This window comes from Bradyrhizobium sp. CCGB20, assembly GCF_024199855.1.
In the GTDB taxonomy this organism is placed as follows: Bacteria; Pseudomonadota; Alphaproteobacteria; order Rhizobiales; family Xanthobacteraceae; genus Bradyrhizobium.
On sequence record NZ_JANADN010000001.1, the window covers coordinates 6,568,322 to 6,625,085 of the forward strand.

General features: G+C 63.4%; 54 protein-coding genes and 1 pseudogene (1 of these 55 only partly in view). 30 read left to right on the plus strand and 25 right to left on the minus strand.

Annotated features, from left to right (window positions below; all coding sequences use genetic code 11):
* The 3 genes from NLM15_RS30820 to rocF form a co-directional block, all read right to left on the minus strand.
* A protein-coding gene (locus NLM15_RS30820; RefSeq protein ID WP_254121533.1) for a c-type cytochrome crosses the window boundary here: on the minus strand, positions 1 to 68 show its 5' end (the start). It extends 475 nt beyond the left edge of the window; the window shows 68 of its 543 coding nt (coding positions 1-68); it begins with the start codon at positions 66 to 68; its stop codon lies beyond the left edge, outside the window.
* Positions 55 to 1,326, minus strand: a complete 1,272-nt coding sequence (gene soxC, locus NLM15_RS30825) for a sulfite dehydrogenase (RefSeq protein ID WP_254121534.1) — start codon at positions 1,324 to 1,326, stop codon at positions 55 to 57. Before soxC ends, NLM15_RS30820 begins: the two co-directional genes overlap by 14 nt.
* Before the next feature lie 160 nt (positions 1,327 to 1,486).
* Positions 1,487 to 2,464 (minus strand): arginase, encoded by a 978-nt coding sequence (rocF, locus tag NLM15_RS30830; RefSeq protein WP_254121535.1) that lies wholly within the window; start codon positions 2,462 to 2,464, stop codon positions 1,487 to 1,489.
* 263 nt (positions 2,465 to 2,727) lie between these two features.
* Between rocF and NLM15_RS30835 the strand changes: the two genes are divergently transcribed.
* Entirely contained in the window at positions 2,728 to 2,988 is a 261-nt protein-coding gene (locus tag NLM15_RS30835; RefSeq protein WP_254121536.1) for a hypothetical protein, read from the plus strand.
* A 19-nt stretch (positions 2,989 to 3,007) separates the two neighbouring features.
* Here the strand turns inward: NLM15_RS30835 and NLM15_RS30840 are convergent, their stop codons facing one another.
* On the minus strand, positions 3,008 to 5,752 hold the full coding sequence (locus NLM15_RS30840) for an EAL domain-containing protein (RefSeq protein WP_254121537.1): 2,745 nt from the start codon (positions 5,750 to 5,752) through the stop codon (positions 3,008 to 3,010).
* A 61-nt stretch (positions 5,753 to 5,813) separates the two neighbouring features.
* A complete protein-coding gene (locus tag NLM15_RS30845) occupies positions 5,814 to 7,058 on the minus strand; it encodes a FecR domain-containing protein (RefSeq protein ID WP_254121538.1) in 1,245 nt (414 codons plus the stop codon).
* A 130-nt stretch (positions 7,059 to 7,188) separates the two neighbouring features.
* Between NLM15_RS30845 and NLM15_RS30850 the strand changes: the two genes are divergently transcribed.
* Entirely contained in the window at positions 7,189 to 8,985 is a 1,797-nt protein-coding gene (locus tag NLM15_RS30850; protein WP_254121539.1) for a ShlB/FhaC/HecB family hemolysin secretion/activation protein, read from the plus strand.
* 476 nt (positions 8,986 to 9,461) lie between these two features.
* Positions 9,462 to 9,704: pseudogene (locus tag NLM15_RS44085) on the plus strand (alpha/beta fold hydrolase); the annotation flags it as partial.
* Between the two features lie 116 nt (positions 9,705 to 9,820).
* Here the strand turns inward: NLM15_RS44085 and NLM15_RS44090 are convergent.
* Positions 9,821 to 9,952, minus strand: a complete 132-nt coding sequence (locus tag NLM15_RS44090) for a hypothetical protein (protein ID WP_375166945.1) — start codon at positions 9,950 to 9,952, stop codon at positions 9,821 to 9,823.
* A gap of 96 nt (positions 9,953 to 10,048) precedes the next feature.
* Between NLM15_RS44090 and NLM15_RS30860 the strand changes: the two genes are divergently transcribed.
* Positions 10,049 to 10,225 carry a hypothetical protein gene (locus tag NLM15_RS30860; protein WP_254121541.1) on the plus strand — a complete coding sequence of 59 codons (177 nt, stop codon included), beginning with the start codon at positions 10,049 to 10,051 and terminating at the stop codon, positions 10,223 to 10,225.
* A 300-nt stretch (positions 10,226 to 10,525) separates the two neighbouring features.
* Here NLM15_RS30860 and NLM15_RS30865 read toward each other — a convergent pair whose 3' ends face one another.
* Together NLM15_RS30865 and NLM15_RS30870 are read right to left on the minus strand one after the other, a co-directional pair.
* Positions 10,526 to 10,867: a phasin gene (locus NLM15_RS30865; RefSeq protein WP_254121542.1), complete on the minus strand. Its 342-nt coding sequence runs from the start codon at positions 10,865 to 10,867 to the stop codon at positions 10,526 to 10,528.
* A gap of 143 nt (positions 10,868 to 11,010) precedes the next feature.
* A complete protein-coding gene (locus NLM15_RS30870; protein WP_014493704.1) occupies positions 11,011 to 11,196 on the minus strand; it encodes a hypothetical protein in 186 nt (61 codons plus the stop codon).
* Positions 11,197 to 11,996: 800 nt separating this feature from the next.
* On the opposite strand from NLM15_RS30870, the gene NLM15_RS30875 reads away from it, so the two are divergent.
* Positions 11,997 to 12,353, plus strand: a complete 357-nt coding sequence (locus NLM15_RS30875; protein WP_254121543.1) for a hypothetical protein — start codon at positions 11,997 to 11,999, stop codon at positions 12,351 to 12,353.
* 44 nt (positions 12,354 to 12,397) lie between these two features.
* On the opposite strand, the gene NLM15_RS30880 is transcribed toward NLM15_RS30875, so the two are convergent.
* On the minus strand, positions 12,398 to 12,973 hold the full coding sequence (locus NLM15_RS30880; RefSeq protein ID WP_254121544.1) for a hypothetical protein: 576 nt from the start codon (positions 12,971 to 12,973) through the stop codon (positions 12,398 to 12,400).
* Between the two features lie 45 nt (positions 12,974 to 13,018).
* Complete coding sequence (locus NLM15_RS30885; protein WP_254121545.1) at positions 13,019 to 13,552, minus strand: GcrA family cell cycle regulator; 534 nt, start codon at positions 13,550 to 13,552, stop codon at positions 13,019 to 13,021.
* A gap of 161 nt (positions 13,553 to 13,713) precedes the next feature.
* On the opposite strand from NLM15_RS30885, the gene NLM15_RS30890 reads away from it, so the two are divergent.
* Both NLM15_RS30890 and NLM15_RS30895 read left to right on the plus strand, forming a co-directional pair.
* Complete coding sequence (locus tag NLM15_RS30890) at positions 13,714 to 14,322, plus strand: S24 family peptidase (RefSeq protein WP_028156659.1); 609 nt, start codon at positions 13,714 to 13,716, stop codon at positions 14,320 to 14,322.
* 91 nt (positions 14,323 to 14,413) lie between these two features.
* Positions 14,414 to 14,689: a hypothetical protein gene (locus tag NLM15_RS30895; RefSeq protein ID WP_254121546.1), complete on the plus strand. Its 276-nt coding sequence runs from the start codon at positions 14,414 to 14,416 to the stop codon at positions 14,687 to 14,689.
* A gap of 100 nt (positions 14,690 to 14,789) precedes the next feature.
* On the opposite strand, the gene NLM15_RS30900 is transcribed toward NLM15_RS30895, so the two are convergent.
* Positions 14,790 to 15,764 carry a quinone oxidoreductase gene (locus NLM15_RS30900; protein ID WP_254121547.1) on the minus strand — a complete coding sequence of 325 codons (975 nt, stop codon included), beginning with the start codon at positions 15,762 to 15,764 and terminating at the stop codon, positions 14,790 to 14,792.
* A gap of 228 nt (positions 15,765 to 15,992) precedes the next feature.
* On the opposite strand from NLM15_RS30900, the gene NLM15_RS30905 reads away from it, so the two are divergent.
* The 3 genes from NLM15_RS30905 (at position 15,993) to NLM15_RS30915 (ending at position 18,670) form a co-directional block, all read left to right on the plus strand.
* Positions 15,993 to 16,193 carry a hypothetical protein gene (locus tag NLM15_RS30905; RefSeq protein ID WP_254121548.1) on the plus strand — a complete coding sequence of 67 codons (201 nt, stop codon included), beginning with the start codon at positions 15,993 to 15,995 and terminating at the stop codon, positions 16,191 to 16,193.
* A gap of 144 nt (positions 16,194 to 16,337) precedes the next feature.
* On the plus strand, positions 16,338 to 17,285 hold the full coding sequence (locus NLM15_RS30910) for an AAA family ATPase (protein WP_254121549.1): 948 nt from the start codon (positions 16,338 to 16,340) through the stop codon (positions 17,283 to 17,285).
* A 5-nt stretch (positions 17,286 to 17,290) separates the two neighbouring features.
* Positions 17,291 to 18,670 carry a VWA domain-containing protein gene (locus NLM15_RS30915; protein ID WP_254121550.1) on the plus strand — a complete coding sequence of 460 codons (1,380 nt, stop codon included), beginning with the start codon at positions 17,291 to 17,293 and terminating at the stop codon, positions 18,668 to 18,670.
* Between the two features lie 20 nt (positions 18,671 to 18,690).
* Here NLM15_RS30915 and NLM15_RS30920 read toward each other — a convergent pair whose 3' ends face one another.
* The gene (locus NLM15_RS30920) at positions 18,691 to 18,873 is read right to left on the minus strand and encodes a hypothetical protein (protein WP_254121551.1); all 183 of its coding nucleotides are present in this window, start codon (positions 18,871 to 18,873) and stop codon (positions 18,691 to 18,693) included.
* Between the two features lie 352 nt (positions 18,874 to 19,225).
* On the opposite strand from NLM15_RS30920, the gene NLM15_RS30925 reads away from it, so the two are divergent.
* The gene (locus tag NLM15_RS30925) at positions 19,226 to 19,447 is read left to right on the plus strand and encodes a hypothetical protein (protein WP_254121552.1); all 222 of its coding nucleotides are present in this window, start codon (positions 19,226 to 19,228) and stop codon (positions 19,445 to 19,447) included.
* A gap of 81 nt (positions 19,448 to 19,528) precedes the next feature.
* Here the strand turns inward: NLM15_RS30925 and map are convergent, their stop codons facing one another.
* Positions 19,529 to 20,278 carry a type I methionyl aminopeptidase gene (gene map / locus NLM15_RS30930; protein ID WP_254121553.1) on the minus strand — a complete coding sequence of 250 codons (750 nt, stop codon included), beginning with the start codon at positions 20,276 to 20,278 and terminating at the stop codon, positions 19,529 to 19,531.
* 184 nt (positions 20,279 to 20,462) lie between these two features.
* Between map and NLM15_RS30935 the strand changes: the two genes are divergently transcribed.
* On the plus strand, positions 20,463 to 21,782 hold the full coding sequence (locus NLM15_RS30935) for a dicarboxylate/amino acid:cation symporter (protein ID WP_254121554.1): 1,320 nt from the start codon (positions 20,463 to 20,465) through the stop codon (positions 21,780 to 21,782).
* A 12-nt stretch (positions 21,783 to 21,794) separates the two neighbouring features.
* Here NLM15_RS30935 and NLM15_RS30940 read toward each other — a convergent pair whose 3' ends face one another.
* Both NLM15_RS30940 and NLM15_RS30945 read right to left on the minus strand, forming a co-directional pair.
* Positions 21,795 to 23,168, minus strand: coding sequence for a hypothetical protein (locus NLM15_RS30940; RefSeq protein ID WP_254121555.1), 1,374 nt, complete (start codon positions 23,166 to 23,168; stop codon positions 21,795 to 21,797).
* Positions 23,169 to 23,261: 93 nt separating this feature from the next.
* Entirely contained in the window at positions 23,262 to 24,536 is a 1,275-nt protein-coding gene (locus NLM15_RS30945) for an allantoate amidohydrolase (RefSeq protein ID WP_254121556.1), read from the minus strand.
* Positions 24,537 to 24,937: 401 nt separating this feature from the next.
* Here NLM15_RS30945 and NLM15_RS30950 point away from each other — a divergent pair, with 401 nt between their 5' ends.
* From NLM15_RS30950 to NLM15_RS30975, 6 genes are read left to right on the plus strand one after another with little or no spacing between them, the layout of a single operon-like run.
* Positions 24,938 to 26,050 carry a BMP family ABC transporter substrate-binding protein gene (locus tag NLM15_RS30950; protein ID WP_254121557.1) on the plus strand — a complete coding sequence of 371 codons (1,113 nt, stop codon included), beginning with the start codon at positions 24,938 to 24,940 and terminating at the stop codon, positions 26,048 to 26,050.
* A complete protein-coding gene (locus tag NLM15_RS30955) occupies positions 26,047 to 27,159 on the plus strand; it encodes an ABC transporter permease (protein ID WP_254121558.1) in 1,113 nt (370 codons plus the stop codon). Before NLM15_RS30950 ends, NLM15_RS30955 begins: the two co-directional genes overlap by 4 nt.
* Before the next feature lies 1 nt (position 27,160).
* Positions 27,161 to 28,087: an ABC transporter permease gene (locus NLM15_RS30960; protein ID WP_008130281.1), complete on the plus strand. Its 927-nt coding sequence runs from the start codon at positions 27,161 to 27,163 to the stop codon at positions 28,085 to 28,087.
* Positions 28,088 to 28,098: 11 nt separating this feature from the next.
* A complete protein-coding gene (locus NLM15_RS30965; RefSeq protein WP_254121559.1) occupies positions 28,099 to 28,782 on the plus strand; it encodes a cysteine hydrolase family protein in 684 nt (227 codons plus the stop codon).
* Positions 28,779 to 30,311: an ABC transporter ATP-binding protein gene (locus NLM15_RS30970; RefSeq protein ID WP_254121560.1), complete on the plus strand. Its 1,533-nt coding sequence runs from the start codon at positions 28,779 to 28,781 to the stop codon at positions 30,309 to 30,311. The genes NLM15_RS30965 and NLM15_RS30970 overlap by 4 nt, the downstream gene beginning before the upstream one ends.
* Positions 30,312 to 30,324: 13 nt before the next feature.
* Positions 30,325 to 30,810, plus strand: a complete 486-nt coding sequence (locus tag NLM15_RS30975; protein ID WP_254121561.1) for a nucleoside deaminase — start codon at positions 30,325 to 30,327, stop codon at positions 30,808 to 30,810.
* Positions 30,811 to 30,954: 144 nt separating this feature from the next.
* Here the strand turns inward: NLM15_RS30975 and NLM15_RS30980 are convergent, their stop codons facing one another.
* Complete coding sequence (locus NLM15_RS30980; RefSeq protein WP_254121562.1) at positions 30,955 to 32,061, minus strand: hypothetical protein; 1,107 nt, start codon at positions 32,059 to 32,061, stop codon at positions 30,955 to 30,957.
* 544 nt (positions 32,062 to 32,605) lie between these two features.
* Between NLM15_RS30980 and NLM15_RS30985 the strand changes: the two genes are divergently transcribed.
* From NLM15_RS30985 to NLM15_RS31000, 4 genes are all read left to right on the plus strand, one after another.
* Entirely contained in the window at positions 32,606 to 34,177 is a 1,572-nt protein-coding gene (locus tag NLM15_RS30985) for an ABC transporter ATP-binding protein (protein ID WP_254121563.1), read from the plus strand.
* Positions 34,161 to 35,252 (plus strand): ABC transporter permease, encoded by a 1,092-nt coding sequence (locus NLM15_RS30990; protein WP_254121564.1) that lies wholly within the window; start codon positions 34,161 to 34,163, stop codon positions 35,250 to 35,252. Before NLM15_RS30985 ends, NLM15_RS30990 begins: the two co-directional genes overlap by 17 nt.
* Positions 35,239 to 36,156, plus strand: a complete 918-nt coding sequence (locus NLM15_RS30995; RefSeq protein WP_254121565.1) for an ABC transporter permease — start codon at positions 35,239 to 35,241, stop codon at positions 36,154 to 36,156. Before NLM15_RS30990 ends, NLM15_RS30995 begins: the two co-directional genes overlap by 14 nt.
* A 74-nt stretch (positions 36,157 to 36,230) precedes the next feature.
* Entirely contained in the window at positions 36,231 to 37,307 is a 1,077-nt protein-coding gene (locus NLM15_RS31000; RefSeq protein WP_254121566.1) for a BMP family ABC transporter substrate-binding protein, read from the plus strand.
* Between the two features lie 114 nt (positions 37,308 to 37,421).
* Here NLM15_RS31000 and NLM15_RS31005 read toward each other — a convergent pair whose 3' ends face one another.
* Positions 37,422 to 38,771, minus strand: coding sequence for an 8-oxoguanine deaminase (locus NLM15_RS31005; RefSeq protein WP_254121567.1), 1,350 nt, complete (start codon positions 38,769 to 38,771; stop codon positions 37,422 to 37,424).
* Positions 38,772 to 38,920: 149 nt separating this feature from the next.
* On the opposite strand from NLM15_RS31005, the gene NLM15_RS31010 reads away from it, so the two are divergent.
* On the plus strand, positions 38,921 to 39,748 hold the full coding sequence (locus NLM15_RS31010) for an FAD binding domain-containing protein (RefSeq protein WP_254121568.1): 828 nt from the start codon (positions 38,921 to 38,923) through the stop codon (positions 39,746 to 39,748).
* Positions 39,745 to 42,471, plus strand: a complete 2,727-nt coding sequence (locus tag NLM15_RS31015) for a molybdopterin cofactor-binding domain-containing protein (RefSeq protein ID WP_254121569.1) — start codon at positions 39,745 to 39,747, stop codon at positions 42,469 to 42,471. Before NLM15_RS31010 ends, NLM15_RS31015 begins: the two co-directional genes overlap by 4 nt.
* Here the strand turns inward: NLM15_RS31015 and uraD are convergent.
* The 4 genes from uraD to NLM15_RS31035 all read right to left on the minus strand — a co-directional run bounded on the left by uraD (position 42,468) and on the right by NLM15_RS31035 (position 45,077).
* Positions 42,468 to 43,355 carry a 2-oxo-4-hydroxy-4-carboxy-5-ureidoimidazoline decarboxylase gene (gene uraD, locus NLM15_RS31020; protein WP_254121570.1) on the minus strand — a complete coding sequence of 296 codons (888 nt, stop codon included), beginning with the start codon at positions 43,353 to 43,355 and terminating at the stop codon, positions 42,468 to 42,470. The genes NLM15_RS31015 and uraD overlap by 4 nt on opposite strands.
* Before the next feature lie 5 nt (positions 43,356 to 43,360).
* On the minus strand, positions 43,361 to 44,296 hold the full coding sequence (gene puuE / locus NLM15_RS31025) for an allantoinase PuuE (RefSeq protein WP_254121571.1): 936 nt from the start codon (positions 44,294 to 44,296) through the stop codon (positions 43,361 to 43,363).
* Positions 44,297 to 44,710, minus strand: a complete 414-nt coding sequence (locus NLM15_RS31030; RefSeq protein WP_254121572.1) for a DUF3830 family protein — start codon at positions 44,708 to 44,710, stop codon at positions 44,297 to 44,299.
* 88 nt (positions 44,711 to 44,798) lie between these two features.
* Complete coding sequence (locus NLM15_RS31035) at positions 44,799 to 45,077, minus strand: hypothetical protein (protein WP_254121573.1); 279 nt, start codon at positions 45,075 to 45,077, stop codon at positions 44,799 to 44,801.
* Positions 45,078 to 45,911: 834 nt separating this feature from the next.
* Here NLM15_RS31035 and NLM15_RS31040 point away from each other — a divergent pair.
* Entirely contained in the window at positions 45,912 to 47,204 is a 1,293-nt protein-coding gene (locus tag NLM15_RS31040) for an integrase family protein (RefSeq protein WP_254121574.1), read from the plus strand.
* Between the two features lie 252 nt (positions 47,205 to 47,456).
* On the opposite strand, the gene NLM15_RS31045 is transcribed toward NLM15_RS31040, so the two are convergent.
* Positions 47,457 to 48,275 (minus strand): BA14K family protein, encoded by an 819-nt coding sequence (locus NLM15_RS31045; RefSeq protein ID WP_254121575.1) that lies wholly within the window; start codon positions 48,273 to 48,275, stop codon positions 47,457 to 47,459.
* 254 nt (positions 48,276 to 48,529) lie between these two features.
* On the minus strand, positions 48,530 to 49,324 hold the full coding sequence (locus NLM15_RS31050; RefSeq protein WP_254121576.1) for a class I SAM-dependent methyltransferase: 795 nt from the start codon (positions 49,322 to 49,324) through the stop codon (positions 48,530 to 48,532).
* Between the two features lie 1,222 nt (positions 49,325 to 50,546).
* On the opposite strand from NLM15_RS31050, the gene NLM15_RS31055 reads away from it, so the two are divergent.
* The 4 genes from NLM15_RS31055 (at position 50,547) to NLM15_RS31070 (ending at position 53,947) form a co-directional block, all read left to right on the plus strand.
* Complete coding sequence (locus NLM15_RS31055) at positions 50,547 to 51,521, plus strand: AraC family transcriptional regulator (protein ID WP_254121577.1); 975 nt, start codon at positions 50,547 to 50,549, stop codon at positions 51,519 to 51,521.
* Between the two features lie 285 nt (positions 51,522 to 51,806).
* Entirely contained in the window at positions 51,807 to 51,971 is a 165-nt protein-coding gene (locus NLM15_RS31060; protein WP_254121578.1) for a hypothetical protein, read from the plus strand.
* A gap of 419 nt (positions 51,972 to 52,390) precedes the next feature.
* On the plus strand, positions 52,391 to 53,359 hold the full coding sequence (locus NLM15_RS31065; RefSeq protein WP_254121579.1) for an ABC transporter substrate-binding protein: 969 nt from the start codon (positions 52,391 to 52,393) through the stop codon (positions 53,357 to 53,359).
* A gap of 219 nt (positions 53,360 to 53,578) precedes the next feature.
* Positions 53,579 to 53,947 (plus strand): VOC family protein, encoded by a 369-nt coding sequence (locus tag NLM15_RS31070; protein ID WP_254121580.1) that lies wholly within the window; start codon positions 53,579 to 53,581, stop codon positions 53,945 to 53,947.
* Between the two features lie 37 nt (positions 53,948 to 53,984).
* Here the strand turns inward: NLM15_RS31070 and NLM15_RS31075 are convergent, their stop codons facing one another.
* Entirely contained in the window at positions 53,985 to 54,794 is an 810-nt protein-coding gene (locus tag NLM15_RS31075) for a C13 family peptidase (protein WP_254121581.1), read from the minus strand.
* Positions 54,795 to 55,664: 870 nt separating this feature from the next.
* Positions 55,665 to 56,069: a hypothetical protein gene (locus NLM15_RS31080; RefSeq protein WP_254121582.1), complete on the minus strand. Its 405-nt coding sequence runs from the start codon at positions 56,067 to 56,069 to the stop codon at positions 55,665 to 55,667.
* A 289-nt stretch (positions 56,070 to 56,358) separates the two neighbouring features.
* On the opposite strand from NLM15_RS31080, the gene NLM15_RS31085 reads away from it, so the two are divergent.
* Positions 56,359 to 56,616 (plus strand): DUF2798 domain-containing protein, encoded by a 258-nt coding sequence (locus NLM15_RS31085; RefSeq protein WP_254121583.1) that lies wholly within the window; start codon positions 56,359 to 56,361, stop codon positions 56,614 to 56,616.
* Positions 56,617 to 56,764: the final 148 nt, after the last annotated feature.

Here is a 56,764-nt window from a genome sequence, read left to right on the forward strand (position 1 = left end):
TGCGCATCGCTCGCGATGGCACCGAGCGCGATTGCAGCGGCAACGCCGCAAGTCTCACGCCAGCGCATTGGTCACCTCGCCGTCAGCAGCGATGCGCCAGGGCCAGATCGCGTTGTTGTGGTAGAAATAGTTCTCGCCGCGCACTGCGAGCAGCTCGGCCAGCGTCGGCTGCACATAGCCGGTCTCGTCGACGGCACGGCTCTGGATCACGGCCGGCTTGCCGTCCCATTGCCAGGGCAGACGGAAACGCGTGAGGGCGCGCGTCAACACCGGCTCCTGCAATCGCGCATCCTGCCAGCTCTTGCCGTCATCGACCGACACCTCGACACGCTTGATCTTGCCGTGTCCACTCCAGGCGATGCCGGTGATCTCGTGGAAGCCAGGCGCTCTCAGGCGCTGACCGCCCGAGGGGCGCGTAATGATCGACTTCGCTTCCATGTAGAAGGAAAACTCGCGCGCCGTGCCGTCAGGCAGGAGATCGGTGTATTTCGAGGTCTCTTCGCGCGAATAGGTGGGCTCCGCGGTCACATGCAGGCGGCGCAGCCACTTCACGCTCATATTGCCTTCGAAGCCCGGCAGGAACAGCCGCAACGGATAGCCCTGCTGCGGACGCAGCCGCTCGCCGTTCTGGCTGTAGACCAGAAGGGCGTCCTCGAGGCATTTCTCGATCGGAATGCTGCGTGTCAGCGCAGCGGCGTCAGCGCCTTCGGCGACGACCCATTTGGCGCCCGGTTTCAATCCGGCCTCCTGGAGCACTAGCTTCAGGCTCACCCCAGTCCATTCGGCGCAACTCACCAGACCCACGAGGTCCGATGCCGTCTTGCCATAGGGCTTGGTGTAACCAGGATTGCCGGAGCATTCGAGGAAGTGGATGTGCGACTCCGACGGGAAACGCCTGAGATCGTCCATCGTGAAGATCAGGGGACGCTCGACAAGCCCGTGCAGCATCAAGCGATGTTGCGCCGGATCGATGGTCGGAACACCGCCATGATGCCGCTCATAGAACAATCCGTTCGGCGTGATGATGCCGTCGAGCTCCTGCAATGGCGTCCGGCTGGAGGCCGATATGTACTGCTTCAGGGTCTTCGAGATGTTCTTGACGACGCCCTTCTCGAACGGGGACGGCGCGCCATAGGGCTGGGCTCCCATCGGCTCGCCCGGCGCCTTCATCCATTCTGGAATGCCGGGCGGAAGGTTGTCCGCCTCCGCCGCGGCCGCCGCGCCAGCACCCAGAGCGGCACTGCCCGCCACCGCAGTGCCGCCTTGCAGGAAGCGACGGCGTGTTGTTTGCGCGGATTTTCCGGCGGCGTCGATCGTGCTGCTCATTGCGGATCCTCGGCTGAAGCTCGACCCGCATCAAACCTTCCGCGAAGTGCAATTGCAATTCGCTCGCATTTCAAAAACAGGCGATTTCGATCATGACTGATCCAAATCCGCCGGTCGCGTCAGCAGTTCCATTCTTCGCAACGCACAAACATCTCTCGCGTCACTCGCCCGGAGCGATCGCGTTGCTCGGCGTCGGCCGATCGGTGATCTGCTGCCCGAACAGGCTGCCGATCAACTCCACCGCCGTGCGCGCGGTGCGACCGCGCTCGTCCAGGAACGGATTGAGCTCGACGATGTCGACCGATCCCACCAAGCCGGAATCGTGCAGCAGCTCCATGATGAGATGCGCCTCGCGATAGGTCGCTCCGCCCGGTACCGTGGTGCCGACTCCCGGAGCCACACTGGGATCGAGGAAATCGACATCGAAGCTGACATGGAGCACGCCATTGCTCGCCTTGACACGCTCGATGACACGCCGGATCAGCACAGCGACGCCGAACTCGTCGATCTGGCGCATGTCGACAACCCTGATCCGGCGAGTACGCATCAACTCCTTTTCGAGCTTGTCGACGGAACGCGCACCGAACAGGTCCAGCCTGGCAGGATCGATCGAAGTGCGCGGATCATCGCCGAGCAATCCGTCGAGGCCGGGCTCGCCGCACAAGAACGCCGCCGACATGCCATGCATGTTGGCGGTGATCGTCGTCTCGGGCGTATTGTAATCGGCATGGGCGTCGAGCCAGAGCACGAACAGTTCGCGTCCGCGCTCCTGCCAGTGGCGCGCCATGGCATTCACCGAGCCCATCGACAACGTGTGATCGCCGCCGAGGAAGATCGGTAGCGCGCCGGTTTGCGCGATCTCATATCCCTTGCGGCTCAGCAAGCGGGTCCAGCGCTGGATTTCGCGGTAGTGATTGGCTTTTCCCGGCGGCCTGTCAGCGAGGTCGCTGACCTCCGCCACGGAGAGATCGCCGCAATCGACAACCTCGAAATCAAGGCCTTCGAGCAGCGCCGCAAGGCCGGCGGTGCGCAGCGCCGCAGGGCCCATCAAGGTGCCGCGCTGCGAAGCCCCCATGTCGATGGGCGCGCCGAGCAAGGCGATGCGCCAGGCTCGATCCGTCATGATCCGATCGGTCACGGCAGTCTCCTGAGATCAGCAAGGCTCCGCCAGCCTAACAGAGATTCGCACCCGTCGTTGCCCCGGGGATGACGAAAGGGCCCGCGCGCCCTGGAACAAATTCCCGCACGCCGCATTTTCTCCGCAAGGCCGGCACCCGCCGTTTACAGACGGCGCCTGTCGCGGATAGCCAAAGGTCCTTCGACCCGCTGTTCAAAACGAGCGCTCGCGCGGATAGCCAAAGGTGCCGGCCTCCATCTCTTTTCAACTCTGGAGTCGCGAGCTTGAGCACGGAAATACCGCAGCCCAATCCCCAGCCCGGGGTTGCCGAGCGTGCCATCGACGCAGCGACCGACGTGTCCCGCACCATCGGCGAGGTCGCAGGCGGCCTGCACGCCGCGGTCGATCGCCTCACTGCCGCAATCGACGAAGCACGAAAACCCGGCCGGCCGCTCGCGACGATCGCGGCAATCACGCGCGAAGCGCCCCTGGCCAGCCTTTTCGTCGCTTTCGTCTTCGGCGTGGCGGTCGCACGCCGGCGTTAGCGATCGGAATTGAAGCGATTCAGGCTGCGCTGACGGCTTCGAGTTCAGGAGCCAGGAATTGCCTCTCGAACGCCGCGGCGGGCATCGGGCGGCCGAAGAAATATCCCTGCCCTTCCTCGCATCCCATGCTGACCAGGAAGTCGGCCGTGGCACGGTTCTCAATGCCTTCGGCCACGACAGTGAGCCCGAGTTGCTTGCTGAGACCGATGGTCGAGCCGACGATCGCGGCGTCATCGGAATCGGTGAGCACGTCAAGCACGAACGACCGGTCGATCTTGAGCCCGTCGAGCGGAAACTTCTTCAGGTAGCTCAAGCTCGCATAACCCGTGCCGAAATCGTCGAACAGGACGCGGACGCCGAGCTGCTGGATCCGCTTGAACATGTCGAGCACGCGGCTTTCGTCATGGAGCAGGATATCCTCCGTGACCTCGAGCTCGAGCAGCGACGGCGTGAGCCCCGTCACCTCGAGCAGCGCCGCAACGGCATGCGCGAGGTCGCCGGAGTGGAGCTGCGACGGCGAGAGGTTGATCGCGACGCGCACGTTGTTGCCGGACAATTCCCAGGCTCGGGCCTGCCGACAGGCGGTCTCCATCACCCAATTCGCGATCCGCTCGGACAGGGCCGAGGTGTTGACCACCGGCATGAATTCCCCGGGCGAGACATAGCCGCGCACGGGATGCCGCCAGCGAATGAGCGCTTCGGCCCCGAGCAGGCCGCCGTCGACCAGCCGAACCTGCGGCTGGTAGAACAGTTCGAACTCGCCGCGATCTGCGGCAAGCGCCAATTCGCTTTCCAGCGTCAGCCGGTTCTCCAGCTCCTGCCTGATCGCACTCTCGAAGATCACATGGCTGCCGCGTCGCGTCATCTTTGCCTTGCTCAGCGCCAGATGACCATTGCTGAGAAGATCGTCAGCGTTGTGCCCGCCTTCCGGATAGACGGCGACGCCGATGCTGCCCCTGACGCGATGTTGGCGCGCGCCCGTTACGAGCGGCTCCTCGAAGGCGCGCGCAATCCGCTCCGCAAACTCCACAATCGGCTCGCCGGCCGCTGTACAATCAAGCACGATGGCGAACTCGTCGCCGCTGAGCCGGGCGACGACCGCCTTACCATCGACTTTGGACTGAAGGCGCTCCGCGACGGCCCGCAGCACGAGGTCGCCGGCCGCATGTCCAAGCATGTCGTTGATCTGCTGGAAGCCGTCGAGCCCGAGCACGAGCAGCGCGACGTCGGACGACCGCCGCTCCGCAGCAGCAATCAGATTGGTGAGGCTCGTATGCAGCATGTTGCGGTTGGCAAGACCTGTCAGCGCGTCATGTTCGGCGAGATACCTGACGCGCTCGGCCTCGCGCTTGCGGACCGAGATGTCGCGCAGGATCGCTCCGTACTGGAAGCCATCCGTGCCCTGCCAGCCCGAGAAGCTCGCTTCGACCGGGAACGTCTCGCCGTTCTTCCGCCGCCCTTCGAACTCGACGACGACGGCGCCGCCGGGCACCAACAGCGCCTGGCGCGCAGCATCGCGCATGGCAAACACCTTTGCACCACCGTCGGCGGGCTGCGCGCAGAGCGTTTCGAACGGACGCCCGATCATTTCAGTCGGCATGTAGCCGAAGATCGCGCTGGCGCCAGGATTCCACACCGTGATCCGGTGATCCTCGTCGGTACAGATCAGACCGTCGCCGAGCGACATCGCGATACGGTGAAAGCGGCTCTCGGCAATGCGTCCCAGGAGACTACGGAAATCGATTTCGTCGAGTGCAATCGCCGTCAGATAGGCAATGATTGCAATGTGAAACAGCGACGTGTCGATGATGAGCGGCCAGCTTGCCTGCACAAGGGCAGCGGCAAGTTCCACGCCCACTCCTGCGGCGACCAGGATCGTGACACGGATACCCGGTGCCAAACGGCGCCACGAATACATCATCAACAGGCAGATCAGACCCAGACCAATGATCATGCCGACATCGGACGTCCAGCGCAGCATCCGGTTCTGGAGGATCGATTCCGCCGCGAGCGCCTGGAGAACGGGCCCAGAGACGATCTTGCCGTTTGGAACACTGAACCGGTCGCCCAGTTCGAGCGCGGTAGCACCGACGATGATCTTCTTGTCTCTCAGCTTGTCCAGGGTCGCGGCATCGCCGCGCAGCACGTCGAAATAAGAGACGCTTGGGATGGAGGCTGCACGAATGCCGAAATCGATCAGGAAGGGTGGCCGCCGGTTGGTGTCCTGCCCGGCCAACACGACGGCCATCGACGGCATCACGGCATCGCCGAGCTTCTCTCCGACCGGATAGCGGCGAACCAGACCGTCGGATTCGATCGCAACATTGACGACGGCCGGCCACGACTGATTGCTGAACGGCTTCAGCGGACGATTGATGTGAGCTGCGCCACCATTCGGCGTCGGCTGCTTGAAGGAGGGCAGGATCGTCGATCCGCCGACCTCCCGGAGCGCCGTGACGAAGGCCTCGTCGGAGGCCGGGTCCGATGGTGTGCTGAAATCGACATCGAAGGCAATGTCCTGCGCGCCCGCGGCCTCGAGCCTGTGCAACAGCTCCGCGTGGAGCCGGCGCGGCCAGGGCCACACCCCGATCTGGTCGATCGAGGGCGCGTCGATGGCCACCACAACGACATTGCCGCTAGCGGTCCGCGATTGCCAGGCGAACCGCAGGTCGGTCAGCGCGTTGCGAAGCGCCCCGTGCCACCCCGTGGATAGCACCACCGCAAGCGCGATCATGACAAGGATATGCGGTCGATTTCGCTTCACTTTGCTCCCCCGCACCGGCGGTACCCGCCACCAGGTGCTCCCCTATACCGACGGCACAGTTCTAGCGATGGCCCCTGCCCCAATACCAACCGTAGTGGTGGCCATTGTTGCCGCGTCCGCTGTTCCCGTTATTCCCGCTTCCGCTATTCCCGCTGCCACTGTTGCCATTATTGCCGCTGCTACCATTGCCGGTCGCGCCGGTCCCGCTGCCTCCGGTGCCCGAGCTTCCGCCCGACACGTCGCTGGACGAACCAGCAGTCGTCGCAACGGTCGTCGTCGCACTTGACGACGTCGACGTGGCACTGGCCGCGGATGCACTGCTGCTCGCCGTGACCGCCGTTACGCTGGAGCTGTTGCTGGCCGTTGTCGTCGTGCTTGCCTTCGTATCGCTCCAGACCGTTTCGGTGCTGCTGCTACTGGCGTTCGCGTTACGCACGCGCCCCGGCGCGACGGCGCCGTGAGCGAGCCCGCGCGTGACCTTGTTGAAGTTCAGCTTGACCTCGCCGAGCGAGCTCGAGATGCGCACGACGCCGCCCTTGGGCGCCTGAGCGCCGGCCGCTGGATGCGATTGCGCCGCCGCGCCGGCCGCCTTGGTCCCCTTGTCGATCGGACCGAGCGCATGGATCGCATGGCCGTTTGCCGCATTGCGCGGTGCCGACAGGCCCGACTTCGGCACCGGGACGCGCTCGATCGTCGAGGCGCGCGGCTTGCCGTGCTCGATCGGATTGAAGGTCCCGGCACCGCTCAGGCTGAGGCCGGGCTTGCCGTGCTCGAAAGCCGTGGCGGCTTGTCCCGGCATGACCTGCGCGATCTGTCCGGTCTTGAAGTCGGAGACTTCAACCTGGCCGCGGACCACGCCGACCTTGGTGCTGCCAGCATTCACGGTGACGCTGAACTGCGTTCCCTTGACCACGGCGGCGAGATACGGCGTCTCGACCTCGAAATGCTTGACGTTGCGCTTCTCGACCTCCAGCAGGATCGAACCCGCCCGCTGGATGATCGTGGTCGAGAGCCCTTCCTTCTTCTCGGCCGGCAACCCGACCACCGAGTTGGGAGAGATCAAAATCGATTCCTCGCCGCGGACGAGCAGCACGCGTCCGTTTCGTCCGGTGCGAATGGTGTCGCCAGGCTTGAGCGCCTCGTCCTGATTCAACGACACAGGCTGCGCGCCGGTGGTGGCGACCCAGACCTCGCCGGTGGCTTTGCTGACTGACCAGACGCCATCCTCTGCGGCCGATGCAGCGGAAGCCATTCCCAGGATCAGCGCCGCCGCGAAGCCGCACCGCATTCCAATTCTGCCGAGCATGACGTTCCTCAGTCCGCGTTACAGCCAGACCGGGGACGTATCCGAAATCACTCAAGAGAGGATTAGCGGGAAGTGGCGAGCCGAGCAGCGGCATTAACCAATCATTGACCATAAAAAACTAAGAAAAATCATGCAGCTAACGAACTCTTACGGCACTGCGGGAAGATCTCAGTCAAACTACGGGGACCGCTTCGCCGCGTGCCTTAAGAAGCGGCATCTCCTTGCCGCATTGGCGCTCCTGGCACCAATTTTTACGAGTGTCCCGCAGTCTTTCGCACAGCAGGCGAACCAGCCGGGCTTTGATCCGCGTCAGCCCGAGAAATACTTTGAGAACCAAACCGAGCAGGAATCGCTGAGCCGTCCTTCGGTCAAGCTGCCGAATGTCGGCCAGCCCAACACTGGTGGAGATACGAAGCCGCAATTCGTGCTGCGCGGCGTCAATGTCAGCGGCGCCCAAGCCATTTCCCGCGATCGCATCGCCGCGGCCTATCAGCCCTATCTCGGCAAGAAGGTCTCGCAAGCCGACCTCGCCGCGATCGCCGGCGCGATCAGCGATCTCTACCGCGCAGACGGCTTCCACTTAAGCCGCGCGATCGTGCCGCCGCAGGACATCGCCGATGGCCGTGTCCGGATCCAGGTGATCGAAGGCGCCATCGTGCAAGCCGAGCTGAAAGGCGACGGCGCCGAGCAGTTCGGCGTGAGGCCGATGCTGGGGCCGGTTCTTGCCGAGCAGCCGTCGCGCCTGGCAACGCTCGAACGTCAACTCTTTCTCATCAACGGCAGGCCGGGCGTCCGGATCACCGACACCGCACTCGAGGAGATCGGCGGTGCTGCCGGCCGCTTCCGCCTCATCGTCTATTTGAAGACCTGGCACGTCTTCTCGTCGTTCGGCCTGGATAATCTGGGCTCGTCGTCAGTCGGCCCGTGGCAGACCTATGCGACCGGCGCTTTCAACTCCTATCTCACGCCGGGCGACACGCTCGCGGTCAACCTGTCGACGATTGCCAACGACCCGCGCGAGCTCGGCTTTGCGCGGCTGTCCTATGACGCACCCGTCGGCGTCGACGGCGTGCGTCTCGGCGCCTCCGTGCTGTACAGCGCGGTCCGGCCGGGCGACGCCCGCCGCCTCGACAGCGACATCACCACGACCGAGGCGTTCGAGCTGCGGGCAAGCACCGTGCCCTTCATGTCGCAATCTTCGGCGCTGACGCTCACCATGGCGGGGACCTTCAGCAACGTGTCCGAGCACGATGTTTACGGCCCCTGGTACAACGACCACATCAGGACCGCGAGCCTGACCGCCGACTACCGGCTCCAGGATCGCTTCGGCGGCACCAATTTCGCGACGCTGACCTACCGTCAGGGCCTCGACATCTTCGGCGCCTCGCATTTCGACGACGATCTGTTGTCGCGCGACGGCGCCGCGTCGAACTTCTCGGTGCTGAACCTCTGGTTCACGCGCTACCAGACGCTCAACGACGCCTGGTCGCTCAGGCTCTCCGCGGCGAGCCAGACGGCATCACGGCCGCTCTTCACCTCGCAGCAATTCTATCTCGGCGGTGCGGCGTTCGGCCGGGGCTATGGGGCGGCCGAGATCAGCGGCGACAATGGCCTTGCCGGCTCGCTCGAAGTGCGTTTCGACCAGAAGCTCAATTTCCGCTACTGGACCGGCTATCAGCTCTACGCCTTCGGCGACGCGGGCGCAGTCTGGAACGACGGTTACCGTCTGAGCGACGGCCTGGCGCTGACATCGGCCGGGGCCGGCGTGCGGTTCTTCCTGCCGGACGATCTCCAGGCCGATCTCGGCGTGGCCGTTCCCTTGAGCTACCGGGCGCCGGACAACGAGCGCCGCAGCCCGCGCTTCCTGTTCACCCTGTCGAGCGCGTTCCGGCTCTGCCCCGAACGCGGCAGGGGCGGCTGCCTCTAGCCGCATAGCCTTTCGGTTGACGCGCGCCTTGATGCGGCCCTTTTGGGGCGCTTCTCACAGACTTGCCGAAATTTAATCCCGTAGCCTGCTCACGATCGCTCGATCCGGGAGTTCCCGATAGCCATGTTCAGCCGAAAGTGATTTGAGACCGATCCATGAAAAGGGTGTTTGCAATCCTGGCTTTTCTCTGCGTCCTCGGCGTCGGCCAGTATTTCGTGGTCAGCCGGTTCGCGATCCGCCATGAGGTTTTGACCCTGTTCGATGCCGCGCGTCAGCGGCCGATCACGGTCGAACTCGCGGTTCGGCGCGATTACGAGACCAAGGCCAATCTCGGACTCTGGAAGCTCCCGCTCGCCATCATCAGCAACGGCAACACCGTCAAGGCCACCGAGTATTCCTTCCTCGCCAACGTGCTCGCCGCACGCGGTTATCTCGTTGCCAGCATCCAGCAGGACCTGCCGAGCGATCCGCCGCTGATGACCCATGTCGGTCAGCAATATGTCGGGCGGCGCGAGGTCTATATCCGCTGCGAGGCCAACATCCTTTTCAGCCTGGCCGAACTGAAGCGACGGCAGGAAAACGTCGACTACGACCACATCACTCTCGTCGGACATTCCAACGGTGGCGACGTCTCGATGTATGTCGCACATCAGCACCCGGAGATCGTGTCGAAGGTGATTACGCTCGACAATCTGCGGGTGCCCTTCGTGCTCAGCGACAACATGAAGATCTTGTCGTTCCGCTCCAAGGATCCGCATTTCCAGACCGATCCGGGCGTGCTGCCGACGCCGGAAGAAGCCAAGGCGCGCGGCATCGACATCGTCCATACCGGTGCTCAGCACACCGAGATGAGCGATCGCGGTCCCGATGCGGTCAAGCAGAAGATCCAGGAGACGCTCGACCGCTTCCTGCGTGACAGTGCCAGCAGCGCGCTCGCGCCGGCGGACACCAGAAGCCCGATGATCATGAACCCCGGCGACTATTAGCCCGGAGCCGTTTGCGGCAGATCAAGGCAGCTTCGGGCTGGCTACGATAGGAAGGCCTCACCATCCCGGAGAGGCACGTGTCGCGCTCCATCGAAAGCCTTGATACGAAAAATCTTGATGCGGCAAGCTTTGGCCTGCCCGCAGCGAGGGCATTGGCATTTGCGCGGTATCTCTATCGTGTGACCCGCAAGCTGCTGCGGTCGATCATCGCCCGCATCGATCTCTCGCAATTTCCAGGATCGTGCTGCGGCTAAGCGCCGGCGGCCGAAAGCAAATGCATGAGGGTCGCCGGATGCATCAGCAACTTTCCCCTGAATCGGACCGAAGCCGGCGGCATCGCGGCCTACATCGGATCACTACGTCAGCAACGCGCTGACGGGTCGCGACACAATCCACAAAATGCAAATCCCTGCCGGAGGACCGACAGGGATCAGCAAAGAACGATGGACGGCGAATAGCCCATCCGGTGGCCTGTGGACCTGCGCCACCAGCGACGCGCGGATCTCCGCATCACGCAAGATCAATTTGTGGGCCTAAAGCGCACCCGCCGGAAATCAGGACTTCCCCTTGCCGGGCTGCATGAAACTGCCGGTCATCTGGCGCATATGGTCCCCTGCGCTGGTAAACTGGCTGCGCAGGAAGTCCGACTGGATTCGCATCGCTTCCTGAAGGTCGGTGGCTTGCACGAGCTTGCGCGCGTGCTCGAACGCCGACTTCATGTTCTGCTCAGTGAACGCGAGCGCCTGCTTGGACACTTCGGTGCCCGCTCCGGGAACCGACGTCATCGATTTGGTGGCGGCCTCGAAAAACATGCCGAATGCCTTTTCGGCCTGGTCGATCGTCTTTTCGGCCAAATCGCGCAGTTCGGCTGGGACTTCGAGCTTCGGTTCGATCATGGTCGTCCTCCTCCCTTTTTCCCAACTGAATACCACACTTGCCGGATCGCATTCCAGCGGGAGCCTGGGGAACAAACGCCGTCCGGCGGTCCGGCTCCGGCAGGAAACGGGGAACGAGGCGTAAGGCCGGCGCTCGGCCGGGCTCAGGACAGGGGGTGCTCGGGAAGGGTTTCTTCGGTGCCGAGGTCTTCGACCAGCTTGATGACCTCGAAACGCTGTCGAGGCGCGAGCTTCAGAAACGCACGAAGCAGGCGCAGACTTTCGACGGTGCTGCTTGCGGGCGCGCCGAGCTTAAGGTGCAGTTCAGCCGCGAAATTGAGGTTTTTCATCTCGCACCTATGACAAGCATCGGCCTTCGTGATCAGACATCGAGGTCTCGCTCGAGAACCGAACACCATGACCGGACGCCATGGTGACCCTGAGATCTCCGCCGGGGCACCCGGTGGGTTAGCACGCTGAACCGCATATTCACACGAACTGGCTCAACCGAACAGGTTGCAATTATGTCAAGAAACAACCCTTCCGGCAAGCCCAACCGTCGCCGCAGCGATGCTTCGTCTGCAGCGCACCACGGCAATTCCGGATAACAGGAATATGAACAGCCGTCACCCTCCTGCGTCAAGAAGCGGCATCACTCACGCACACAGCCTTGATCGCTGTCAATCGGCGCGGCGTTTCGCCGTGTTTCCGGTGTGAACGGCGATTGGCGATGTCAGATTAAAGTTTCTTCAGAGTATACACGTAATTGTTGAGCCCGACCTTGGCGGTTGTATCGTCGACGAAATGAACTTCGACTTCGCATCCGGTCTCCAGCGTCTTGATCCATCCGCCAGTGAAGCCGAGCGGATGCGGCCAGCGCCTTGGGATCGGCCTTCTTGTCGCCCCGCTGCATCTCGTCGAATGAGATCATGTCCGGGCCATCATTCGTCACCTTGTAGTGCAGCTTTGTGCAGGCAACGGGACGGCGCCCTCCCCCGCATCAGGGTTCATCGGTCCGAAGATATCTCTGCCAATGAACCGCCGTTCAACCTGGAACGACCAAGCGGTTGCGAAGCGGCCACGCAGACCAGGGCGCCATGGCTGACGGACTTCTCGATTCGGGCGCGCCTCAGCACCAAAGGACGACAGCATGCTTTCTCGCTGCGATCTCATCAAGGGCGCCGCGGTCGCGCTTCTCACCCTCTCGATACAAGGCGCATGGGCGCAGGAGACCAGAATGAATCTGTTCAAGATCGTCACCATCAAGGACGAGATCGTCGTCGGATTGTCGGCGGAGGAACTCCAGGCGCTCGGCGGCAATGATGCGAGCGCGGTTGCGCACGCGCTGGCGCAGAAGGGCGATCTCACGGTCTGGCAGTACAACGTGCATCGCGGCCCGAACGGCGAATTGCAACAGGCGCCGACCGCGAAGATCGGGCTTCTGGCCAACGCATCGCTCCGTGTCGAGCCCTATACGACGCCTTACCAGATCGTGCCGCATCCCTAAGGAGCGACGGTGCGCCTGCGGCCGGGCTCGCAGGCGCACCGCCGTCATCGGGACCGCTGTGCCCGACGAGCCTCGCGTTCCGTTGCAAAGCCGTAGACCAGCGCCAGCCGGTCCAGGCATTCGCGAAAGCGCCGTGCGAAATAGTCGTTCCAGCGCTGGGTCCGAACGGCGCGCCGTTCCCCGATCTGATCCATGGTCAGCCCCAGCACCAGGACGTCGTGCACCAGCGCGGCGCCGTCGGTACCGAGTTCGCGCTCGACGTGGTTCAGGCGCAGCACAGCCTGGCGCTGGCCCTCGGTGACGGGCTCGCGCGAGCGCGTGCCATCGACATATTCGCGCGTCGGGTCCACCGCCTGGGGCCCGCGCTCCGCCCTCTCCCAATCGGCCTGGAAGGCGCGCCCGCCGCGATATTGCGCCTCGTCGATCTGGTGATGCGCGTGTAACCGGCCGAGCGGATCGCCGCGGACCGAACGGACGGCCACGATCTTCTCGCCGGCATCAAGCGCCAGCGGATTGTCGACCTCGACCTCCGCCAAATCGGCGTTGAACGGCACCTCGCGCGATCGCCGGTCGTAGATTCCACTCAGTCTGTAGGATTTGTTGCGTCGGGCACGGGCCACTCGGATACTCCTCGCAAAATTGACGATCCAACGGATAGCGGTCCGTCAGGCGGCAGAGACCAGTCTCAATACGACGGGACCGCCGGCGCGGACTGCCCCAGATCCGGACCTCCGCGTCAGGCGCGCATGCGGCGCGCAGTAGCTCGAGCCCGGCTGGCGCGGATGGCCGCAGAAGGCGATCTCCTCACCGTCCTTGTCGCCGCCATAGGGATAGCGGCAGTCGTCGCGCCCGAGTTCGACCAGCGGGATCAGGCGCGGCTGGACGCCGACACAGCGCAGCTTGACCCGCGCGGCGGGCTTCATTGCGGATTTCGGCGGCACGTTCAGGTACGGCAATGTCGACCGGCGCGGCGACGGCAGCCAGGCCTCACCCGGCAAAGACGGCACGATCGACGGGCTCGTCATCCGTGCCGGCGCGATGAGGCCGAGGCGCTTGGCGCGGCCGACCACCGCACTGCGCGTATAAGCGGTTCCAAACCTTGCGTTAATCTGGCGTCCGATCTCCGCATAAGAGATGCCCTTGAGAAAATAGTCGCGAAGCGCGTCGGAGTGCTCCGACGGCCAATGGCCCGGTTCCATGCAGTTGTCCTGTGATTTCCCCGATCGCACGACCGGAAGGCGGAACATACATTCCGGTATTCCGAAGCGATAGTCAAGCCATAATTCTGATATTCATAATTGCATCAATTCCGAATTTCGGATTACAAGAGGCGGGTCGATGGGTAATCGAGGGAATCACCATGTTGGACGTTGCTATGATCGAGCGGGGCCTGGAGAAAACGGGCAAGAGCAAGGGCGGCCTTGCGGCAGCCATGGGCGTGCGGCCCGGCGCGGTGTCGGAGATTCTCGGCGGCGAACGCCTGGTGAAGGCGTCGGAAATCATTCCGATCATGGAATATCTTGAGCTCAATCTCGCACCCATCATGGGCCGCGTCGGCGCCGGCGCCGTGATCGAGCCGGATTATGAGCAGGTTCCGCCGGAGGGCCTCGGCGACATCGCGCTGCCATTCCCGATCATGGAAGAGACGGTCGCCTTCGAGATCGTGGGTGACTCGATGCTGCCGAAGTACGAGAGCGGCGACGTGATCGTGGTCTACAAGGATCAGCGCCATCCGCTGTCGAGCTTCTACGGCGAAGAGGCCGTGGTGCGGCTCAAGACCGGCGAGCGTTATTTGAAGACCATCGAGCGGGGCAAGTCGCCCTCGGTCGTCAATCTCACCAGCTTCAACGCCAAGCCGATCGTCGGCGTCAAGCTCGAATGGGTCGGCGAGATCTGCCTGTCCATGCCCAAGGGCCAGCTCGAGCGGCTGCGCGCCAAGTCGGCGCGCCCTCGCAAGAAGAGCAAATAGGCGTCCATTTCCGATTTTCGGAAACGCTCCTTGACTTAATTCTGCTTTTCGTAAATACTCTGCCGCGCTCGGGGCGCGGCAGGATCGTTTCATGCAGTATTTCGTCGTGATGATCGACTATGGGCGGCGCGGACGCGAGGCGGTCGTCGATCCCGAAATCACAAGGCGCGAGGTCGTCTCCCGCGTCGCTTCGGGTGAATATCAAAACATCTCGTTCATCCACGAAATCGCGGAGAACTCGGTCGAGGACGTCACCGAGGCCATCCTGACCGAGGCCGCCCTCCCCCGGGTTCCACCTGACGAAGTCGACCTCCAGGCGATCCGGCTCGATCACGCCCGCGACCTGCGCAAGCATGAGCGGACGTGACGCAGGCCTGGAGCGCCGTTCCGATAAGAATCGGAAGGGCGCTCCAGATTTTTATTTTGACGCGTTTTCCAGTGAACCTGCGCCAACATCCGGCTGGAGATCACACCGTGAGAACGGTCGAGCCCGTGGTCTTGCGCGCGGCGAGATCGGCATGCGCCTTGGCGGCATCCTTCAGCGGATACGTCTGGTGCACCTCGATGTTGACCGCGCCGGACTTCACGACGTCGAACAGCTCGCCTGCCATCGCGACCAGGTTCTCGCGTTTGGCGGCGTAGGTGAACAGCGTCGGCCGAGTGACGTAGAGCGAGCCCTTCTGCGCGAGCAGACCGAGATTGAGCGGCTCGACAGCGCCGGAGGACGCACCGAACAGCGCGGCCACGCCGAGCGGCGCAAGGCAGTCCAGCGACTTCAGGAACGTGTCCTTGCCGACGGAATCGTAGACCACCGGCACTTTCTTGCCACCCGTGATCTCGTCCACGCGCTTCACGAAATCCTCGCGCGTGTAGATGATGACATGATCGCAACCATGCGCCTTGGCGAGCTTGGCCTTCTCGTCGTTGCTGACGGTGCCGATCACGGTTGCGCCAAGATGCTTGGCCCACTGGCTCAGGATCAGGCCAACGCCGCCGGCCGCGGCATGGAGCAGGATGGTGTCGCCGGCCTTCACGCGATAGGTCTGCCGGATCAGATATTGCGTGGTGAGTCCCTTCAGCATCATGGCCGCCGCGGTCTTGTCGTCGACACCGTCAGGCAGCTTCAACAGCCGGTCGGCCGGAATCAGCCGCGCCTCGGAATAGGCGCCGAGCGGCGATGCGCCATAAGCGACGCGATCGCCCGGCTTCAGATCGGTGACGCCCGAGCCGACCTCCTCGACGACACCGGCCGCCTCGCTGCCAAGACCACTCGGCAATTGAGCGGGATACACACCGGAGCGATTGTAGATGTCGACGAAGTTGAGACCGACCGCAGTGTGGCGGATGCGCGCCTCGCCAGGTCCGGGTTTGCCGACGCTGACCTCCTCCCAGACCAGGACTTCTGGACCGCCGGTCTTGTGAAAGCGAATGGCATGCGTCATGGGCGTTGCTCCCTTATTCGTTGCAGTGAAGGTCCGTGGAAAGCGGATCGGCCTGTGAAATAGGCATTTGGTCCGCCCGTTACAGTACAGAGACGTAACAAGAATGTCACAGCGAACGACAAACGCCGGCCGTTCCGCCTCTGTTCGTAAAAGGTGATGACGGCCCTTGGTGCGACCGGCAGTAGGTTTCGCACGGGGTTTGGTGGTCGCCTGCGAAGGAGAGCCGAGATGCCAGCTTATGTACAGCATCATCAGGACATCGAAATCGCGCCTGTAATCTGCCCCACCTGCATGGGGTTCCTGCCGATGTACGTTCGCGAGATCGAACCGCATTGGAGCCTTGCCACGATCGACTTCGTCTATGAATGCGCGGACTGCGGCGCCGAAGTCCGGCAGACCATCCGCAAGCCGGAGCTGCTGCGGCACTGACCGCCGTCGGCGAACCGCTCAAGTATTTGCGTTAAACGGAAAAACGCCGTCGGCGCGGGTCTGATGCCTCCCAAACGAGGCTTGTTCTTTGCCGGGAACGCAGGCAGAACAAGCCCCAAGCAAGACCTTTGGGAGCGCCCTTTCGTGGCTGAACAGAAGGCCTCGACCTCGATCGAGGCAGTGGAGAGCGGCCTCGCCGCAGAGGGCTATATCGCGAGCCGGCAGATCGCGACGGCCGTCTATTTGTCGCAACAGATCGAGAAACCGATCCTGGTCGAAGGGCCCGCGGGCGTCGGCAAGACCGAGCTTGCCAAAGCCATTGCCGCCTGGCGCGGCATGAAGATGATCCGCCTGCAATGCTACGAAGGCCTCGACGAGGCCAAGGCGCTCTACGAGTGGAAATACGCCAAGCAGCTTCTCTATACCCAGATCCTCAAGGACAAGCTCGGCGAAGTGCTCGGCGGCGCGCAGACGTTGCACGCCGCGCTCGAGCAGCTCCATGATTTCGGCGACGTCTTCTTCTCCAAGGAGTTCGTCGAGCCCCGCCCTCTGCTCCAGGCGCTGGAGCAGCCGGGCGGCTGCGTGCTCCTGATCGACGAGATCGACAAGTCGGATGCGGAATTCGAATCGCTGCTGCTGGAGATCCTCTCCGATTTCCAGGTCACGATCCCCGAGCTCGGCACGGTCTCGGCGATCACGCCGCCGACGGTGATCCTCACCTCCAACAGCGAGCGCGATCTCGGCGACGCCCTGAAGCGGCGCTGCCTGCATCTGCATATCGGCTTCCCCGAGCAGCGGCTGGAGGAGCGCATCGTCGAAAGCCGCGTGCCCGGCATCTCGCAGACATTGCGCCGGCAGATGGTCGGCTTCATCCACGAGATCCGCTCGCTCGACCTCAAGAAGCTGCCCTCGGTCAGTGAGACCATCGACTGGGCGCGCGTGCTGGTTCTGCTTCAGGCCACGGACCTCGATACCGAGATCGTCAAGGACACGCTCAACGTGCTCCTGAAATATGAGGCCGACATCGAGGCCGCGTCGCCGCACGTGACGACCTTTATTGCCAAGGCGGCACGGTCCAACGTCTTCGGTTGACGCCGATGCGCGAGAACCTTCATCGTTTCTTTCGGGCTGCGCGGGGCGCGGGCGTCCACGTCTCGCCCGCCGAAAGCATCGATGCGATGCGCGCGGTGTCGCAGGTCGGTGTTTCCGACCGCGCTATCCTGCGCGACGCGCTGCTCCTGACGCTCGCCAAGTCGCAGGACGAGAAGCTCGCGCTCGGCGACTGCTTTGATCTGTTCTTCAGCCAGCCCGAGCCGCGCCAGGATCAGCCCGAGGCCAACAGCGACGACGACGCCTCGCAGGACGCGGATCAGTCGCCCTCATCAGGCTCGGCCAGCGAAGCGGGCGAAGGTCAGCCTCCGGAAGCACTTGGCCCCTTGGCGCAGATGCTGCTGTCGCAGGACCGCAACGCGATCGCGGCCGCGATCGCCAGCGCGTCGGGCGCCGCCTCCCTGTCCGACATCCGCTATTCCACTCAGCGCGGCATCTTCTCCAGCCGCATCCTCGACGCCATGGGCCTCCAGCGCCTGCGCGACGATCTCGACCAATTGACCGCGACCAATCCGTCGCTCGCCGAGCGCCTCCGTGCCGCTCTGGACGCCTTGCGCGAGGCGGTGCGGGACACGGTCTCGCAGGGGCTTGCGCTCTATGCCCGCGAGGAGGCCGAGAACCTCCGCAACGAGATCCTGCGCAATGCGCCGCTCGCCCGCATCGAGCGGCGGCAGGTCGCGGAGATGCGCGCCCTCATCCGCCAGATCGCGCGCCGCCTGCGCGAGCGCTATTCGAAACCGCGCAAGCGGCAGCGCCGCGGCCATCTCGACGTCCGCCGCACGCTGCGCCGTAACGCCGCCTGGGGCGGCGTCCCGTTCCTCACGGCCTGGAAGCGCAAGCATCGCGACCGGCCAAAGATCGTCGCGCTCTGCGACGTCTCCGGCTCGGTCGCGCAGGTCTCCGATTTCTTCCTGCTGCTGATCCACTCGTTGCACGAGGTGGTCGACGACGTCCGCTCCTTCGCCTTCTCCTCGCATCTGATCGAGGTCAGCGAGATCCTGGAAAAGAAATCGCCGGAAGAGGCGATGGCCGAGATCATGTCCAAGGTCGGATTCGGTTCGTCCGACTACGGCTCTTCGCTGGTCGATTTCGAGCACGATTTCATGAGCATGCTGACGCCGCAGACCACGGTGATCATGCTCGGCGACGCCCGCAGCAACAATCTCGATCCGCGTGCCGACATCCTGCGCCGCATCTCCGAGCGCTCGAAGCGCGTGGTCTGGCTCAATCCCGAAGGACGGCTCGCCTGGGGCTTCGGTGATTCCGAGATGCCGCGCTACGCGACCTTTTGCAGTGTCGTGCGCCAATGCGCGACCGCGCAGCAGCTCGAGCGCGCGGTGTCCGATATCGTGGCGACCTATCAGTAAAGTGTGATCGGGCCCCGGCGTCAGGCGGCGTTCAGCTCAGCCTGTGCGAGATTGCATTCACGAAAGTGATGCGCGATTTCGTCGAGCGCGCGCTGCTCCCATTCCTGGGCCTGCGCAAGCCAGAATACCCGACGCTCCGAATCGAGAGCCGCACGTTCACGGCACAAAAATTCCTGACTGCGAATTTCAACCAGTCTGTTCATGCACTCCACTCCTGCCGTGTGAAGTCATTCCCCGTGAATCAGGCTTAACAGAGTCCCGCCCCTCTCGCCCGATGATTTCTGTGCATATCGCGACGCAAAATGGGACAGCGATGCTTCCCGTGCACTGCGGTAGCTCACGGTGCACAATCAAGAGCTGATCATCAATTAGTGATCGAAGATCGGGACGATACTCGCGTCCGAGCGATCTTAACTCTTGTGACGCAATGAAGTGCGGCAATTTGTGAAGAGACGTTCTAAACAGCTCACCGAATTCCCGACTCATTGTCGTCGCATGGTCTTCATGCAGCGCCGCTAACAGGGGCACGCGAACTTGACGATCGCTTGAGGCAACATGAGCAATGACATCGACTTCGATCTTTCGCCGGACCAATGGGAAGCGCTGAAGGCGCTTCGCAACCCCGTGTCGAACGGTCGCCTCTCGAAGGCCTATATCGTAGAAGGTCTCGTCAAGCTCGGCCTCGTTGTCGTCAGTGACAGCGTACCTTCGATAACGCCGACCGGACGCAAGGTTCTCGTGCGCGGATCATGCCGGCTCCTGGATCTCGTGGCGTGACGAGGCTGTCGCAACAGCTTTGCACGATCGCCTGAAGAATGACCCTTCGCGCGCTGCTGAGGGCGCGTCGCGGGGATGACCTCAACCCGCCAACGTAACGACCAAAGGTCCATTTCGGGTTGCGACAACCGTGTGTTCGTACTGAACCGTAGGCGCCTCGGGGCTGCCGTAGAGCGTCCATGGATCATCGCCATCCTCTGCCCACTCGGCGCCAATGGACAGGAACGGCTCGACGGTGAACACCAGGCCATCGCCCATGACGCGACGTTCGGAGGAGTCGGGCCATGTTGCGATCTCTGTCGGCTCCTCATGGAGCGACAAACCGACACCGTGACTGGCGAGGTTCTTGACGAGCGTATAGCCGTTTTTCCGGGCGAAGGCCCCGATGGCTTGGCCGATGCCGGCAATCGGCTTGCCGGCTCCAACCTGCCGCAGGCCCGTCCACATCGCCCGCCGACCATCCGTGCAAAGACGTTCGATCGAACGGGTCACGGGCGGAACGGCGAACGAGGCTCCCGTATCGGCGAAGAAGCCGTTCTTCTCCGCCGAAACATCGATGTTGACGAGGTCGCCACGCGCGATCCGCCGGGCACCGGGAATGCCATGAGCGATCTCTTCGTTCACGCTGATGCAGGTTGCGCCGGGAAAGGCATAGGCCAGTTCCGGCGCCGAACGCGCCCCGGCAGCCTCCAGCATCCTTCGCCCGATCTGGTCGAGTTCAGAGGTGGTCATGCCGGGCTCGAGGGCCTTCCCCATCGCCTCGAGGGCGTTGGCGACGATACGCCCGACCTCTTTCAGGCAGATCAGATCGTTCTCATTCGAGATTGTCATATCGAGCTCTTCCGAAAGCCGGGACATAGCGGTTGCGATGCCGACTTGCAAACCGGAGGGCGCAACGCAAGAATCCCGGATTTTCCGACGGCCCTGGATGACCTTCCAGAACAAACCGCGACAATCTGGCACGGTAGTTGCTCCCTATTGACGATCGAGACGCGTCAAATCGGGGGAGTTCACCATGTCGACCATTGCCGCGGCACCGGCCGCCGAGTCCAAGCCGCTCTATACCTCGCTGTTCGTCCAGGTCCTTGCCGCGCTGATCCTCGGCATCGTCCTCGGCATGCTCGTCCCCGACTTTGCCGTCGGCCTCAAGATCCTGAGCGACGCCTTTTTGAAGCTGATCTCGATGATCGTGGCCCCGATCGTGTTCTGCGTCGTCGTGCACGGCATTGCCGGCGCGGGCGACCTCAAGAAGGTCGGCCGGGTCGGCGTCAAGGCGCTGGTCTATTTCGAGGTCATGACGACCGTCGCACTCGTTGTCGGCCTGCTGCTCGCTTACCTCTTCGGCCCCGGCCATGGCATGAACATCGATCCCTCGACGCTGGATGCCAAGGCGCTCAACACCTATGCCGACAACGCCCACAAACTGTCCGGCGGCGGCATCGGCGCTTTCCTGATGAACGTGATTCCCAGCACCTCCTTCGATGCGCTGTCGCGCAACGACGTGCTCCAGGTGCTGTTCTTCGCGGTTCTGTTCGGTGTAGGCCTTGCGCTCGTCGGCGGCGAGAAGGGCGCGCTTGTCACATCGATGATCGACGCGGCCTCCACCGTGCTGTTCCGGGTCATGGGGCTGATCGTTCGCGTCGCCCCACTTGGCGTGCTCGGCGCGGTCGCCTATACCGTCGGCAAATACGGCGTCGGCTCGCTGAAGCAGCTCGTGTCGCTGGTGATGCTGTTCTACGTCTCGGTCGGCATCTTCGTGCTGGGCGTGCTCGGCGGCGTCATGGCGCTCGCCGGAATCAACATCCTCAAATTCCTCGCTTACTTGCGCGAAGAGCTGACCATCGTGCTCGCGACCGCGTCCTCCGATGCCGTGCTGCCGCAGATCATGAAGAAGCTCGAGCGGATGGGCGTGAAGGATTCCGTGGTCGGCCTCGTCATCCCGACCGGCTATTCCTTCAACCTCGACGCTTTCTCGATCTACCTGACGCTTGCCGTCGTCTTCATCGCGCAGGCGACCAACACGCCGCTGTCGTTTGGCGACCTCCTGCTGGTGCTCGGCGTTTCGCTGATCACGTCGAAGGGCGCGCACGGCGTGCCGGGCTCAGCGATCGTGATCCTGGCCGCGACGCTCAACGCCGTGCCGAGCATTCCTGCCATCGGCCTCGTGCTGGTGTTGTCGGTCGACTGGTTCATCGGCATGGCCCGCGCGGTCGGCAACCTCACCGGCAATTGCGTGGCGACGGTCGTCGTGGCCGCGTGGGAAGGCGATCTCGACCGCGCCAAGGCGGCCAAGGTGCTGGAGGGCGGCGAACTGGTGGACGTGACGGCGGGATAGCGCCCCCGCAGATCAGTCATTCCACTGGAGGAGCGGCGTTCCATATGCCCTCCTCCAGACCGACAGGAAGCGCGGAAACCAGGAGTGCGCCACGGCGCCCTTATAGGCCCAGGTGCGGTACTTCAGGCCCTGCTCCGAGATCAGCTCCTGATATCCGCCATGGACCTCGGTCGCCGTGCGAATGTCCTTCAATATCCCTTGCGCGCAGGCCCGGTAAGTATCGCTCCCCGAGAATTCGTCATAGTCCAGCATGCGATCCGCGAACTCGACGTTGAATGTCGGCCAGGAAGAACGACCCTGGTAGGCTGGCGCTGCGATCTTGTGGATCATCTTGTTCCGCGGGTTATCCGCGGAGACCAGGAAGTGGAACGTGCTGGGGATGCGGAAGCGCGGCTCGGCAATGATCAGATCCGTCGTGGCCGCGAACAGCGCACGCTCGCTCGCATCGTTCATATCCCAAAAGCCGCGATGCACGCTGACGAAATCCAGCGCAACCGAGGACACCGGCGAGCCCGCCGGGCCGTCCAGGGAATGCCTGATGTGGCCGTCCTTGCCGAACAGGCGCAGAAGGTCTGTCTTGTACTGAGCGAGGTTGCGTCCAAGCAGCCGCTTCAGTTCGCTCTCCTCGACGACGCCGAGCTGCACGCCCCACACGAAGGTCGTGTAGACGCAGGCATTGGTGACGAAACGCCGGCGTTCCGCACGCGTGTCGGTTGCCGCAGAGCGCGGGGCGCGGGCGTCGCACAGCAAATATCTGGTGCCGTCAGCGTCGAACGGCTCCAGCTCGCTCGCGAGCTTCAGGACCGCCCGCTTCAGATCACCGCCGTATTCGGCCAGCAACAGGCGGCCGGCATGCGCGCATTGCGACATCGCCAGATAAGGCGACGCTCTCTCCTCCGCAGAGATCATCTGCTGAAGACCGGCGAGAATACCGAGCAGCGTATCCGACGGACGCGAGAAATAGTTCACGCCGAGATACCGGGCCCGTCCCGCCGGGACGATCGTCGTCGTGACGACGTCGGCGCGAACCGCCTCCAGCAGCAGGCGGACGCTTTTCTCGAGCAGCCGAGCCCGCCGCACGGCGTCTTGCGAATCCATGATGGTCTCGGGATCGAGGACATCAGGATAGAACCAGGCGAAGTCGCGCGGGTAATAGGCGGAAGCATGCGGCGCCCCCGTGACGAGGAACGCCTCGGTCACGGAAAAAGCGCTGTCCATCGAGTGCCGGTAGAGGTCCTCGATGGCCGAGAACGAATGATGCGATTGTCTCAGGAACCGGTCGCCGAGAAAATTGACCGCCTGGAGAGCGTTGGCGACGAAGGTCGCGGCCGCGCCCTGATAAAACCGGTTTCCACGATGTGACGGCAAGGAAATATCACTGCTCATATGCGCCTGGTATCTGGTGATCTCCGACGATGGCCGGCCACCATTCCAAGCATGACTGATTCGTGTCTCGCCCTGATGACGCGGGGCCCTCGGTCAGCTCGCGCCGGAGCGGCCTTCTCGCGGCCTGAAATTCTCGATCACTCGCAGCAGCACCCGCGCGCCGGCATCGGCATCGACCAGCTCCACATGCTCGTCCGGGTGATGGCTGATGCCGCCGCGGCAGCGGACGAAGATCATGCCGACGTCGGCGATGTCGATCATTGCCATGCCGTCGTGCCCAGCCCCGCTCGGCAGCTCGAACGCTCCAAGGCCTTCGGCTTGGATCGCCTGCGCGATCTGGTCCTTCAGCCAGGGCGCGCAAGGCGCGGTGCGGTTCTCGTGAGTGACGTCGAGCTGAAGCGCCAATTGCCGGCGCTTGGCGATGGCCTCGATCTGGCGGACGACATCGGCGACCGCCCGTTTGCGGTGCATATCGGGCGGCGCGCGCATGTCGATGGTGAACGACACCTCGCCCGGAATGACGTTGGTCGCGCCGGGCCTCGCCTGGATATAGCCGACGGTGCCGACCAACCCGCTTTCGTCGGTTCGGCAAAACTGCTCGATCGCGCCGATGCACTCGGCCGCGCCGGCGAGCGCATCACGGCGCAGCGCCATCGGCACGGTACCGGCGTGACCGGCCATGCCGGTCAGCCGCGCGGCAAGTCGCGTGGCGCCGGCAATTGCGGTAACCACGCCGACAGGCAGGTTCTGTGCTTCCAGCACCGGGCCCTGCTCGATGTGCAATTCGAGATAGGCGAGAAGTTCGCGCCGGGTCCGCGCGGCGGCGCCGATGTGATCGGGATCGAGGCCGAACGAGACGAGCGCATCGCGCATCGACACGCCGTCGCGATCGCGCGTGTTCAGGACGCTCTCGTCGAAGGTACCGGCCACCGCACGGCTGCCGAGGAGTGTCGAGGCGAAACGTACCCCCTCTTCATCGGCAAAGCCGATCACCTCGATCGCGAACGGCAGGCGCTTCCCGCGGCGATTGAGATCCGCGACACAGGCAATCGCGGTGATCACACCCAGCGGCCCGTCCCATTTGCCGGCATCGCGCACGGTGTCGTAGTGCGAGCCGAGCATCAGGCAGGGCGCCCCCGGCTGCTCGCCCTCATAACGGCCGCAGACATTGCCGATCGCGTCGAGATGCGCGCTCATGCCGGCATCGCGCATCCAGCTCAGGATGAGGTCAGCAGCCTTGCGCAGCTCGCTGGTGAGATAGATGCGGGTGAGCTTGTCGCCTTCCTCCGAGATCGCGGCGAGCTCGTTGATGCGGCACACGATCTCTTCGCCGAGCGATGCTTTCTGAACGGCGTTACCAGCACCCATCTCGGCGAGCTTTCCATTTCCCTGGACCCCGGCGGTCCTGACGACAATCGATACAAGTTCAGTGCCAGCGAAAATCGCCTGACCGGCACCGTCCCAATCAGCGCGTGGTTAGCACGAATGCGGGTTGCCGGCCGATCGCCCAGCTCTCGTCATACACGGCCCGAACTGGTTAAGGCTGCTTAACCAGATTGCATACAACAAGATGATAGTGCTCAAAAATTAATCTGCCGATTTCCCTAGCACGAGACGAGGAAGCTAAAAATATCAAGTTTTTCAATTATTTATAAACAATTGATTGCTTCCTAACCTTTGGCACGAAGCTTGCGACATCTCTTGCCGGGCTCCGCCAGACGGCGCGGCCGCGAGAGCAAGGCGGGGCAGCCGCCAAAGGGGAGCAAGCAATGGATTTTGGCAGGATTTCACGACGTCAATTGTTGCAGGGCGGTGCGGCCCTCACCCTCGGCGCCGCGGTTGGCGTCCGCCCGGCCTTCGCGGCCGAGACGACCATCGGCTTCATCTATGTCGGCTCGCGCGACGACTACGGCTACAACCAGGCGCATGCGCAGGGCGCGGCAGCACTGAAGAAAATTCCGGGCCTCAAGGTCGTCGAGGAAGAGAAGGTGCCGGAGACCGACGCGGTCGAGAAGACGATCGAGTCCATGATCAATCTCGACGGCGCCACCCTGCTCTTCCCGACCTCGTTCGGCTACTACAACCCGCACATGATCAAGATGGCCAACAAGTTCCCGAAGCTGCGCTTCGAGCACTGCGGCGGCCTTTGGTCGGACAAGGATCCGAAGAACGCCGGCAGCTATTTCGGCTACATCGACGAAGCCCAGTACACCTCCGGCATCGTGGCCGGCTACACGTCGAAGAGCGGCAAGCTCGGCTTCGTCGCGGCCAAGCCGATCCCGCAGGTGCTGCGCAACATCAACGCCTTCGCGCTCGGCGCCAGGCTCGCCAACCCGAAGGCCACGACGCAAGTCATCTTCACCGGTGACTGGTCGATGCCGGTCAAGGAAGCCGAGGCCACCAACAGCCTGATCGACCAGGGCGTCGACGTCCTCACCTGTCACGTCGATGGTCCGAAGACCATGGTCGAGAACGCCGCGCGCCGCGGCGCCTTCGTCTGCGGCTATCACACCAACCAGTCGCCGCTCGCGCCGAAAGCGTATCTGACCGGCGCCGAGTGGAATTGGGAGGCGCTCTATCCGAAGTTCGTGAAGATGATCGCGGCCGGCGAGAGCATCCCGAACTTCTATCGCGGCGGCCTCAAGGAGGAAATCGTCAAGACCTCGCCTTATGGCGAAGCGGTTTCCGCCGAGGCCCGCAAGCATGCCGACGAGGTCAAGGCAAAATTCCTGTCGGCGGATGGCTACGCGATCTTCAAGGGAGGACTGGTCGACAACAAGGGCAAGACGGTCATCCCGGCCGGGACCGATCGCGGCCAGAAGGATCCTGAACTCGAGAAGATGGACTACCTCGTCGAAGGCGTGATCGGAGCGACTTCGTGACGACGGAAGCCGCGGATTCCACTGAAGCGGTCGGGACAGTTGCCCCGGCCGCCGATCCCGGCTTTCTCCAGCGCCACGGCGGCACCATCGAATACATCCTGATCCCGGGCGCGGCGCTGGCCGGCGCGCTCGTGGTCTTCGGTATCTTTGTCGCGATGTTCGGCAAGAACCCGCTCGATCTGTATTTTTATATGTATTACGGCGCTTTCGGCACCTGGTTCTCCTGGCAGAACACGCTGACGCGCGCGGCGCCCCTGATCCTCACGGCACTCTGCACGGCGCTGCCCGCGCAGCTCGGCATGGTCATCATCGGCGGTGAAGGCGCGCTCCTGATCGGCGCGCTGTCGGCGACCAGCGCCGCGTTGGCGCTTCAGGGCATGCCCCCGCTCATCGTGCAAATTGCCATGGTCATCGCCGGCGTGATCGGCGGCGGCTTGTGGATCATGCTCACAGGCGCGCTGCGCCAGTACCGCGGCGTCAACGAGACGATCTCGAGCCTGCTGCTCGTCTACATCGCGCTTGCGATCCTCAACCATCTCGTCGAAGGCGTGATGCGCGATCCCGCCAGTCTCAACAAGCCGTCCACGCGCGAGATCGGCGCCGCCAACATGATCGGATCGATTCCCGGCACCGACGTGCATTGGGGACTCGTCTTCGGCCTCGTTGCCGCCATCGCCGCCTATATCCTGATCTATCACACGGTGTTCGGCTTCGCGGCGCGCGTTGCCGGCGGCAATATCCGCGCCGCAAAAATCGTCGGCCTCGGCGTCAGCAAGCTGATCCTGACCATCTGCTTCTTCGCCGGCGGCGCCGCGGGCCTTGCCGGCATGGTCGAGGTCGCGGCCGTACAGGGACGCACCAACGCCAACCTCGCGGCAGGCTACGGCTTCACCGGCATTCTCGTTGCCTTCCTGGCCCGGCAAAATCCGCTCGCGATCATTCCGGTCGCGATCCTGCTCGGCGGCATCAGCGCCAGCGGCGGGCTGCTGCAACGCCGCCTCGGCCTGCCCGACGCGTCCGTGCTGGTGCTCCAGGGCATCATCTTCGTCTTCGTGCTGGCCAGCGATGCGCTCTACGGCCGCATCGGGTTCCTGAAGGGAAAATCCTGAGATGGCAGACGGATCGATCGGACTCTGGACCGTCCCGCTCGCCGTGCTCGGCGGCGCCATTCGCGTCTCCACGCCCTTCCTGTTCGTGAGCCTGGGGGAATGCATCACCGAACGCTCAGGCCGCATCAATCTCGGCCTCGAAGGCACACTGGTGATGGGCGCGATGAGTGCTTACGGCATCTCCTATCTCTCCGGCTCGCCCTGGCTCGGCGTACTCGCCGCCGGCATCACCGGTGCACTGCTGGGCGCGCTGCATGCCGGCATCTGCTCGCTGCCGCGCGTCAACGACGTCGCGGTCGGCATCGCGCTGATGCTGTTCGGCACTGGACTGGCCTTCTATCTCGGCAAGCCGTTGATCGAACCCACTGCGCCACGGCTGCCCGCGATCGATTTCGGCTGGTGGAGCGACGTCCCGCAGGTCCGCGCCGCGCTGCGGGTCAACGTGCTGTTCCTGATCGGCGTTGCGCTCGCGCCAATCCTCTATTGGGCCTTCCGCACCACGCGCTGGGGCCTTCTCATTCGCACCGCCGGCGAGAGCTCTGACGCCGCGCGCGCGATGGGCCACTCCGTGCTGCTGATCCGCCTGCGCGCGACCATGGTCGGCGGTTTCCTCGCCGGCATCGGCGGCTCCTTCCTGTCGCTGTTCTATCCCGGCAGCTGGAACGAGGGCCTGTCCTCCGGACAGGGCATCACCGCCGTGGCCCTCGTGATCTTCGCGCGCTGGGATCCGCTGCTCTGCCTGTGGGCCTCGCTCGCCTTCGGCGGTGCCGCGGCGCTGGGACCGGCCTTGCAATCGGTCGGCGTCACCTCCGGCTATCACCTCTTCAACGCGGCGCCCTACATCCTGACGCTGGCGATCATGATCATCACCTGCTCGCCGAAACGCACACTGACCGGAGCCCCGGCCGAATTGTCGATCACCCGCTAGAGAGCGAAATCATGCCCGAGCGCACCATCAAGTCCGAGCCCTATGCCTGGCCCTACAACGGCGATCTCCGCCCGGAGAACACCGCGCTCATCATCATCGACATGCAGACCGATTTCTGCGGCGTCGGCGGCTATGTCGACAAGATGGGCTACGACCTCTCGCTGACCCGGGCACCGATCGAGCCGATCAAGAGGTTGCTCGCGGCGATGCGCGCCCAAGGCTTCCACATCATCCATACCCGCGAAGGCCATCGTCCCGATCTCTCGGATCTTCCCGCCAACAAGCGCTGGCGTTCGCGGCAGATCGGCGCCGGCATCGGCGATCCCGGCCCCTGCGGCCGCATCCTGGTGCGGGGTGAGCCCGGCTGGGACATCATTCCAGAACTGGCACCCCTCCCAGGCGAACCCATCATCGACAAGCCCGGCAAGGGCTCGTTCTGCGCCACCGACCTGGAGCTGATCCTGCGCGTGCGCGGTATCGAGAACATCGTGCTGACAGGCATCACCACCGACGTCTGCGTTCACACCACGATGCGCGAGGCCAACGACCGCGGCTTCGAATGCGTGCTGCTTCACGATTGCTGCGGCGCGACCGACAAGAGCAACCACGACCACGCGCTCAAGATGATCAAGATGCAGGGCGGCGTGTTCGGCGCAGTCTCGACGGCGGACGCCTTCATTGGAGCAATTTCGTGATCATCGGCGAGACGCCACCGCCGTCAGGCGCCTTCGGCGTCGACGCGATTGCGATGACCATGCGCTTCGGCGACTTCCTGGCGCTGGACAATGTCGAGCTGAAGGTGAGGCCGGGCTCGTTCCATGCGCTGCTCGGCGAGAACGGCGCCGGCAAGTCGACGCTCGTCAAATGCATCATGGGCTATTACCACGCGACCGAGGGCGACATCCTCGTCGGCGGACGCGAGCAGGCGATCGCCAACCCGAAGGACGCCCACGCGCTCGGCCTCGGCATGGTCTACCAGCACTTTACGCTGGTGCCGGCGATGACGGTCGCGGAAAACCTCGTGCTGGCACGCGACGATGTGCCGGCCATGGTGAACTGGCCGAAGGAGATGAAGGAGCTCGAGGCCTTCCTGGCGCGCATGCCCTTCAAGGTGCCGCTCGGCGCAAAGGTCTCCGACATCTCCGCGGGCGAACGGCAGAAGTGCGAGATTCTCAAGCAGCTCTATCTGAAGCGCCGCTTCCTGATCCTGGACGAGCCGACCTCGGTGTTGACACCCGCCGAAGCTGACGAGGTGCTCGGCATGCTCCGCGACATGGTCGTCAAAGGCGAGCTGACCATCCTGATGATCACGCATAAATTCCGCGAGGTCATGGCTTTCGCTGACGACGTCACGATCCTGCGCCGCGGCAAGCTCGCGGGAGCCGGCAAAGTCGCCGAGCTCACGCCTGACGCGATGGCGCGCACCATGATCGGCGCAGAGCAGTTGACGGTGCAGCCTCCGCGCATCGGCGAGGCAGGTCAGGCCAGGCTCGAACTGGCAAAGGTCCGCGCACTCGACGATGCAGGTGCCGTCGCTGTGCACGATGTCTCGCTTAGCGTGCGTGCGGGCGAGATCGTTGGCATCGCCGGCGTCTCCGGCAATGGCCAACGCCAGCTGGTCGAGGTGTTGGCCGGCCAGCGCGAGGCGGAGAGCGGCGAAGTCCGCGTCGCCGGCGAACCCTATCACGCCAGCCGCCAGGAGATGCGCCGCCACAAGATGTCGCTCCTGCCCGAGGAGCCACTGAAGAACGCCTGCGTCGGCGGCATGAGCGTCGCCGACAACATCGCCTTTCGCGAATTCGACCGCGCGCCCTTCGCCAGCGGCGGCTGGTGGCTCAACCGCAGTGCCTTTCGCGACGATGCCAGGAAGAAGATCGGCCAATACAAGATCAAGACCCGCACGCCCGAGACGCCGATCGCGGCGCTGTCGGGCGGCAACGTCCAGCGCGCCGTGCTGGCGCGGGAGCTTGGCGGCGACGTCGAGGTGCTGATCGCCGCCAATCCCTGCTTCGGCCTCGACTTCGCGGCGGTGGCGCAGATCCATGCCGAGATCATGGCCGCACGCAACCGTGGCGCCGCCGTGCTGCTCGTCAGCGAGGATCTCGACGAATTGCTCGAACTCTCCGATCGTCTGGTGGTGATGTTCCACGGCGAATTCGTGTATGAAGCACGAACCAGCGACGCCGATCTCACCGTGGTCGGCCGGCATATGGCGGGTCATTGACCAGGGAAGAGCGATGAGCGGCGGATCCGAGCGCGACGAGCACTTCCTCCGCCTTTCCTTCGCGGCCGCCAGCCGCTCCCTCACCCATGGCAACCATCCGTTCGGCTGCGTCGTCGTCGATGCGGATGGCAAGGTGCTGATCGAGACCGAGAACGGCTACATGCCCGACCACGACGGCACCGCGCATGCCGAGCGCCTGGCGGCCACGCAGGCCTGCCGTACGTTCAGCCGCGAGGTGCTGGCGAAAGCCACGCTCTATTCCTCCGCCGAGCCCTGCGCGATGTGTTCAGGCGCAATCTACTGGGCCGGCATCGGCCGTGTCGTCTACGGCCTCAGCGAGCACCGCCTGCGCGGTATCACCGGCAACCATCCGGAGAACCCGACGCTCGATTTGCCCTGCCGCGAGGTCTTTGCCAGCGGCCAGCGGCCGACGGAGGTCGTCGGCCCGCTGCTCGAGGACGAGGCCGAGGCGCTGCACGACGGCGTGTGGACGAGGTAGCTGCTTCCAAGAACTCGACTGCGTAGGGTGGGTTAGCGAAGCGTAACCCACCACTCTTTCTTCAACACGACGAAGGCAAAGAGGTGGATTACGCCTTCGGCTAATCCACCCTACGCTTCAGATGGGGATGGCCCCCCCAGCCGATCAGAACTTCACAGTCACGCCACCGTACACCGTGGACTCGGTGCAGCTGTTGGTGCTCTGGCCGGTTGCGGCGACCGTGCAGACGCCGGGCATGGCGTTGTGGTCGAGGCCGAACTTGTTCTGCCAGTAGCGGTAGGCAACCCAGAGGTCGACGAAGTGCGAGTACTTGTCACCCCAGGCGGCCTTCGAGGCGTCGAAGGTCAGACGGATCGGTTCGCTGTTCAGCTCGACCTTGGAAGCAGTAGAGAACCGGCCAGGGCCGGAGAGCGCGGGAAGGCCGTTGGAGTCACCCTTCGCACCATACCAGCCGGCGCGGCCGCTGATCGACCAGAACTGCATGCTCGGCGGCAGGAAGCCGAGATCCATGTAGTAGTTGATTTCGACGGCCCAGGTCGGCCTGTAACTGACGTTGCCATCGGAGTTGCAGGTCACCCCCGGCACGCCCGGTCCGAACAGGCCGCACTGGGTGAAGGCGTTGTGGTTCGAGAACTCCCAGTACATCAACGGAGCGACGTTGATGTAACCCTTGTACGGAAGGTCGAAGGCGAATTGCAGACCGGCCACGACGTCGCGCTTGGCGGGCGCGAGGAAAGTGTTTTCTGTATTGCCGTCCATACCGACTTCGAACGAAATATTGTGCAGCGGCCCCATGCTGAAGGCCTTGGTGTTGAACAGCTCGTTCCAGCCGAGGGTCGAGCGGAACAGGCCGTAGATCTCGGTCGCGCCGGCGCAATCGGCGGCGCCGCCAGTGATGGTCACGCCCGGCGCAACACAGGGGCTGGCAGGATCGTTCTTGCCCGACTTGAACATCGAGATCGTGAAGAAGTTGGTGCCGTAGGCCCAGAGGTCGAAGTGGGTGAAGGAGTAGACCTGCTTGGGGGTGGTGCCGTTGATGCTGCCGTTCGGGTTGACGCTCCACATGCCGGGGTCGGTGCCCTTGGGCATCCAGGAGAACGTCACGCGGTTGTCGATCACCAAGAAGAACGGAAGGTCCGCGGCCTTCTTGGCCGCCTTGACTGGCAGGTCCGCCGCGTGAGCCAGGTCGCCATTGACCAGCGTAGCAAGTGACAGCGCCATTGCTGCCACTGCCGTATAACGAAACGACATCCTGATAGCCCCCAAGTTTTGACAGGTCGAATTGACCGCCCCTGGGTGCGACACTTGCGCCGATATCCGGAAGTGAGAAGCCTCAACATTTCCCATGGCGTGCCGGATGTTTTGGCAGCACGCGGCGCTTCATCGCGGATTTTGCGTGTCCGCGCACACGACTTGCGTGCGCGGGACGCACGCGCGTTGCCGGACATTCCCGTTTGGTTTTGCTCGGCTTTTGATAGAGCAGCGCGACGCATCGATCGCGAGATGCGGCGATCGCTTTACGTCGCGGCGCAGCATGCGGGAATGGGAGTGCCGCTGCTCAACTTCAGGTCAAGCCTGCACAGCGGGTTCCGATTCACTTTAAAGCGTCACAAATTTGCAACAGGCGCCCGAAGCACTGGCGCGATTGCTGCAATTGTCGATGAAGGCCAATAGCAGCGAACGAACGCCGGTGCCTGCCGAAGCGTTGAGCAAGGGATGACGCTTTTTCACATCTTACGTGGCGGTTCAAACTAGCCCACAATTGAGGCAGCTCACCCCTGCAAGCGTGTCACGCATGTTAGATCCGACGCCCAACGGCCTGCATTCCAGCGAACCGCCGCTGCTCCGGACGCTCGGGCTCACCAAGCGCTATGGGGATTTCCTCGCCAACGATTCCATCGACATCGATATCTGGCCGAAGCAAATCCACGCGCTGCTCGGCGAGAACGGCGCCGGCAAGTCGACGCTGGTCAAGGCGATCTACGGGCTGATCCAGCCCAGCGCCGGCGAGATTCGCTGGCAAGCCCAGCCCATCGTGCTGGCCGGCCCGTCGGAAGCGCGCAGCCGCGGCATCGGCATGGTGTTCCAGCATTTCTCGCTGTTCGACAATCTCACCGTCGCCGAGAACGTCGCGCTCGGCCTCGACGGAAGAGAATCCTTCAAGGACATGTCGGCACGGCTGGAGCAGGTGTCGAAGACTTATGGCTTGCCGCTCGATCCCAAACGTGAGGTCTGGCAATTGTCCGTCGGCGAGCGCCAGCGCATCGAGATCGTCCGTGCGCTGATGCAGGATCCGAAATTCCTGATCCTGGACGAGCCCACCGCCGTCTTGACGCCGCAAGAGGCCGACCAGCTCTTCATCGTGCTGGAACGGCTCAAGGCCGAAGGCCGCGCCGTCCTCTACATCAGCCACAAGCTGGAAGAAGTGAAGCGGCTCTGCGACATCGCCACGATCCTGCGCGGCGGCAAGAAGGTCGAGACCTGCAATCCCAGGCTCGAGACCGCCGCTTCGCTCGCGCGCATGATGGTCGGCGGCGAGATCAGGGAGGTCAAAGCACCGGCCGGACGGAAGACCACCGTGCCGCGGCTCGTCGTCAACGACCTCTCGCTCTCGCCGAACGAGGCGCACGGCGTCCGGCTCGAGCACATCTCGTTCGAGCTCAAGGGCGGTGAGATCCTCGGTATCGCCGGCGTCGCCGGCAACGGCCAGGATGAGCTGTTTGCCGCGCTCTCCGGCGAGCGCCTGTCGAAGGACCCCGGCAAGGTGGTGATCGAAGGCATCGCCGCAGGCCACCTCTCGATCACCCAGCGCCGCAAACTGGGCGCGGCCTTCGTCCCGGAGGAACGGCTCGGCCACGGCACCGCGCCGCGCATGAAGCTGTCGGAGAACGCCCTGCTCACCGGACACGCGGCCAGCGGCATGGTCCATCACGGCTTCATCGACACAGCGGCCACGCTGAAGACGGTCGATCGCGCGACCGAAACGTTCGACGTCCGCAAGGCCAAGCGCGATCCGGAAGCTGCGAGTCTTTCCGGCGGCAATCTGCAAAAGTTCATCGTGGGACGCGAGATCCTGCGTAATCCGGCGGTGCTGGTGGTGAGCCAGCCGACGTGGGGCGTCGATGCCGGCGCCGCCGCCGTCATCCGCCAGGCGCTGCTTGATCTCGCAACCGCGGGTGCGGCCGTGCTCGTGACCAGCCAGGACCTCGACGAGCTCGCCGAGATCGCCGACCGCATCGCCGTCATGTTCCACGGCCGGCTCTCCGCGCCGCTTGCCACCGTTGATGCAAGCCGCGAAAAACTCGGCCTTCTCATGGGCGGCAGCAGCCTGGAGCCGAAGGAGGCCGCGCATGCAGCTGGTGCTTGAGAAGCGCGCCGAGCGCTCCAACACGATCGCGCTGGTCTCGCCGCTGATCGCGATCGGCCTCACGATCGTCACTATGGTCATCCTGTTCGCGATCCTCGGCAAAAATCCGCTGCTCGCGCTGCACGCCTACTTCATCGCGCCATTGACCGACGGCTATTCGCTCCAGGAGATCGCGGTGAAGGCCACGCCTTTGGTGATGATCGCGATCGGGCTGTCGCTCTGCTATCTCGCCAATGCCTGGAACATCGGCGCCGAGGGGCAATTCCTGATCGGCGCAGTGGCGGGAAGCTGGATCGCGGTGAAGACTCAAGGCACCGATGCCGGGGCCTGGGTGCTGCCGGTGATGCTCGTGCTCGCAGCCGCGGCCGGCGCGCTCTATGCGCTGATCCCCGCGATCTGCAAGGTGAAGTTCGGCGCCAGCGAGATCCTGACCAGCCTGATGCTGGTCTATGTCGCCGACCTCTTCCTCGACTATCTCGTGCGCGGCCCCTGGCGCGACCCGCACGGCTTCAACTTTCCGACCACCGCCGAGTTCGATCCGGTCGCAACGGTGCCCCTGTTGATCGAGGGCGGCCGGCTGCATCTCGGCTCGATCATCGCCCTGCTCGTCGTCGCGGCAGCGGCAATCCTGCTCGGGCGCACCATCAAGGGTTTCGAGATCCGCGTGGTCGGTGCGGCGCCTCGCGCGGCGCGGTTCGGCGGCTTCAATGCCAACCAGCTGATCATCTTGACCTTCGCCGTCTCCGGCGCGCTCGCGGGCCTTGCCGGAATCATCGAGGTCGCGGGTCCGGTCGGGCATCTCCAGCCCGGCATCTCGCCCGGCTACGGCTTTACCGCGATCATCGTCGCCGTCCTCGGCCGGCTGAACCCGCTTGGAATATTAATTGCAGGCCTATTTCTCGCATTGACCTTTATCGGCGGCGAGCAGGCGCAGATCGCGATGAAGATCCCGTTGGACGTGACCAAGGTTTTCCAGGGCATTTTGCTGTTCTACGTGCTCGCCTGCGATTCCCTCATCCTATACCGCTTCAGGCTGGTGTTCCCGAACCGACAGGTGACCCGTGGAGCTGGTTGAAGCCATCATCCTTTCGGTGCTCGCCGCATCGACGCCGCTGCTGATCGCGGCCACCGGCGAGCTCGTGACCGAGCGCTCCGGCGTGCTCAACCTCGGCGTCGAGGGCATGATGATCGTCGGCGCGGCCTGCGGCTTTGCGGGTGCGTGGCTCACCGGCTCGATCTTCATCGGCGCGCTGTTCGGCATCGTCGCGGGCACACTGATGTCGCTGATCTTTGCGCTGATGGCGCTCGGGCTCGCCGTCAACCAGGTTGCAACGGGTCTCGCGCTGACCATCCTCGGCGTCGGCCTGTCCGGCCTGATCGGCGCCGGCTTCGTCGGCGAGCGCATCGCGCCGGCCGTGCATCTCGCCATTCCCGGCCTCACCGACCTCCCGCTGATCGGCCGCGTACTGTTCGGCGAAGATGCCTTCGTCTATTTCTCCATCGCGCTCGTCATCGGCGTCTGGTGGTTCCTGTACCGCACGCGGGCGGGTTTGATTCTCCGCGCCTGCGGCGACAATCATGTCTCCGCGCATGCGCTCGGCTATCCCGTTCTGCGCATTCGCACCTTCGCCGTGATGTTTGGCGGCGCCTGCGCCGGGCTTGCCGGCGCCTATCTGCCACTCGCCTATACGCCGTTCTTCATTCCCGGCATGACGGCGGGCCGTGGCTGGATCGCGCTGGCGCTGGTCGTGTTCTCCTCCTGGCGGCCGGGACGGCTCGTGGTCGGCGCCTATCTGTTCGGCGCGGTGACGATCCTGCAACTGCACGCGCAGGGCTGGGGCGTCGGCATTCCCTCGCAGTTCATGTCGGCGCTGCCCTACCTCGCGACCGTCATTGTGCTGGTTCTCTTGTCCCGCGCGCGTACCGGCGGCTCGACCGCACCGGCCGCGCTCGGCACCGTGTTCGTGCCTGACCGCTGATCTTTTCCGCGAGGTGCGCGATGGGGCGCGCAAATTGCGGATCGTGGCTTTCCCCTGATGTTTGGAGATTGATGATGAGGAAATCACTTCTTGCGCTGGCTGCCGGGCTGCTGCTTGCCGGTAGCGTCAGTGCAGCCTCCGCCGCCGACAAGCTGAAAGTCGGTTTCATTTACCTCGGTCCGATCGGCGACCTCGGCTGGACCTACCAGCACGACCTCGCGCGCCAGGCACTGGTGAAGGAGCTGGGCGACAAGATCGAGACCACCTATCTCGAGAATGTGCCCGAAGGCCCCGACGCCGAGCGCTCCATCGAGCAGCTCGTCCGCGCCGGCAACAAGCTGATCTTCACGACGTCGTTCGGCTACATGGACCCGACGCTGAAGGTCGCCAAGAAATATCCGAACGTGCATTTCGAGCACGCCACCGGCTACAAGCGCAATCCGAACATGTCGACCTACTCGGCCAAATGGTACCAGGGCCGCTACATCCAGGGCCTGATCGCGGCCAAGATGTCGAAGTCCGGCGTGCTCGGCTATATCGGCTCGTTCCCGATTCCGGAGGTCGTCTCAGGCATCAACGCGACGATCCTGGCGGCGCAGACCATCAACCCGAACATCAAGGTCAAGATCATCTGGGCCAACACCTGGTTCGATCCGGGCAAGGAGGCCGATGCCGCCAAGGCGCTGATCGACCAGGGCGCCGACGTCATCATGCAGCATACGGACTCGCCCGCAGCAATGCAGATCGCCAGCGAACGCGGCAAGCTCGCCTTCGGTCAGGATTCCGAGATGATCAAGTTCGGGCCGAAGACCCAGCTGACCTCGATCCTGGACACCTGGGGCCCCTACTACATCGAGCGCGTCAAGGCCGAGCTCGCCGGCACCTGGAAGTCCGAGGACAGCTGGGGCGGCCTCGACAGCCACATGTTCGCGATGGCGCCCTATACCAACATGCCTGACGACGTGAAGAAGATCGCCGAGGATGCCCAGGCTGCGATCACAGCGGGGAAGCTGAATCCGTTCAAGTGCCCGATCGTTGGGCAGGACGGCAAGCCGATCGAGTGCAAGGGCGGCGATCACCTCGACGACGGCCAGATCCTCGGCATGAATTTCTACGTGAAGGGCATCGACGACAAGTTGCCGGGCAAGTAGCACGCTTCTTGCATTGCCTGAAATACCTGCTCCTCCCGGAGGAGGTTCGGAGGGGGTGGCCAGAAGCACCCGGCACTTGTGGTCGCCCCCTCTTTTTCTATTTTCGCCCCGATATCATCCGGCCTGCATCGCCCGCGCCGCTGCGCTGTGGCGGCGGATGAGGTCGGCGACATCGAGGCCCGGGATCGCGCCGTCGACCACGGCCCATTGCCCCGCCACCATCGCCCGGTCGGCCCGATGCGCCCCGCACAGCACCAGCGCGGCCAGCGGATCGCCGTGGCCGGAGAAGCGCAGCTCGTCGAGCTTGAACAGTGCGAGATCGGCGGCCTTGCCGACGGCGATCTCGCCGAGTTCGGGCCGGCCGACGCAGGCCGCCGAGCCCTTGGTGGCCCAGCGCAGCGCATCCTTGTGGCTGACCTTCGTCACCCCATAGCGCGCCCGTTGCAGCAGGAACGCCGCGCGCACCTCCTGCATCAAATTCGATCCGTCGTTCGAGGCTGAGCCGTCCACGCCGATGCCGATGCCGACACCGGCCTCCTCCATCTCGCAGACGGGACAGCAGCCCGAGGCCAGGAGCTGGTTGCTGCAGGCGCAATGGCTGATGGTCGTCTTCGCCTTGCCGAGCCGCTTCATCTCCTCGGCATTGAAGAAGATGCCGTGGGCGAGCCAGGTGCGCGCATTGAGCCAGCCGCATTGCTCGAGATAGTCGAGCGGACGGCAGCCATACATCTCCTGGCAGAATTTGTTCTCGTCCTCGGTTTCCGCAAGATGAGTGTGCAAGCGGACGTCGAGCTTTTCGGCGAGGTCCGCGGTGGCACGCATCAGGGATGTCGTCACCGAGAACGGCGAGCACGGCGCCAGCGCAATCTGCACCATGGCATCCGCGCCGCGCTGGTGATGCTTTGCAACCACGCGCGCGCTGTCGGCCAGGATCGTGTCCTCGTCCTGCACGACGCTGTCAGGCGGCAGGCCACCGTCGCGCTGCGACAGGTTCATCGAGCCGCGCGTCAGCAGCACGCGCACGCCGAGCCGCCTTGCGACCCCGACTTCGATATCGATGGACTCCTCGAGCCCCGCCGGGAACACATAGTGATGATCCGTCGTGGTGGTGCAGCCGGAGAGCAGGAGCTCGGACATCGCCACTGTGACGCCAAGCTCGAGCGCATCAGGCGTCAGCTTCGCCCAGACCGGATAGAGCGCTTGCAGCCAGGGAAACAGCTCGCGGTCCATCGCCGCTGGCAGCGCCCGCGTCAGTGTCTGGTAGAAGTGATGATGGGTGTTGATCAGGCCCGGCAGCACGACGTGCTCGCCCGCGTCGAACATTGCGACATCCGCCGTCGCCGGCACGCCGCCGGCTGGCACCAACTCGACGATCCGGCCATCCCTGATCACGATCCCGCGCTCGGCTCCGTCGGCGAGGATGGCGAGGGGATCCCTGATCCAGATCGGCTTTGCGTCGCTCATGATCCCGATTCTCCTCACATTCGCGCGACAAGCATTTGCTGCGGCCAACTGCCCAATCGCCGTCCCGCTACGACTTGTTTGTTGCGACTTGGCTCCGGTCTTGCAAGACTCATCTGCACGATTCACCGGGCGAAGGCGTCGGCGCAACCATGGATTTGAATACCATCACGACGGTGGCCCATCCGCAAACGCGCGCGGAGCTGCCCACCTGGACGGCAGGTGATGCTTGGCTCGCCGGCGGCACCTGGCTGTTCTCGGAGCCGCAGGTCCATCTGAGGCGGCTGATCGATCTCTCCGATCTGAAATGGCCGGCGCTGACGATCACCGACGGCCATCTCTCCATCGCCGCGACCTGCACTGTCGCGCAGCTCGACGGTTTCACCTGTCCGCCCGACTGGCTCGCGGCACCGCTGATCGGGCAGTGCTGCCGGGCCTTCCTCGCCTCGTTCAAGATCTGGAAGACAGCGACGGTCGGCGGCAATCTCTGCATGTCGCTGCCGGCAGGACCGATGATCTCGCTCACATCGGCGCTCGACGGCGTCTGCACCATCTGGAGGGCCGGCGGCGGCGAACAGAAGATTCCCGTCGTCGACTTCGTGACCGGCAACCAGCGCAACCGCCTGACGCCGGGCGACCTGATCCGGCAGATCGATATCCCGATTGCTGCGCTGAAGCGCCGCACGGCGTTCCGCCAGATCTCGCTGGCACCCGTCGGCCGCTCGGCCGCGCTTCTGATCGGAAGCCTCGATGCCGATGGCAAGCTGACGCTGACGGTGACGGCATCGACGGTGCGACCGATCCAGCTATCCTTTCCCAAGCCGCCGGACCCGAGCACACTTCGCGACGCGATCACGCAGCAGATCCCGGATGATCAGTACCACACCGACATCCACGGCAAGCCGCTCTGGCGCAAGCATATGACGCTACGGCTCGCCGAAGAGATTCGCAGCGAACTTCTCGGGGCAACCTCGTCATGAGCTTCGAGGTCAACGGCAAGGCGTTTCCGCAAACACCGCGCGCCGGCCAGTGCCTGCGCACGTTCCTGCGCGAGCTCGGTCATTTCGGGGTGAAGAAGGGCTGCGATGCCGGCGATTGCGGCGCCTGCACAGTTCTGCTGAACGGCGAGCCCGTGCACAGTTGCCTGATCCCGGCGTACCGCGCCGAGGGGCGCGTCGTCACCACGATCGAAGGGCTTGGCGGCGACAGCGGCGCGCATCCGATGCAGCAGGCTTTCCTCGACGCGCAGGGCTTCCAATGCGGCTTCTGCACCGCCGGCATGATCCTGACTTGCGCCTCGCTGAACCAGGCGCAGCGCACCGATCTCGGGTCATCACTCAAGGGCAATATCTGCCGCTGCACCGGCTATCGTTCCATCGAGGACGCGCTGCTCGGCAAGACCAATATCGAGGAGAACGTCGAGGCCGGCGCCGCCTTCGGCCGCAGCCTGCCGGCACCGGCTGGCCCCGATGTCGTACGCGGCAAGGCGCGCTACACCTTCGACACAGAGATCGACGGCCTGCTGCACATCAAGCTGCTGCGCTCGCCGCACGCCCACGCGAGGATCGTCGCGATCGACAAGACGGACGCATTGCGCGTCCCCGGCGTGCACGCAGTGTTGACACATGAAGATGCTCCGTCGGTCCTGATCTCGACCGCGCGGCACGAGAAGGACTGGATGGACCCCGAGGACACCCGCATCCTCGACGAGGTCGTCCGCTTCATCGGCCAGAAGGTTGCAGCCGTCGTCGCCGAGAGCGAAGCCGCCGCCGAGGAGGCGTGCCGGCGGCTGAAGGTCGATTACGAGATCCTGCCTGCGCTGATCGATCCCGAGTTGGCGATGACGCCGGGCGCGCCCGTCCTTCATCCTGACCGCACCACCGCGAACCGCATCGCTGATCCCCAGCGCAACCTCGCAGCGGAGACGCATGGCGAGTACGGCGATGTCGCAACTGCGCTTGCGACATCCGCCGTCACCTACGAGGCGACGTTTCACAGCCATCGCGTGCAGCATGCGGCGCTGGAGACCCATGGCGGCCTCGCCTGGCTCGACGCGTCAGGCGTGCTCAACGTTCGCACCTCGACGCAGGTGCCATTCCTGACCCGGCGCGCGCTGTCAGACATCTTCGGACTTCCCATGGACAAGGTCCGCGTGTTCTGCGAGCGCGTCGGCGGCGGCTTTGGCGGCAAGCAGGAGATGTTCGTCGAGGACATTCTGGCGCTCGTTGCGCTCAAGACCGGGCGTCCGGTGAAGCTGGAGCTGACCCGCGAGGAGCAGTTCATCGCGACCTCGACGCGGCACCCGATGCGCGTCCACATCAAGGCCGGCGCCGACGCCGGCGGCAAGCTCACCGCGCTCCAACTCGAGGTGCTCTCCAACACCGGCGCATACGGCAATCACGCCGGCCCCGTGATGTTCCACTCGCTGTCCGAGTCCATCGCCGTCTACAATTGTCCGAACAAGAAGGTCGACGGCTTTGCCGTCTACACCAACACGGTGCCGTCAGGCGCGTTTCGCGGCTATGGCCTGCCCCAGACGCAGATCGCGATCGAAGCCGCGATCGACGAGCTGGCAAGCCAGCTCGGTATCAGTCCTTACGACATGCGCCGGCGCAACGTCGTCAGGCCAGGCGACCCCATGCTGTCGCCGCCGCCGTCGGAATTCCACGACGTGCTCTACGGCTCCTACGGGCTCGACCAGTGCATCGACCTCGTCGAGCGTGCGATGCAGGCGGATCGGCCGCAGTCGGACCTGTCGCCGGAATGGCTGATCGGCGACGGCGTGGCCCTGACCATGATCGACACGGCGCCGCCGGCCGGCCATATCGCGGATGCGATGATCGCGCTCAACGACGACGGCGGCTTCGATCTCACCGTCGGCACCGCCGAGTTCGGCAATGGCACCAGCACCGTGCACCGCCAGATCGCGGCGACGACGCTCGCAACCACCGTCGACAGGATCCGTCTGCGCCAATCCGACACTGCCCATGGCGGCCACGACACTGGCGCCTATGGCAGCGCGGGCACCTTCGTCGCGGGCAAGGCAACGCATGATGCGGCCATGCGGCTTGCGGCCGAGCTGCAGGCGGCGGCGGCAAGCGCGTGGTTATGCGACGCCGCGAGCTGCACGCTCGACGACGAAGCCGTCGTCAGCGGCGTGCGACGGATGTCGTTTGCGGAGCTTGCGAAGCTCGCGCGCGAACGCGGCCAGCCATTCGTCGCCAGCGGCAATTCCGACGGCACGCCGCGCTCGGTCGGCTTCAACGTCCAGGGCTTTCGCATCGCCGTGAACAAGGGCACCGGCGAGCTCAGGATTCTCAGGAGCGTGCACGCGGCTGATGCCGGCGTCGTCGCCAATCCCATGCAGTGCCGCGGCCAGGTCGAAGGTGGCGTCGCGCAGGCGCTCGGTGCGGCGCTCTACGAGGAGATGGTGATCGACGCAGAGGGGCGCGTCACCAACCCGAAATTCCGCGACTACCACCTGCCCTCTTTCGCAGACGTTCCGCGCACGGACGTCTTCTTCGCCGAGACGTCCGACACGGTCGGGCCGCTGGGCGCCAAGTCGATGAGCGAGAGCCCCTACAATCCGGTCGCCGCCGCGCTCGGCAACGCGATTGCGGATGCCACCGGCATCCGCTTCACCGCGCCGCCCTTCAAGCCGGACCGGCTGTTTCCGGCGCTGCACGAGAAGTTCGGCAATTAACTTCCGCGATAGGTCGAGTAGCTCCACGGCGTGACCAGCAGCGGCACGTGGTAGTGGCTTTCCGGGTCGCTGATCGCAAAGCGCAGCGGGATCTCGTCGAGGAACGGCGGGTCTGACAGCGGCACGTTGCGTTCCGCGTAGTATTTGGCGACGCTGAATTTGAGCTCGTAGCGGCCGATCGGCAGCGGACGGCCGCCGATCAGCGGCTGGTCGGTGCGGCCGTCCGCGTTGGTGACGGCGCGCGCGATGACGCGGCTTTCGCCGAGCTTCGCAAGCTCGACCAGCTCGACCGCAATACCGGACGCAGGCTTGCCGGCGTGATTGTCCAGAACATGGGTTGAGAGCAGGCCGTGCACCTTCAGCTTGTCGTCGGCGATGACGAGCTGATCGAGCCGAAGCGCGGAGATGCGGCCGATCTCCTCGATCGCGCGCCGCGTCTCGGTCTTGGCGATATTGCGCAGCCGCGTCTCGAAGTCGCGCAGAACGGAATCCCTGGTGTGTCGGCGCACGCAGACGATATAGGGGAAGCCGAACTTGTCGCGATAAGCGTTGTTGACGCGCTCGAACGCGGCGTATTCGGCGTCCGACAGCCGGTTGAGACCGGCGCTGTTCTGCTCGTCGTTCGATTCCGCCGTGAGGCCCGCCGCACGCTGGGTCTTGTTGGCGAGATCGGGATGCGCCCGGATCAGCGCGAGTTGCACGTCGGGCTCGGCGCTCTGGATCGCCGCCATCAGCGCGGCGTGCAACTGGTTGATGCCGGCGAACGGCCGCTTGCCGCCGAGCTGCTCGGCGATCCACGGCGAATATTCGACGACATTGGCGAGTGCAGCGACGAAATCGGCCTTGCTTGCAGCATTGAGATCGGTGAGCGAAATCTGCGGCATCGTCCTCACCCGATCTCGAATGCGTCGGCGGCAAGATGCGCATGCTTGGCGTGCCAGTGCTGCGCGATCTGGAGCCGCGTCGGCACCCAAACGCGATCGTGCCTGCCGATGTAATCGAGGAAGCGGATCAGCCCGGCGGCGCGGCCGGGCCGACCGGCAAGACGGCAGTGCAGCCCCACCGACATCATCTTCGGCGCGGTCTGCCCTTCCGCATAGAGCACGTCGAAGGCGTCCTTCAGGTAGGTGAAGAACTGCTCGCCTTCCGCGAACCCTTGGGGGTTGATGAAGCGCATGTCGTTGGCATCGAGCGTATAGGGAATGATGAGCTGCTTGCCGCCCGCGCCCTTGACCCAATAGGGCAGATCGTCGGCATAGGAGTCGCAGAGATAGAGGAAGCCGCCCTCCTCCATCAGGAGGCGGTTGGTGTTGATCGAGGAGCGCCCGGTGTACCAGCCGAGCGGCCGCGCGCCGGTGGCCTCGGTGTGCACGCGAATGGACTCGGCGATCTCGGCGCGCTCCTGCGCCTCGGTCATGTCCTTGTGCTCGATCCATTTCAGGCTGTGGCTCGCGATATCCCAGCCCGCCTCCTTCATCGCCGCGACGATCTCGGGATTCCGCTTCAGCGCGGTGGCAACGCCGAACACGGTCGTCGGCCACTTCCGCTCGCCAAACATCCGCCACAGCCGCCAGAAGCCGGCGCGCGAGCCATACTCGAACATCGACTCGATATTGGCGTGGCGCTGGCCCGGCCAGGGCTGCGCACCGAGCACGTCGGACAGAAACGCTTCCGAGGCGCGGTCGCCGTGGAGGATGTTGTTCTCGCCGCCTTCCTCGAAATTGACGACGAACTGCACCGCGACCCGCGCGTTGCCGGGCCATTCCGGATGCGGCGGGTTGCGGCCGTAACCGCGGAGATCGCGCGGGTAGCTTGTATCAGTCACTCAGACTTCCTCGAAGCGGATCGGCAGCGCGCCCTTCCACAGCACGCTCTTGCCGAGGGTCGCCAGATTCACCAGGCCCGAGGTCAGCGTGATGAAGTGATTGCCGGCGAGCTGGCCCATCTTGCTGGCGAAGTGCACGCCGCCATAGGCGAGCAGGATCTCGGTCTCGCTGATGCCGCCGGGATAGAGGATGATCTGGCCGGGCGCAGGATAGCTGGTGTGGTTCTCGTAGCCGACGCCAAAATCGAGATCGCCGAGGGGCATCCACACGCCCTCGCCGCTCCAGCGCACGTGGATGATGTGGCTTTCGAACGGCAGCGCTTTGCGGAACGCGGCGACGGTCTTGGGCGCCAGCTGCTCCTCGAAGCGGGCATCGAAGGTGAAATCACCGGCGCGGATAACGAGTTTGCTCATCTCATCTCTCTGGATCGGGGGCGTGGCCCCGCGGGGAATTTTCAAGCAAAGAGCATTCCAGAGGGCTTCGCGCAAGTGGCGCGGCACCTCACCTGCGGTCGTAGGACCAGCCGAAAATGCCACTCCGCCGCACCTCCGGCTCGGGCTCGGCCACGGACTGCGGTGCTTCCTTCAGCTCCGCTTGCGGCGCCGGTGGAGGCGGCGCCGGCAGGTTCTCGCATTTCAGGGAGTAGACCAGCTTGCCGTCCGCGGTGCGCCCGATCGGGGCGCAGGGATCCGGATGCGCCGCCGCGGTCTTCGGAGCAAGCTTGACTTGCGCGGTCGCCGGCGCGGCGATCAGGAGAAGAACCAGCAGATATCTCGACATCGTTGTCGCCTGAAAACGAATTCGGCCCATTGAACCCGATTGCAGGGGGCGAGTCCACCGGCGCTGCGGGGTAAGGGTGCCGAATATTTGACCGGCACGCGCTCGTGATTTTGAGCGGGCTCCAGTCCTTCGCCAAAACGACCTTGGGGCGCTCGGCTGCTTCATAACCGTCATTGCGCGGATGCGACGAAGCAATCCAGAGTCCCTCTGCGGAAAGATTCTGGATTGCTTCGCTGCGCTCGCTATGACGGGGCGCAAGGTAACAGCATCGCCCCTCCAGCTCGCATTTGAATCCTGGACACACTGATCCGCTCTCGCGGCTCAATTCGCCCGAGCTCTGCTTCGTTACGCCACCCTCTTGAACCAAGAGGGCGCAGGGAAGGCCGGGTGCCGGCCGGCACCCACGGTCCGCTGTGCGCTTGTAGCGCAAAAGAAATGCACAGCGGCATACAGGTGAAGCCCAACACACGGCCTTCCCTGCACAGTGGGTTGACGGCTTATGCCGTGCTCTCCCGGGAGCCGAGTTCGTTCTGGCCTCCCTCACCCCAGCGAAATTCGCGGACACCGCGCCGGTTGACGCGACTGCCGCCTCCGCAAGAGCTTGACCGTGGCAACGACGGCCAGGACCACACGTCTATACTTTGGCATTCGGTGAAACACCGAGAAACTAAGAAAACCCTATGAAATAAGGGCTTTTCGATTACCCTGATGCGGGCTGTTTCAGCGGGCTTCACCAAATTAAGGGCCCGGCCCTAAGCCTTTCAGCGTCCGCACGACAAACTGAAAGCCCCAAAGCCGAGCCCTTTGGTCTCAAGCCTTAGGAGCCGAAACCAGATGGATACTATCATTGTCACCTCCCCCGCCAGCAAGCGGAGCCGCAACAGCAGCGTCATTTTGACCGACCGCCTGTGCGAGAGGCGCGTCGCCAAGCGAGTCAAGGTCTACGACCGCAAGTGTCCTGGCCTCTACGTCAGCATCACCACAGCGGGCGTCGCGACTTTCTCATTCAAGTTTACCGATCGGCAGACCGGCAAGCAGCGCACCGGCTGGCTCGGCGTCTACAATCCCGAGACTTTCACCGTCGAGGACGCCCGCAGCAAGGTCTACGGTCTCAAGGGCATGGGTACCGAGGCCCTCGCCGAGACCTTCCGCGACCAGAAGGCCGCACAAGCGAGGCGCGGCAAGACCGTCTCCGGGATTATCGAGGAGCGGATCGACTGGATGAAGACGCCGCTCAAGAAGCCGGACGGCGAGATGCGGGCCCGGCTGGAGGCATGGGAGAACACCGCCAGCCACCTGCGGCGCTTCCTTGGTGCCCGGCTCGGAAAGAAACTCGCGCGAGAGGTCACGAAGAACGACATCGCGACATTGTCCAATGACATCGTCGCGGGCAAGTTCGGTAACCCCTCGGTCAGCAACGCGCGGCATATGCGGAAGGCGGCCAGCGCCCTGTTCAATTGGGCTGCCGAGGCGGGCCGCGATTACGTCAGCGCGTCGCCTTGCATCAATCTGCCGAAGCTCGACGCCGAGCATGCCCGCACCCGCGTTCTTTCTGAGGACGAGATCGGGATATTCTGGCACGGCCTCGACGATGAGGATCTGATGCGTTCATGGGATCGCCGGACACTGCTAGCGCTGAAGTTCGAGCTTGTGACCATGCTGCGGTCGAGCGAGCTGCTCGGCGCGCATCGGGACGAACTGGTTAACCTCGATGGCGAAAACCCGCGCCTTGATGTGCCGCTGAAGCGGGTCAAGAAGCGGCGCGTAATTCAGCAGCCGCTATCCGACCTAGCGGTCGAGATCATCAAGGAAGCCTTGCGGGGCTCGAACAAGCAATTCGTCTTCGCCTCCCCGCTCGGCGATCAGCCGCTACATCGGAAGGCCATGGCGGACGCACTACGCGGCGACAAGCGCAACGGCAAGGTGAGGACGCCCGGCATCTGCCAGCTGCTCGGCCTTAAGCCGTTCACGCCACATGATCTGCGGCGAACGGCGGCGACGCTTGCCGGTGATCTCGGATTGACGACGCATGGATCGCGAAATGCCTCGATCACGCCGCCAGCAAGAAGGCCGAGACCGTCGTGCCAACTGTCACCGGCAAGGTTTATATCCACTCCAAGCGCCTGAAGGAGAAGCGTGTGGTGTTGGATGGCGTCGCGGCCGAGTTGCGACGGATCGTTGGCGAGCCTACCGAGAAGGCCGTCGATGAGGGCGCTGCTAGTCCGTCGTCAGGACCACGGCATGGCCTTCGGATGGATCGACAAGACGACACGTTCGGTGACGTCGTCAGGAAGCCGCAGCAGCCGAGTGAGGGCGGCTGCATCTCGCTGCCCATAGCGGCAGGTCAGCTAGACTTGTTGCCGAAACACCGCCCCGCACTTATGGGCAGGAACGCCGCCGTCCGTCATAGCCGATGTAAGTTCCGGATGCCGGATCGTAGGTCTGAAAGTGCTGGCAGCCGTAGCCCCCGCGCGGTTTGTGTTCAACGCGAGCTGGTTCGCCTGGTTTAATTGCCGATTTGCTGTTCTCCGTGCCCACGTCCGGTTGACCTGCGGTCTGGGCGGGGTTCACGAAGGCGGCGTAGCTGTTTGCCCAGGCGGGCAAGGAGACACCGGGCCTCTCTTCCACAACGGCAGGTTTCTGTTCCATGGAGCGCCGCGCGTCCGCCAGTTCGGTTGCAAGCGCTTCGGCCCTGTCGCGCTCCTGCTGCAGAGACTGCCACAGTACCGCCGTCGCGCTGTCGACCGCTTGGCTGAACTGGTGCGCCTCGCCGTTGGGCATCGACAGCAGTTTCCCGACGTACCGCCATGCCTTCACAAGTTCTTTTTCGAGCGCCTCAGCCCTCGCGTGCTCTTGCTGCAGAGACTGCCGCAGTTGCGCTGTCGCGCTGTCGACCGCCTGCTTGAGCTGCGCCGCCTCGTCGTCCTTCGACAATGGCGTCTGTTGCGCCATGACCGGCGGGACGATCGTGATGAGCTTAGATAACTCCTGCTGAGTGGCGTATCGCGCCACATAGGCGACGACGTCGGCGTTGAGACAGAACCCGATGAGTGCCGCCGTGACGAGGGTTCGGGCGATCCAGGAAATTGCAAATCCCCGCCGCGCGTGTGACGCCTCGAGGATGACGACGTTTGGTGCGGTCTTAATTGTATGGCGCATGTAAACCACCGCCGGGTTATCAGGCCATTGCTTCTTCACTTCGCCGGAAGCCTAATCCCACCCGTTGTGCGCCTCAAGTTTGGTGTTACTCCTCGGTGATAGCTCCGGCTGCACGCGGCGATGCGCCGCCCCGAGCGGGAGAGGCAAGCCGCTACCGATTGCGGTGGACAACGTGCCGGACACAACGGAGGCCCCCCGCGTTGACGCGCTCGCGTCGAGGTCGATGATGGGACGCTTGGTCGACTGCGGATGCGTTGCGCAGGATGGCTGATGGGCACGCAGTGCCGGGAGCGTTATTTTCGAGTTCCAATCGTACAGAGATAGTCGCGCGGCATGGCTAACCCGACCGGCGAGCGGTGCCTCTCATGCATCGCGATGAAGTCTCCCTGAAGTGCCGTGCGCCTTTCAGGGTCAAGCGACGCGGCCAGCGTTTTTGTCGGACCATAGCCAGTCACAAATATGTCCCATACCGTTTGGCCGCTCGGCATGCGGAGTACCGTGGTGCCAGGTTCAAAGGCCAGATCGAATGTATCGCCAAGCAATTCCCGAACGCGGCCTTCCCGGCCCCACGCGAATGGCGAAGGAGGAGGATTGTCAGGCGGTGGCGGCATGTATGGCCGCATTGTCTGGAATATTTCTTCAACCGCGCTGCCAGGCAGCCAAGTGACCAGCCCCAGTCGCCCGCCCTTGCGCGTGACACGTGCCAACTCGGCAGCCGCAGCCTCGGGGCGCGAGACAAACATGACACCGAACGTCGAAGTCACACAGTCAAAGCTTTGATCCGGAAATTCCAGCGCTTCGGCATCGCCGAGCTTGAAGTCGATCTCCGGTGCAATCAGTTTCGCCGCCTCGATAACGCCTTCGCCAATATCGATACCAGTCACCTTTGCGCCTCGATTAGATAACCGCCGCGCAGTCCAGCCCGTGCCTGTCGCAACGTCAAGGATGCGCTCTCCCGGTTGCGGCCAGATTCGATTCACGACGTGATCAATGGCGTCTGCTATGCTTTGGCTCACGGTATCGTAGGACGCGCCGCCGGCCCCCCAGGTCGCGGCGGGTTTGAGGTTATGAGCAAGAATTTGCGCCATGAAATTTACTCCTCGATCTCGATGGAATAATCAGCTCAGTCGCTTGAGCCCGGCGTTATGAGAACATTGGCACGCAAGACGAGCCTCAACCACAGTTTACAAATCGGTTGCGGCACAATGTCTCAGTTCAAGGTAGACCGCCTAGCCCGATGATATGAGCGCACGTCCGAAACAGATGCATGTCCTCTGCAACTGCAACAACGGATTTTCTCGCGCTAGATATTCTCAATAGGTTCGGTCGCACGGTCCCCGCGCTTTTCGTCGCCCTCCATAGGACCTCGACCATCCTGTCGTGTCCGTGCGATGCACGACGTGGAAGCTATAGCGTCCTGCGAGGACATCAGTTTTGACGCATCCGGGCTAAATTGGGTCGGGATCGCTGCTACATAGTTGGTGACTGCTGCGCTATAAAGGGACGATCCGCTACGTGCGGCGAACTCCCATTCACATACCCTTGCATGCGAAATTTAGCTGCGCACGCGCGCGTCATTGGTTGTGAGGGTTCAAATCATGACGAAGCACTTTTGGAGGCGCATCATGACTGATGTGCTCGTAGTCCTAGTATCTGTAGTGATGATCACGATTGCAGTGACATTTTTGGGCGATCCCATTCGGGCCCGCATCGCTGCTTCTATCCCAACCCCATTCGATCTTGCGATGGTCAAGACACTCGCAACCGCTGAACCGAGCAAACCGAGCCTTCCGCGCGCGCAACCGAGTTGCCGGCTTCGTTCGGCTCCTCTGCAATGGAACGTAGACTGGCTTTTCCGGCCGCCCGCAGCTCGCGGATGATGTGGGCTTGCTAAAGAAGCAAGCCGTCTCGGTTGGCGGCCTTTAGGCACGGCGTTTTCTTCACCTTTTGAGGAGTGACGCAAGTCGTATCGGCTGTGGATTACACTTGGGCATCCTGAAGGTTGCACACGCAAATTCTTCGTGCCGTTTGCGGCATTTCGCGCATCATAGCAACCTCGATGCGAACCGTGGCAGCATCGAAAGCCTGACGGGAAATTCCACATCATTTTCTTGAGGTTTCACCTCCGTCTGTAATCCACTTCACACCTGAACCGAAGCTGCGGCGCGATATAATCTCTTGAGACGTCTTGGCGTCATTCGAGGCACTTACAGATTTCGTTCGGGCAGCTCAGTCGTTCATGCGTGGTTGGCGCCGAAACGGGAGGCCAGCATGCCAACGTCATCTCCCCTTGTGCGATGGTCGACTGAGATGCTGCCGGAGCGCTTACGGTTCTCCACGTTCCGTGAAGAGTTTGCGCGGCTGAACCTCGCCTTGGACGTGATAGATCACAGCGGCGGCCGCCCGCGTATCGACGTCACTTACTTGCCGCTCGGCACGGTTGGCGTTTGTAGCATTAGCACCAGGCCGGTCGAGTTTATCCGTCACAAATACCACCTCAAGGATAGCCGTGAGCAATTCGGACTGAACATCGTCGAGGCTGGACCGGTCCAATTTGCAAACGCCGGCGAGGAGCATGTCTACAATGCCGGCTCCGCTTGTTTGGTTGACCGGGGAAGGCCGCTGCGAGTATTTGGGTCGCGCGGCGCCAGGGTCAGATTCGTGACCGTGCAGGCTGCCGCCCTTAGGTCTCTGGTCGCGCAGCCGGAAGATCTATCAGGTCGGCCGGTGCATCCTGGACCGGCGCTTCGGCTGCTTCACCTCTACCTGCGGTCGCTCGCATCATTCAAAGAAACATCGTCATCAAAACTCGCCTCCACCGTCGGCGCACATCTACTCGATCTCGTAGCCGCGACGCTCGGACCGACCGCCGAAGCTGCAAACATCGTTGCGGAGCGTGGTGTGAAGGCAGCCAAGCTACAGGCGATCCTGGCGGAGGTCGCGAAGCGCTCCAGCGATCCCAATTTCGATCTGCACCATGTCGCTGGAGCAGTCGGTATGTCGCGGCGATACGTGCAAAAATTGCTCGAGGGGACTGGAAAGTCGTTCACCGAGCACCTTGCAGGATGCCGGCTTGAGCGTGCCTTCGCGATGCTGACTGACCCGCACAATCTGCATTTGGCCATCATCGATATCGCGTTTGCAGTCGGCTTTGGTGACGTTTCTCATTTCAATCGCTCGTTCCGCCGGCGCTTCGGCGAGACGCCATCAGGCGTGCGCGCCGCAGCGATCGTGCGGCAGAAGTCATCCTGCGCCCCATCACAATGCGCGGGCGACTTCCGCTGAGAACGCGGGCAACTCGACCTCACGGGACGGCAGAAGCGCAGACTTGGCGCTGCGTAAGGCGTCAGGGTGAGGCCGCAGGAAAGCCCTGCACAGCGCCAGGAGCGCGGGGCTACCAGCGTGCTCACGGCCTACTGCAGCGGCGCTGATCGGCTGCAAGGGGCCGAGCAGGCCATGCAAGGGTTCCTTCACCTTGATCCAAGGATACATCCGAATGGGCTATAGCCGGAGATCGCTTCGCGCTGAAGAGTGAGACCGCCGCTGCTGGGGGCCAAACGGAGATGTCCGATGAGTGTGGCAGGCTGGCGCTTTGCGCATACGGAGAAAACCCTCCGCGTCCGGGCGGTCGTCATCTGCGTGCTGGAAGAGTTGCCGTTTGTCTGCCCGCTGGTGGTCGCAATCGGCTCCCTGATCATGATCGGCATCACGCTCTGCAAGGATTGGCCGCAGTGAGGGGGCCTTACTGCCAAGGCGGCAGCAGGTAGACATCGACCATCAGATGCTTCTCGTATTCGGTCAGCGCCACGCTGCCGGGCGCGGCAGCTCCTCTGTGTGCGATACGGTACGAAATTTAGATGAGGTTGCGAAAATACTAATGCGTCTCGGGCCGTCGCGCGGTCCCCGCGCATGCAGCAAATCAGAAGGACCCGGACAACTTGCGCGTGGACCGCCTCCTTGGGCCTTCCGCCGCTCATGTCTGCTGGTGCAGTAAGAGCGGACTTCGATTTGGACCGCGTGGAAGTCCGAAAGTGACCCGAACCGGACATCGGGTCGCAGCGTCATGGGTCAATTGTTGACCCTTTCTCACTCGCCGCCACGCCGCAAAGTGCTAGGGTTTAGACCTCGATGAGGCGTTTCCCTTGGAGAGATCAATGCGACGGCGCGAGTTCATCACGCTTGTCGGCGGCGCGGTTGCCTGGCCAAGCGCCGTGCAGGCGCAGCAGCCATCCAGAGTACCGACCGTCGGCTTTTTGAGTCCAAATAGTCAAGCCGCCTCCAAGGCATGGACGGCCGCGTTCGTTCAAGGTCTGCGCGATCTCGGCTGGATCGAGGATCGAACGGTTATCATCGAATATCGATGGGAGGATGGGCAGGTGGAACGCACCTCCGATCTGGTGAGCGAACTGATCCGGCTCAAGGTCGCCGTCATTGTCACGCATGGTATACCGAACATTGTTGCAGCAATGAAGGCCACGCCGACGGTCCCGGTCGTCTTCCCGCTGGCAACGGACCCGGTCGGGAGCGGTCTTATTGCCAGTCTTGCGCGGCCGGGCGGTAACGTCACGGGATTGTCGATTTTATCGCGCGAGTTGGCTGGCAAGCGGCTGGAGTTGTTGGGTGAGATGTTGCCAGCTCTGCACCGGCTGGCTGTTATGGGAGATCCCAACGCATTCTTGGAGATGAAGGAAGTTCAGGCCCTGGCGCCGTCGGCCAAGTTGGATCTAAGCATGGTCAACGTTCAAAAGGCCGAGGAAATCGCTCCGGCTATCGAGAAACTCAAAGGCCGCGTCGACGCACTCTACGTTTGCGCGACGCCATTCATTAACACCAACAGATTTGACATTAACTCGGCTGCGCTCGCGGCGGGTTTACCCACTATGCAAGGCTTCCGCGAAGCGGTCGACTCCGGAGCTTTGATATCTTACGGGCCGAATTTCCCCGACTTGTTTCGGCGTGCCGCCAATCTTGTTGACAAGATCCTTCGTGGTACAAAGCCGGCCGAAATTCCGGTCGAGCAGCCGACTAGGTTCGATCTCGTCATCAATCTCAGGACCGCCAAATTGATCGGCCTTACCCTATCGCCGATGCTGCTTGCGCGCGCCGACGAGGTGATCGAATGATGTCGCATCTTGGCCCTTAGCCGAAGGTCTCGGCAGCCGTCGGCGCGTCCGTTGTTGGGGGTAGAGCGGAAGTCGCGATGATCGGCCGCCATCGGCGGCTTGTGACCCAATCCAGTCTTTAGGCATCCCGCAGTCCGATAGAGTCCCCTTCACGCCACGACCTGCAAAACCTATCTATGGTTTGTCTTGAGTATATCATCGTTGGCGAGAGGTCTTCCGATGAGCATCACCCTCAACCACACCATCGTCCCCGCCCGCGACAAGCGCGCAGCGGCGCAATTTTTTGCACGCATTTTTGGCCTCCAGGCCGATCCGAAAGGTGGACATTTCGCGCCGGTATGTATCAACGACACGCTCACGCTCCTTTTCGACGACGACGAGGAGTTCGAGAGCCACCACTACGCCTTCCACGTAAGCGATGCCGAGTTCGATGCCATCTTCGGCCGCATTCGCGAGGCGAAGCTCGCCTATGGCAGCACACCATTGAGTCTCGACGACGGTAAGCTCAACGACTGGAACGGTGGCCGCGGCGTCTATTTTCGCGACCCTGACGGCCATGTGCTCGAACTCATGCCCGTACCGCAGTGAGCTTCCCTCCGCTGCAGCCACACTCGCGGCCGGTCATTCAAGGGCGTCCGACAAGCAATGGCAGCACGTTTGCACCGCCTGCCATGAGGGGATTCGACGGCTCGAAATGCTCCCGCAATTCTCGCTTCCGGATGAGTGAGCGCGCATCGAGAAACGCCTCCTTTAGGCTGACGGCCTGCCGGAGCGCGACGTTGAAAAAAGCGTCGCCGAAATAGGTCCACTTGGCCTTGTCCTCACAGCCGAAAGACGGATGGCTGGCATCGGCCGCGGTGATGACCAGCACATTGGCATTCGCTAGACGCGGGATGAAGACCCCGGAATAACATGCCGAGATGACCACCACCTTGTGTCGCACACCCGTCTTCGCGAGCATGTCGGCGAGACGAGACGGCGTGAGCGTTTGTGTGACCCGCCCCGCCTTGATTGCAAGGCCGTCCGGAGAGCCATGCGAGGTAAGAATCAAAAAGAGAACATCTTTCTCGGCATCCAAGCGGTTGGCTGTCACTTGCAACGACCGGGCTAGGGCTTCGATCGTTGCGCTTCCGCCTTTCTTGGAATTGTACTGCACGTTGATCGGGCCAGCCTCGAAACGGCCGGCTACGATCTGAGCTGCGCCAGTCGCCTCGGATCTAAACACGCCTTGATCGCCGAACAGGCCAAAGGACACCACGCCGACCTTTCCAGCATCCTCAACAGCATGTACCGGCGAAATCGACGGCCCGATGATCAAAACAAAAGCGACGAGCGGCGCGCCGAGCCGCCTGATCCAGGACACGGAGGTCATGGGCGAACCTCGTTTCGAGATCACCGCTGCAGAATTGCAGCTCAATACAAAATAGCGGAACATCCGCGAATTTCCATGCTTCGGAATGGCAGCTCGCCAGCGACGCGCACGCTTTGCAGTTTCGGGCTCACCACCATGCCGATGCGCCGCAAAAGTGCTCTGCGATCTCTCCATTCCGTTGCCGCCGCTGGCCCTTAGCGGACATGTCCCGGCCGGTCGCTGGAAGGCAGCCTTCGATCCAAAATCTGACTATAGCAAGCACCAAGGGACAGCACGCCGCAGGGGAGCCGTCCGAGCGGAGCTACAGGACACCGGCCCAACGGTCGCGCCAGCACTTAGGCAGGACCGTAGAGCGAAGGCGCCGGGGCCGGGGCCGCCAGCGCCATGTGAAACTAGGGCCTATTAGGGCCCGGCCGTTCAGGCGGGCCGTTCGCTAGCCAGCGGCGGCAGCCGAATATGCCTTTGCTCTCTGTCACTTCCGGTGATTTCAACAAACCCAAAATAGTGCTTGAAGCAAGGACCACACGGTTTTGCCGTACGCGCGTTCGTTGGCGCCACAGGGTTCGACGACGTTGTGCACTTTGCCGTCGAAATGTTGGCGAGACGAACTCACAGCGCCGCTCGTCCGCACGAAGCCTCGGGCTCACGGAGAGCAATCCGCCCTGCCCTCAGCATCACGTGCCGACGCTGCCGCGTCCACCGCAACCCGCCTCGCGAAACGTGACGACACAAGATCGCCCCTCAAGATCGAGCCGGGATGCGCGACACATGCGCCGTTTCCGAATTTCGGTAAAGTGGAATATTTTACTGACAGGGGATTGACGAGCAGCGAAACAGGCGGCCGTCGGCGGGGTACGTCGCACGGACGCAACAAAGGGGCGATGCAAGGCACCGCCCCTTTGGCAAGATTCAGAGTACAGCCCAGACTGCCGGCTAATACGGCTGATAATAACCACGCGGACCGTAGTAGGGACCGCCGCCATAATATCCCTGCCCGCCATAGTAAGGACCCGGGCCATAATAATAGCGGTTCTCGTAATACTCCTGGCGCCGGCTTTCAGCGATTGCGCCTCCGATCAGGCCGGCCGCGACACCCATAAAGGCAAGGCCCGCGGCATTCGGACCACGCCGATAGTAATGGCGCCGCCGGGCTGCACTGAAGTCGGTCACGTCGGACGAGCTCTGTCCTGCCAGAGCGGCCTTTGCGGGTGGCGCCTTGGCCGGCAACGGCGACGCGGCAGCCGACGGCGATACCGAGGCGGCGACCAGGGCGAGGCTGGCGACTGCTGCCAGCACGGTGCTGCGGCCGGTTATCGAACGCACGAGTCCATCACTCATTTCAAAGTCCTCTGTTCTCGCCCAATCAAGAGACATGCAACCACGCGTAACTTGCAAACCACTGAAATGGTTTCATGATCGCGGCAATCTGCCACGTTTGAACGATTGTAAACCGAACCACCAGATGCAGCTTGAACCATCCAACCTGAGCGGATAATGAACAGCCGCGCCGTTTTTCGGTCGCCGTAAGCGTTTCACGTGAACCAACGCATCAACCGACGCCGTCGGGATCGATGCCATTTCGAAGGTTCAACGTGACTGACGCGTCCTTTTCCTCGAGAGAAACCAGATGATTGCGGTTCGCAAACTGCCGGCGCGCTATGCGCCGATCGTGATGCCATTTGTGCTGTCCATCCTCATGACCGCCGTGGTGTCGGTCATTTCGACGCTTAGGAGCCTCGGCGCAACGCCGGCGTTCCTCGCGACCTGGCCGGGCGCCTGGGCGCTGTCATGGCTCGTCGCCTTTCCAACGCTGCTGATGGTGCTGCCACTGGTCCGCCGGATCGTGGCCTGCCTCGTCGCGGCTCCGTCTCAACCAGGCCGCTAGCCGGGACGCGGGCGGCGCGCATGAAGCACGCCGTCCCGCTTCCATGATCACCCGACACCTTGGATCGAGCTTCCACTCTTTCATCTCTACCCGTTGCCTTGTCGCGACATCGTCGACTGCTGCTCTACATCGCGGCACGAACCCTGTC

Coding starts and splice junctions, on each gene's coding strand:
- soxC (WP_254121534.1), bottom strand. CDS start 1,326: ATGAGCAGCACGATCGACGCCGCCGGAAAATCCGCGCAAACAACACGC.
- NLM15_RS30845 (WP_254121538.1), bottom strand. CDS start 7,058: ATGCTCGGCAGAATTGGAATGCGGTGCGGCTTCGCGGCGGCGCTGATC.
- NLM15_RS30850 (WP_254121539.1), top strand. CDS start 7,189: ATGCAGCTAACGAACTCTTACGGCACTGCGGGAAGATCTCAGTCAAAC.
- NLM15_RS44090 (WP_375166945.1), bottom strand. CDS start 9,952: ATGATCATCGGGCTTCTGGTGTCCGCCGGCGCGAGCGCGCTGCTGGCA.
- NLM15_RS30865 (WP_254121542.1), bottom strand. CDS start 10,867: ATGATCGAACCGAAGCTCGAAGTCCCAGCCGAACTGCGCGATTTGGCC.
- NLM15_RS30870 (WP_014493704.1), bottom strand. CDS start 11,196: ATGAAAAACCTCAATTTCGCGGCTGAACTGCACCTTAAGCTCGGCGCG.
- NLM15_RS30875 (WP_254121543.1), top strand. CDS start 11,997: ATGCTTTCTCGCTGCGATCTCATCAAGGGCGCCGCGGTCGCGCTTCTC.
- NLM15_RS30885 (WP_254121545.1), bottom strand. CDS start 13,552: ATGGAACCGGGCCATTGGCCGTCGGAGCACTCCGACGCGCTTCGCGAC.
- NLM15_RS30890 (WP_028156659.1), top strand. CDS start 13,714: ATGTTGGACGTTGCTATGATCGAGCGGGGCCTGGAGAAAACGGGCAAG.
- NLM15_RS30895 (WP_254121546.1), top strand. CDS start 14,414: ATGCAGTATTTCGTCGTGATGATCGACTATGGGCGGCGCGGACGCGAG.
- NLM15_RS30900 (WP_254121547.1), bottom strand. CDS start 15,764: ATGACGCATGCCATTCGCTTTCACAAGACCGGCGGTCCAGAAGTCCTG.
- NLM15_RS30905 (WP_254121548.1), top strand. CDS start 15,993: ATGCCAGCTTATGTACAGCATCATCAGGACATCGAAATCGCGCCTGTA.
- NLM15_RS30915 (WP_254121550.1), top strand. CDS start 17,291: ATGCGCGAGAACCTTCATCGTTTCTTTCGGGCTGCGCGGGGCGCGGGC.
- NLM15_RS30920 (WP_254121551.1), bottom strand. CDS start 18,873: ATGAACAGACTGGTTGAAATTCGCAGTCAGGAATTTTTGTGCCGTGAA.
- NLM15_RS30925 (WP_254121552.1), top strand. CDS start 19,226: ATGAGCAATGACATCGACTTCGATCTTTCGCCGGACCAATGGGAAGCG.
- map (WP_254121553.1), bottom strand. CDS start 20,278: ATGACAATCTCGAATGAGAACGATCTGATCTGCCTGAAAGAGGTCGGG.
- NLM15_RS30935 (WP_254121554.1), top strand. CDS start 20,463: ATGTCGACCATTGCCGCGGCACCGGCCGCCGAGTCCAAGCCGCTCTAT.
- NLM15_RS30940 (WP_254121555.1), bottom strand. CDS start 23,168: ATGAGCAGTGATATTTCCTTGCCGTCACATCGTGGAAACCGGTTTTAT.
- NLM15_RS30945 (WP_254121556.1), bottom strand. CDS start 24,536: ATGGGTGCTGGTAACGCCGTTCAGAAAGCATCGCTCGGCGAAGAGATC.
- NLM15_RS30950 (WP_254121557.1), top strand. CDS start 24,938: ATGGATTTTGGCAGGATTTCACGACGTCAATTGTTGCAGGGCGGTGCG.
- NLM15_RS30960 (WP_008130281.1), top strand. CDS start 27,161: ATGGCAGACGGATCGATCGGACTCTGGACCGTCCCGCTCGCCGTGCTC.
- NLM15_RS30965 (WP_254121559.1), top strand. CDS start 28,099: ATGCCCGAGCGCACCATCAAGTCCGAGCCCTATGCCTGGCCCTACAAC.
- NLM15_RS30975 (WP_254121561.1), top strand. CDS start 30,325: ATGAGCGGCGGATCCGAGCGCGACGAGCACTTCCTCCGCCTTTCCTTC.
- NLM15_RS30980 (WP_254121562.1), bottom strand. CDS start 32,061: ATGTCGTTTCGTTATACGGCAGTGGCAGCAATGGCGCTGTCACTTGCT.
- NLM15_RS30985 (WP_254121563.1), top strand. CDS start 32,606: ATGTTAGATCCGACGCCCAACGGCCTGCATTCCAGCGAACCGCCGCTG.
- NLM15_RS30990 (WP_254121564.1), top strand. CDS start 34,161: ATGCAGCTGGTGCTTGAGAAGCGCGCCGAGCGCTCCAACACGATCGCG.
- NLM15_RS31000 (WP_254121566.1), top strand. CDS start 36,231: ATGAGGAAATCACTTCTTGCGCTGGCTGCCGGGCTGCTGCTTGCCGGT.
- NLM15_RS31005 (WP_254121567.1), bottom strand. CDS start 38,771: ATGAGCGACGCAAAGCCGATCTGGATCAGGGATCCCCTCGCCATCCTC.
- NLM15_RS31010 (WP_254121568.1), top strand. CDS start 38,921: ATGGATTTGAATACCATCACGACGGTGGCCCATCCGCAAACGCGCGCG.
- NLM15_RS31015 (WP_254121569.1), top strand. CDS start 39,745: ATGAGCTTCGAGGTCAACGGCAAGGCGTTTCCGCAAACACCGCGCGCC.
- uraD (WP_254121570.1), bottom strand. CDS start 43,355: ATGCCGCAGATTTCGCTCACCGATCTCAATGCTGCAAGCAAGGCCGAT.
- NLM15_RS31030 (WP_254121572.1), bottom strand. CDS start 44,710: ATGAGCAAACTCGTTATCCGCGCCGGTGATTTCACCTTCGATGCCCGC.
- NLM15_RS31035 (WP_254121573.1), bottom strand. CDS start 45,077: ATGTCGAGATATCTGCTGGTTCTTCTCCTGATCGCCGCGCCGGCGACC.
- NLM15_RS31040 (WP_254121574.1), top strand. CDS start 45,912: ATGGATACTATCATTGTCACCTCCCCCGCCAGCAAGCGGAGCCGCAAC.
- NLM15_RS31050 (WP_254121576.1), bottom strand. CDS start 49,324: ATGGCGCAAATTCTTGCTCATAACCTCAAACCCGCCGCGACCTGGGGG.
- NLM15_RS31055 (WP_254121577.1), top strand. CDS start 50,547: ATGCTGCCGGAGCGCTTACGGTTCTCCACGTTCCGTGAAGAGTTTGCG.
- NLM15_RS31060 (WP_254121578.1), top strand. CDS start 51,807: ATGAGTGTGGCAGGCTGGCGCTTTGCGCATACGGAGAAAACCCTCCGC.
- NLM15_RS31065 (WP_254121579.1), top strand. CDS start 52,391: ATGCGACGGCGCGAGTTCATCACGCTTGTCGGCGGCGCGGTTGCCTGG.
- NLM15_RS31070 (WP_254121580.1), top strand. CDS start 53,579: ATGAGCATCACCCTCAACCACACCATCGTCCCCGCCCGCGACAAGCGC.
- NLM15_RS31075 (WP_254121581.1), bottom strand. CDS start 54,794: ATGTTCCGCTATTTTGTATTGAGCTGCAATTCTGCAGCGGTGATCTCG.
- NLM15_RS31080 (WP_254121582.1), bottom strand. CDS start 56,069: ATGAGTGATGGACTCGTGCGTTCGATAACCGGCCGCAGCACCGTGCTG.
- NLM15_RS31085 (WP_254121583.1), top strand. CDS start 56,359: ATGATTGCGGTTCGCAAACTGCCGGCGCGCTATGCGCCGATCGTGATG.